The 57,671-nt window shown below is 39.7% G+C and carries 52 protein-coding genes and 3 tRNA genes (2 of these 55 cut by a window edge); 23 read left to right on the top strand and 32 right to left on the bottom strand.

Features of this window, described 5'->3' with window-relative positions; all coding sequences use genetic code 11:
• Positions 1-1,488, top strand: partial view of a DUF885 domain-containing protein gene (locus ACOQO5_RS15740; RefSeq protein ID WP_420582651.1) — the 3' portion only. The gene continues 333 nt to the left of window position 1, outside the view; the window shows 1,488 of its 1,821 coding nt (coding positions 334-1,821); the start codon falls outside the window, past its left edge; its stop codon occupies positions 1,486-1,488.
• 52 nt (positions 1,489-1,540) lie between these two features.
• Here the strand turns inward: ACOQO5_RS15740 and ACOQO5_RS15735 are convergent, their stop codons facing one another.
• Positions 1,541-2,815, bottom strand: a complete 1,275-nt coding sequence (locus tag ACOQO5_RS15735; RefSeq protein ID WP_420582650.1) for a sterol desaturase family protein — start codon at positions 2,813-2,815, stop codon at positions 1,541-1,543.
• Positions 2,816-2,938: 123 nt separating this feature from the next.
• Positions 2,939-3,373, bottom strand: a complete 435-nt coding sequence (locus ACOQO5_RS15730) for an SRPBCC family protein (RefSeq protein WP_420582649.1) — start codon at positions 3,371-3,373, stop codon at positions 2,939-2,941.
• Between the two features lie 71 nt (positions 3,374-3,444).
• On the opposite strand from ACOQO5_RS15730, the gene ACOQO5_RS15725 reads away from it, so the two are divergent.
• The 8 genes from ACOQO5_RS15725 to ACOQO5_RS15690 all read left to right on the top strand — a co-directional run bounded on the left by ACOQO5_RS15725 (position 3,445) and on the right by ACOQO5_RS15690 (position 12,698).
• Positions 3,445-3,705 (top strand): OadG family protein, encoded by a 261-nt coding sequence (locus tag ACOQO5_RS15725; protein ID WP_420582648.1) that lies wholly within the window; start codon positions 3,445-3,447, stop codon positions 3,703-3,705.
• A gap of 4 nt (positions 3,706-3,709) precedes the next feature.
• A complete protein-coding gene (locus ACOQO5_RS15720) occupies positions 3,710-5,581 on the top strand; it encodes a biotin/lipoyl-containing protein (protein ID WP_420582647.1) in 1,872 nt (623 codons plus the stop codon).
• A gap of 10 nt (positions 5,582-5,591) precedes the next feature.
• The gene (locus ACOQO5_RS15715; RefSeq protein WP_420582646.1) at positions 5,592-6,782 is read left to right on the top strand and encodes a sodium ion-translocating decarboxylase subunit beta; all 1,191 of its coding nucleotides are present in this window, start codon (positions 5,592-5,594) and stop codon (positions 6,780-6,782) included.
• 121 nt (positions 6,783-6,903) lie between these two features.
• Positions 6,904-7,377, top strand: coding sequence for a ribosome maturation factor RimP (gene rimP / locus ACOQO5_RS15710; protein ID WP_420582645.1), 474 nt, complete (start codon positions 6,904-6,906; stop codon positions 7,375-7,377).
• 4 nt (positions 7,378-7,381) lie between these two features.
• Positions 7,382-8,626, top strand: a complete 1,245-nt coding sequence (gene nusA / locus ACOQO5_RS15705) for a transcription termination factor NusA (protein WP_318170206.1) — start codon at positions 7,382-7,384, stop codon at positions 8,624-8,626.
• Positions 8,627-8,666: 40 nt separating this feature from the next.
• Positions 8,667-11,525, top strand: a complete 2,859-nt coding sequence (gene infB, locus ACOQO5_RS15700; protein ID WP_420582644.1) for a translation initiation factor IF-2 — start codon at positions 8,667-8,669, stop codon at positions 11,523-11,525.
• Positions 11,526-11,762: 237 nt separating this feature from the next.
• A tRNA-Arg gene (locus tag ACOQO5_RS15695) sits at positions 11,763-11,836 on the top strand.
• A 313-nt stretch (positions 11,837-12,149) separates the two neighbouring features.
• Entirely contained in the window at positions 12,150-12,698 is a 549-nt protein-coding gene (locus tag ACOQO5_RS15690) for a hypothetical protein (protein WP_420582643.1), read from the top strand.
• Here the strand turns inward: ACOQO5_RS15690 and ACOQO5_RS15685 are convergent.
• Positions 12,695-13,975, bottom strand: coding sequence for an amidohydrolase family protein (locus tag ACOQO5_RS15685; RefSeq protein ID WP_420582642.1), 1,281 nt, complete (start codon positions 13,973-13,975; stop codon positions 12,695-12,697). The two genes, ACOQO5_RS15690 and ACOQO5_RS15685, sit on opposite strands and share 4 nt — an antisense overlap.
• Positions 13,976-14,280: 305 nt before the next feature.
• On the opposite strand from ACOQO5_RS15685, the gene ACOQO5_RS15680 reads away from it, so the two are divergent.
• Complete coding sequence (locus ACOQO5_RS15680) at positions 14,281-15,816, top strand: DUF7151 family protein (RefSeq protein ID WP_420582641.1); 1,536 nt, start codon at positions 14,281-14,283, stop codon at positions 15,814-15,816.
• A gap of 4 nt (positions 15,817-15,820) precedes the next feature.
• On the opposite strand, the gene ACOQO5_RS15675 is transcribed toward ACOQO5_RS15680, so the two are convergent.
• The gene (locus ACOQO5_RS15675; RefSeq protein WP_420582640.1) at positions 15,821-17,635 is read right to left on the bottom strand and encodes an ABC transporter ATP-binding protein; all 1,815 of its coding nucleotides are present in this window, start codon (positions 17,633-17,635) and stop codon (positions 15,821-15,823) included.
• A gap of 219 nt (positions 17,636-17,854) precedes the next feature.
• Here ACOQO5_RS15675 and ACOQO5_RS15670 point away from each other — a divergent pair, with 219 nt between their 5' ends.
• From ACOQO5_RS15670 to coaE, 7 genes are all read left to right on the top strand, one after another.
• Positions 17,855-18,958: a Glu/Leu/Phe/Val dehydrogenase dimerization domain-containing protein gene (locus ACOQO5_RS15670; protein ID WP_420582639.1), complete on the top strand. Its 1,104-nt coding sequence runs from the start codon at positions 17,855-17,857 to the stop codon at positions 18,956-18,958.
• A gap of 41 nt (positions 18,959-18,999) precedes the next feature.
• The gene (gene nusB / locus ACOQO5_RS15665) at positions 19,000-20,142 is read left to right on the top strand and encodes a transcription antitermination factor NusB (RefSeq protein ID WP_420582638.1); all 1,143 of its coding nucleotides are present in this window, start codon (positions 19,000-19,002) and stop codon (positions 20,140-20,142) included.
• 1 nt (position 20,143) lies between these two features.
• Positions 20,144-20,446 carry a YtxH domain-containing protein gene (locus ACOQO5_RS15660; protein WP_420582637.1) on the top strand — a complete coding sequence of 101 codons (303 nt, stop codon included), beginning with the start codon at positions 20,144-20,146 and terminating at the stop codon, positions 20,444-20,446.
• Positions 20,447-20,566: 120 nt separating this feature from the next.
• On the top strand, positions 20,567-21,112 hold the full coding sequence (locus ACOQO5_RS15655) for a DUF1573 domain-containing protein (RefSeq protein WP_420582636.1): 546 nt from the start codon (positions 20,567-20,569) through the stop codon (positions 21,110-21,112).
• 28 nt (positions 21,113-21,140) lie between these two features.
• The gene (gene yajC / locus ACOQO5_RS15650; RefSeq protein WP_420582635.1) at positions 21,141-21,449 is read left to right on the top strand and encodes a preprotein translocase subunit YajC; all 309 of its coding nucleotides are present in this window, start codon (positions 21,141-21,143) and stop codon (positions 21,447-21,449) included.
• 24 nt (positions 21,450-21,473) lie between these two features.
• Positions 21,474-22,421, top strand: a complete 948-nt coding sequence (locus ACOQO5_RS15645; RefSeq protein WP_420582634.1) for a hypothetical protein — start codon at positions 21,474-21,476, stop codon at positions 22,419-22,421.
• Positions 22,418-22,999, top strand: coding sequence for a dephospho-CoA kinase (coaE, locus tag ACOQO5_RS15640; RefSeq protein ID WP_420582633.1), 582 nt, complete (start codon positions 22,418-22,420; stop codon positions 22,997-22,999). The genes ACOQO5_RS15645 and coaE overlap by 4 nt, the downstream gene beginning before the upstream one ends.
• On the opposite strand, the gene ACOQO5_RS15635 is transcribed toward coaE, so the two are convergent.
• Positions 22,996-23,721: a hypothetical protein gene (locus ACOQO5_RS15635; protein WP_420582632.1), complete on the bottom strand. Its 726-nt coding sequence runs from the start codon at positions 23,719-23,721 to the stop codon at positions 22,996-22,998. The genes coaE and ACOQO5_RS15635 overlap by 4 nt on opposite strands.
• Before the next feature lie 87 nt (positions 23,722-23,808).
• Here ACOQO5_RS15635 and ACOQO5_RS15630 point away from each other — a divergent pair, with 87 nt between their 5' ends.
• Entirely contained in the window at positions 23,809-24,309 is a 501-nt protein-coding gene (locus ACOQO5_RS15630) for a tetratricopeptide repeat protein (RefSeq protein ID WP_420582631.1), read from the top strand.
• On the opposite strand, the gene ACOQO5_RS15625 is transcribed toward ACOQO5_RS15630, so the two are convergent.
• The gene (locus ACOQO5_RS15625) at positions 24,306-25,094 is read right to left on the bottom strand and encodes a (Fe-S)-binding protein (protein WP_420582630.1); all 789 of its coding nucleotides are present in this window, start codon (positions 25,092-25,094) and stop codon (positions 24,306-24,308) included. The two genes, ACOQO5_RS15630 and ACOQO5_RS15625, sit on opposite strands and share 4 nt — an antisense overlap.
• Positions 25,095-25,098: 4 nt before the next feature.
• Positions 25,099-26,406, bottom strand: coding sequence for a 4Fe-4S dicluster domain-containing protein (locus ACOQO5_RS15620; protein ID WP_420582629.1), 1,308 nt, complete (start codon positions 26,404-26,406; stop codon positions 25,099-25,101).
• An 84-nt stretch (positions 26,407-26,490) separates the two neighbouring features.
• On the opposite strand from ACOQO5_RS15620, the gene ACOQO5_RS15615 reads away from it, so the two are divergent.
• Positions 26,491-26,563: transfer RNA gene (locus ACOQO5_RS15615), tRNA-Phe, on the top strand.
• A 361-nt stretch (positions 26,564-26,924) separates the two neighbouring features.
• On the opposite strand, the gene ACOQO5_RS15610 is transcribed toward ACOQO5_RS15615, so the two are convergent.
• The 16 genes from ACOQO5_RS15610 to ACOQO5_RS15535 form a co-directional block, all read right to left on the bottom strand.
• On the bottom strand, positions 26,925-28,487 hold the full coding sequence (locus tag ACOQO5_RS15610; protein WP_420582628.1) for a hypothetical protein: 1,563 nt from the start codon (positions 28,485-28,487) through the stop codon (positions 26,925-26,927).
• A gap of 13 nt (positions 28,488-28,500) precedes the next feature.
• A complete protein-coding gene (locus ACOQO5_RS15605) occupies positions 28,501-31,365 on the bottom strand; it encodes a TonB-dependent receptor (protein ID WP_420582627.1) in 2,865 nt (954 codons plus the stop codon).
• 139 nt (positions 31,366-31,504) lie between these two features.
• Entirely contained in the window at positions 31,505-31,828 is a 324-nt protein-coding gene (gene gldC / locus ACOQO5_RS15600) for a gliding motility protein GldC (RefSeq protein WP_420582626.1), read from the bottom strand.
• A gap of 120 nt (positions 31,829-31,948) precedes the next feature.
• Positions 31,949-32,602, bottom strand: coding sequence for a CoA transferase subunit B (locus ACOQO5_RS15595; RefSeq protein ID WP_420582625.1), 654 nt, complete (start codon positions 32,600-32,602; stop codon positions 31,949-31,951).
• 18 nt (positions 32,603-32,620) lie between these two features.
• Positions 32,621-33,319, bottom strand: coding sequence for a CoA transferase subunit A (locus ACOQO5_RS15590; protein ID WP_420582624.1), 699 nt, complete (start codon positions 33,317-33,319; stop codon positions 32,621-32,623).
• A gap of 89 nt (positions 33,320-33,408) precedes the next feature.
• Positions 33,409-34,341 (bottom strand): bifunctional riboflavin kinase/FAD synthetase, encoded by a 933-nt coding sequence (locus tag ACOQO5_RS15585; protein WP_420582623.1) that lies wholly within the window; start codon positions 34,339-34,341, stop codon positions 33,409-33,411.
• Positions 34,342-34,363: 22 nt separating this feature from the next.
• Positions 34,364-35,056 carry a tRNA pseudouridine(55) synthase TruB gene (gene truB, locus ACOQO5_RS15580; protein WP_420582622.1) on the bottom strand — a complete coding sequence of 231 codons (693 nt, stop codon included), beginning with the start codon at positions 35,054-35,056 and terminating at the stop codon, positions 34,364-34,366.
• On the bottom strand, positions 35,050-35,847 hold the full coding sequence (locus tag ACOQO5_RS15575; protein WP_420582621.1) for an undecaprenyl-diphosphate phosphatase: 798 nt from the start codon (positions 35,845-35,847) through the stop codon (positions 35,050-35,052). Before ACOQO5_RS15575 ends, truB begins: the two co-directional genes overlap by 7 nt.
• Entirely contained in the window at positions 35,848-36,060 is a 213-nt protein-coding gene (locus ACOQO5_RS15570) for a DUF3098 domain-containing protein (protein ID WP_420582620.1), read from the bottom strand.
• A 3-nt stretch (positions 36,061-36,063) separates the two neighbouring features.
• Positions 36,064-36,960, bottom strand: a complete 897-nt coding sequence (locus ACOQO5_RS15565; RefSeq protein WP_420582619.1) for a cell division protein FtsX — start codon at positions 36,958-36,960, stop codon at positions 36,064-36,066.
• A 122-nt stretch (positions 36,961-37,082) separates the two neighbouring features.
• Positions 37,083-37,964: a hypothetical protein gene (locus ACOQO5_RS15560; RefSeq protein WP_420582618.1), complete on the bottom strand. Its 882-nt coding sequence runs from the start codon at positions 37,962-37,964 to the stop codon at positions 37,083-37,085.
• A 5-nt stretch (positions 37,965-37,969) separates the two neighbouring features.
• A complete protein-coding gene (locus ACOQO5_RS15555) occupies positions 37,970-38,509 on the bottom strand; it encodes an RNA polymerase sigma factor (protein ID WP_420582617.1) in 540 nt (179 codons plus the stop codon).
• Positions 38,510-38,626: 117 nt separating this feature from the next.
• Positions 38,627-39,268 (bottom strand): ligase-associated DNA damage response endonuclease PdeM, encoded by a 642-nt coding sequence (gene pdeM / locus ACOQO5_RS15550; RefSeq protein ID WP_420582616.1) that lies wholly within the window; start codon positions 39,266-39,268, stop codon positions 38,627-38,629.
• 13 nt (positions 39,269-39,281) lie between these two features.
• A complete protein-coding gene (locus ACOQO5_RS15545; protein WP_420582615.1) occupies positions 39,282-39,965 on the bottom strand; it encodes a 2'-5' RNA ligase family protein in 684 nt (227 codons plus the stop codon).
• Complete coding sequence (locus ACOQO5_RS15540) at positions 39,958-40,392, bottom strand: DUF2147 domain-containing protein (protein WP_420582614.1); 435 nt, start codon at positions 40,390-40,392, stop codon at positions 39,958-39,960. The genes ACOQO5_RS15545 and ACOQO5_RS15540 overlap by 8 nt, the downstream gene beginning before the upstream one ends.
• An 89-nt stretch (positions 40,393-40,481) precedes the next feature.
• Positions 40,482-42,911 (bottom strand): ligase-associated DNA damage response DEXH box helicase, encoded by a 2,430-nt coding sequence (locus ACOQO5_RS15535; RefSeq protein ID WP_420582613.1) that lies wholly within the window; start codon positions 42,909-42,911, stop codon positions 40,482-40,484.
• Positions 42,912-43,073: 162 nt separating this feature from the next.
• On the opposite strand from ACOQO5_RS15535, the gene gap reads away from it, so the two are divergent.
• Positions 43,074-44,060 (top strand): type I glyceraldehyde-3-phosphate dehydrogenase, encoded by a 987-nt coding sequence (gap, locus tag ACOQO5_RS15530; protein ID WP_420582612.1) that lies wholly within the window; start codon positions 43,074-43,076, stop codon positions 44,058-44,060.
• A 545-nt stretch (positions 44,061-44,605) separates the two neighbouring features.
• Here gap and ACOQO5_RS15525 read toward each other — a convergent pair.
• From ACOQO5_RS15525 to ACOQO5_RS15490, 8 genes are all read right to left on the bottom strand, one after another.
• Positions 44,606-45,355, bottom strand: a complete 750-nt coding sequence (locus tag ACOQO5_RS15525) for a YebC/PmpR family DNA-binding transcriptional regulator (RefSeq protein WP_420582611.1) — start codon at positions 45,353-45,355, stop codon at positions 44,606-44,608.
• A 66-nt stretch (positions 45,356-45,421) separates the two neighbouring features.
• Complete coding sequence (locus tag ACOQO5_RS15520) at positions 45,422-46,258, bottom strand: DMT family transporter (RefSeq protein ID WP_420582610.1); 837 nt, start codon at positions 46,256-46,258, stop codon at positions 45,422-45,424.
• Between the two features lie 12 nt (positions 46,259-46,270).
• Positions 46,271-46,924: an ABC transporter ATP-binding protein gene (locus tag ACOQO5_RS15515; protein ID WP_420582609.1), complete on the bottom strand. Its 654-nt coding sequence runs from the start codon at positions 46,922-46,924 to the stop codon at positions 46,271-46,273.
• 180 nt (positions 46,925-47,104) lie between these two features.
• On the bottom strand, positions 47,105-47,518 hold the full coding sequence (locus ACOQO5_RS15510; protein WP_420582608.1) for a DUF1987 domain-containing protein: 414 nt from the start codon (positions 47,516-47,518) through the stop codon (positions 47,105-47,107).
• A gap of 326 nt (positions 47,519-47,844) precedes the next feature.
• On the bottom strand, positions 47,845-48,501 hold the full coding sequence (locus tag ACOQO5_RS15505) for a response regulator (RefSeq protein WP_420582607.1): 657 nt from the start codon (positions 48,499-48,501) through the stop codon (positions 47,845-47,847).
• Between the two features lie 6 nt (positions 48,502-48,507).
• Complete coding sequence (locus ACOQO5_RS15500) at positions 48,508-50,316, bottom strand: PAS domain-containing protein (protein ID WP_420582606.1); 1,809 nt, start codon at positions 50,314-50,316, stop codon at positions 48,508-48,510.
• Positions 50,283-50,729 (bottom strand): response regulator, encoded by a 447-nt coding sequence (locus ACOQO5_RS15495; RefSeq protein WP_420582605.1) that lies wholly within the window; start codon positions 50,727-50,729, stop codon positions 50,283-50,285. The genes ACOQO5_RS15500 and ACOQO5_RS15495 overlap by 34 nt, the downstream gene beginning before the upstream one ends.
• Positions 50,730-50,793: 64 nt before the next feature.
• A complete protein-coding gene (locus ACOQO5_RS15490; protein ID WP_420582604.1) occupies positions 50,794-52,950 on the bottom strand; it encodes an ATP-binding protein in 2,157 nt (718 codons plus the stop codon).
• A gap of 128 nt (positions 52,951-53,078) precedes the next feature.
• On the opposite strand from ACOQO5_RS15490, the gene sucC reads away from it, so the two are divergent.
• The 3 genes from sucC (at position 53,079) to ACOQO5_RS15475 (ending at position 56,734) form a co-directional block, all read left to right on the top strand.
• Positions 53,079-54,287: an ADP-forming succinate--CoA ligase subunit beta gene (gene sucC / locus ACOQO5_RS15485; RefSeq protein ID WP_420582603.1), complete on the top strand. Its 1,209-nt coding sequence runs from the start codon at positions 53,079-53,081 to the stop codon at positions 54,285-54,287.
• Between the two features lie 75 nt (positions 54,288-54,362).
• A tRNA-Arg gene (locus ACOQO5_RS15480) sits at positions 54,363-54,439 on the top strand.
• A gap of 462 nt (positions 54,440-54,901) precedes the next feature.
• A complete protein-coding gene (locus ACOQO5_RS15475) occupies positions 54,902-56,734 on the top strand; it encodes a tetratricopeptide repeat protein (RefSeq protein WP_420582602.1) in 1,833 nt (610 codons plus the stop codon).
• A gap of 243 nt (positions 56,735-56,977) precedes the next feature.
• Here the strand turns inward: ACOQO5_RS15475 and ACOQO5_RS15470 are convergent, their stop codons facing one another.
• A protein-coding gene (locus tag ACOQO5_RS15470) for a LytR/AlgR family response regulator transcription factor (protein ID WP_420582601.1) crosses the window boundary here: on the bottom strand, positions 56,978-57,671 show its 3' portion. Its footprint extends 68 nt past the window's final position; only the last 694 of its 762 coding nucleotides appear in the window; the start codon falls outside the window, past its right edge; its stop codon occupies positions 56,978-56,980.

The raw sequence follows: 57,671 nt of genomic DNA, 5'->3' as shown, positions 1-57,671 counted from the left end.
TTTGTGGCTTCTTGTGAACAAGAGATTGAAGGGTTCAAATACAGGTATTACAACTACCCAGTAAACCAAATGTTCGGCATGCATTCCGGGAAACCAGCATTTCTGATCAATATGCACCAGATCACAAATAAAGAGGATGCTGAAGCTTATATTTCCAGATTAGAGAAGCTCAAGGATGTATTTGATCAACTCATTGTCAATCTCAAAACCAGAGAAGAAAATGGTATCGTTCCTCCAAAGTTCGTTTTTCCACGAGTAATCTCTGATTCTAAAAATATTCTTAAAGGCGCGCCATTCTCTGAAGGTGAGCCTAGTACATTATTGGCTGACTTTACTGGAAAAATTGACCGACTTGATTCTTTATCTGAAGAAGAAAAGAATGCTTTATTGGCTAAAACGAATGATGCACTATTAACTAGCGTAAAACCAGCTTACGAATCGCTTATTTCATTCTTAACTGAACAAGAAAAAAGAGCAACTACAGATGACGGTGCATGGAAGTTTCCAGAGGGCGATGTCTTTTTCAATTTTGCACTAAAAAGAACAACAACAACAGACTTATCCTCTAACGAAATACATGAAATCGGACTTAAAGAGGTCGCCCGTATTCATGAGGAAATGAGGGCGATCATGGAGCAAGTCGAATTTGAAGGCACGTTGCAGGAATTCTTTCAATTCCTAAAGGAAGACGATCAGTTTTATTACCCAAATACAGATGAAGGTAAGGAAGCCTACATGGACAGTGCCACGACGATCATCAACAATATGAAAGGCCGTTTAGACGAGTTGTTTATTACTAAACCTAAAGCTGATATGATTGTCAAAAGAGTAGAAGCATTCAGAGAACAATCAGCTGGGAAAGCATTTTACCAAAGCCCTGCACTGGACGGTAGCCGACCAGGTACATACTATGCCAATCTTGCGGATTCTAAGAATATGCCGAAATTCGAAATGGAAGCTTTAGCGTATCATGAAGGCATTCCAGGCCACCATATGCAACGAAGTATTTCGCAGGAACTTGAAGGTATTCCTAAATTCAGGAAATTTGGTGGATATACGGCCTACACTGAAGGTTGGGGCTTATACTGTGAATTTATACCCAAAGAAATGGGTTTATATGAAAACCCATATTCAGACTATGGCCGCTTGGCCATGGAGCTATGGAGAGCATGCAGATTGGTAGTAGATACAGGCATCCACGGAAAGAAATGGACACGTGATGAAGGAATTGCTTATTACTTAAACAACACTTCTGGAAGTGAAAGAGAGTGTGTAAGAATGGTAGAAAGACATATTGTAATGCCTTCTCAAGCTACGGCTTACAAAATCGGAATGCTTAAAATTTTAGAGTTGAGAGCAGATGCTAAAGCAAAACTTGGTGAGAAGTTCGACATCAGAGAATTTCATGATGTGGTTTTGACCAGTGGAGCCGTTCCATTAGACTTATTAGAAAAAATGGTTGCAGACTGGATCGCTTCTAAAAGTTAATTGTATTTAAACCAAAATCTGAAAACCATCTCGATGTTCCGGGATGGTTTTTTTACGCCCCTTTTGCACTATGCATCTCAGATGATTTAAATTCTCTAACTACAAAACCTGTGGTGATCAAAAAAGAAGCTATGAAGTAACCTGTAGTTAGTTCAGCCCCAATAGTCCAAAATGAGCTCAGGCCAAACCAATCACCAGTCTGCCAAATCCAATACAACCCACCCAAACACTTCACTGCCTCAAAAAACAGGGCAGACTTCCTGAGATCCATCAATTCACTGGACGCATAGATGTGTATGAAAAGAAAAGCACCATAAAGAAACAAATTAGGAAATCCGATATCAGTAAAATTGACCAGCATTAGAATCAAAAAAAGATGGGTCATACCTAGCTGAATCCATGACCAGATATGCAAAGCTTTAGAAGCTTTTGTATCATATTTGATCTGATCCTTAGGGTCATCAATATAGTCGATAGGGTATTTGTCTTTCACATCTGCTGGTCTCCATCCCAGTGGCATAAACCAAATTCTAAATTTATCCAGCCAATTATTGGTTCGCCAGGCATCTTTCATTAGTAGCCATAAATGCTGAAAATTGATCAATATGGGATTCCATGTCATAGGGGCTTTTTTCACTCCATATACACAAGGCTCTTCGTCCATCTCCTCTTGGAATGTGCCAAATGCTCGATCCCAAACACAAAAAATTGCAGCAAGGTTTTTATCGAGATAAATCGGATTAATGGCATGATGCACCCTATGCTGAGAAGGAGTCACAATGACATATTCTAAAAACCCAAGCTTGGGAATATGTCTGGTATGATACCAAAATTGCAAAAACAAATGTATGGGACTAACAATTGCAATTACTTTAGGTGGCACCCCTAGTAATGCTGCTGGAATAAGCAAAACTGAGTATATCCCAAAAAATGAGGATATGCTCTGACGTAGTGCACAGGCCATGTTGAACTCTTCGCTACTATGATGCACCACATGTTCGTTCCAAAAGTAATTGACATGATGCCTCAATCGATGTATCCAATAGCTTGAGAAGTCTATACAAACGAAACAAATTACATAAACCAATACGGTACTTTCAATCTCTATCAACGCTAGTTTCTCATACAACCAGGAATAGGCTATTACTACCAGGGTAAGGCCTAGCAAATCCTTAACTGAATTGGTAATGCCTGAGCTAATACCCGTAATGGTGTCAAAACTTCTGAAGGTATTTTTTTTTACAGCGAAGCCATAAATCGCTTCAGCTGCCATGAGTATTAAAAAAACAGGTATGATGTATAAAACGGCTTTTGCGTATGCTTCCATGGGTTGTTGTTAAAGCTTCAAACTATGGTCATTCGAGCCATAATTTGAACGGGTGAACTTTCAAAAATATAAAATTCAACTACCCAAATCAACCAAAACCACTATTTTTATTATGCGTGCATACTAAATTACTTGCTCTTCAGCATAAGTCTTCATCGCCTCATTCATCGTTTCAAAACCTTTGATTGTTTTGTCACGAACTTTTTTCATGATAGGTCCTTGGAGAATTCCTGTAAAGTTTTCCCCATGTATAAACTGAGTCTGAAATTCCGTTACGGGATGCAATTTGAAATAATGATTACCAGCAAATAACCCCTTTAGAAGCAGCTTTCCTGTCCATTCAAATCTACGCCCCTCCTCATAAGCCACTACTTTAGGCTTAAAAAAATTCTTTCTTCCATCCATATTAATGATCACATCCAGTTTGTTGCCTAGTACGGCATCTCCTTCTACAGTAATGAATGGATTCCAGTCGCGATAGGCCTCGAAGTTCATTAGCACACGCCAAACTACCTCTATCGGCGCGTCTATCAATATTTCTGTTTCAATATTTTTCATACGAATTCTATCGGTTTCTACAATATTATTTAAGTTGCAATTAAGTAATTAACAATAGGTTAGCAAAATTTATGACAGAAGAACTTCGCACCGCTTTCTTACTTATGGGAGTTGGCATGATTACAGTTTTCATCGTTCTACTCTGTGTTGTCCTTGTCGGAAAGCTGTTGATACGTTTCGTGAACCGTTTTGTTCCTGCTCTTGAAACAGCCAACCAATCAGCTGCCCCTACTTCAAAAATTGCGCCAGCTAAAGTGGCTGCCATTACCTCAGCTGTTGAAATATTTACCAAGGGCAAAGGGAAAATTACTAACATCACAAAAATGAACTGATATTATGGGAAGAGAGATAGGACTGTGTCTGGTATATCGTGACATGTGGCAATCATCAGGAAAATATATGCCACGTGTAGATCAATTGGTCAAAGTAGCCCAACCCATCATTGACATGGGTTGTTTCCAACGAGTCGAGACGAATGGTGGAGGTTTTGAGCAAATCAATCTGCTATACGGAGAAAACCCCAACATCTCCAATCGGGCCTGGACTCAGCCATTCAACGACGCTGGCATTCAAACTCAAATGCTTGAAAGAGGGCTAAACGCCCTGCGTATGTATCCAGTAGCTGATGACGTGCGAAAACTCATGTTTAAAGTAAAAAAACTGCAAGGCACTGATATTTCGAGATCATTTGACGGCCTCAACGATGCCAGAAATTTGGAAAAATCCATTGCTTTCGCAAAAGAAGGTGGCATGATATCGCAAACCTGCCTTTGCATTACCTATTCCAAAATCCATACCGTTGAATATTACATCAAGAAGGCCGAAGAACTGATCAATCTGGGTGCTGAAGAAATATGTATCAAAGATATGGCTGGCATTGGACGACCCGTATCTCTTGGCAAGATCGTAGCTGGCATCAAAGAAATTAAACCTGATATTCTGGTGCAATATCATGGCCATTCAGGGCCTGGGTTTTCTGTTACTTCTTCACTCGAAGCAGTCAGAGCTGGAGCCGATATTGTAGATGTAGCCGTAGAACCCTTGTCTTGGGGTACTGTTCACGCCGACTTGCTCACTGTCCATGAGGTATTGAAAGATGCTGGTTATACATTGCCAGACATCAATATGAAAGCCTATATGCAGGTACGGACACTCACTCAAGAGTTTATTGACGACTTTTTAGGTTATTATATCAATCCAAAAAATAGACTCATGAATTCGTTGCTCATTGCGCCAGGGCTACCGGGCGGAATGATGGGGAGTTTAATGGCTGACTTGGAAAATAATCTAAAAAGCCTGAATAAGTGGTTAGAAAAAAATAACAAACCTCTTCTTTCACAAGATGATCTGCTCATAAAGCTATTTGACGAGGTACAGCATGTCTGGCCAATGATGGGCTACCCTCCTTTGGTAACACCTTACAGCCAATATGTGAAAAACGCCGCCTTGGTCAATGTCATGCAAATGGAGAAAGGCAAAGAAAGATGGTCACTTTTAGATGACAACACCTGGGACATGATGCTCGGAAAATCCGGTCGCCTTCCGGGAGATGTAAGTGATGATCTGAAGAAATTGGCGGCAGATCAAGGAAGGGAATTTTTTGAAGGTGATCCTTCTGATTTAGTCCCTGATTGTCTCGATGACCTTAGAAAAGAAATGGAAGAAAAAGGTTGGGAGGCTGGCCAGGACGATGAAGAACTATTGGAATACGCCCTCCATCCTCAACAATACCTTGATTTCAAATCAGGAAAAGCTAAAGCCGATTTTGAAGCTGATTTAGCGAAGCGAAGAGCTGAAGAAAGCACTCCATTGTCAACGACTGCTTCATCTGGTGGCTCCTGGGATTTAGGTCCTAAATCTATTCAAGTGGATGTCAACGGAGAAAAGTTCAATGTGAACATTACGTATGACAACGGTGGGTCGAATCAGGATCAGTCGCAGTCTACAGCCAAACCAATTCCTGCTTCAAATGGACAATTAAAAGAGATCCTGGCTCCTCTGGAAGGTAAAGTATTTCTGACCAAAGACCCGTCAGAGTCTGCCAAAAAAGTAGGTGACACGGTGCAAGAAGGCGATGTGATTTGTTATATAGAAGCCATGAAGGTAGTCAATGCAGTAAAAGCTGATCAAAGTGGTATTATAGCAGAAGTTTGCGTCAAAGACGGAGAAGATATTTTCGATGACGATGTCATATTCAAATTGAACTAATCAGTATTTGATGGAACTACTTCGAAAAGTATATGAAATGACCGCCATCGGTAACCTGGCCGCTCATCCTGAAAATCTCCTGATGATTCTGGTAGCTTTTGGACTCCTATACCTGGGCATCAGAAAACAATATGAGCCACTGTTGCTGGTACCCATAGCTTTTGGTGTCCTTTTGGCCAATTTTCCGGGAGGAGAGATGGGAGTGGTTAAAATTGATGAAGATCTAAACTTACTGGAAATCGCCAAGCATCATGGTATCATGAATTTTCTTTATTATGCTTTAATCAAGACTGGCTTTCTTCCACCAATCATCTTTATGGGAGTAGGAGCACTCACTGATTTTGGCCCTATGCTAAGAAATCTAAGATTGGCCTTTTTTGGCGCTGCTGCGCAAATCGGAATCTTTTCGGTTTTAATCGCCGCCATTTTGATCGGATTTTCGCCGAAGGAAGCCGCTGCGCTCGGCATTATAGGTGGTGCCGATGGGCCAACAGCCATTTATACCACCATCAAATTAGCACCCCATCTATTAGGCCCAATTGCGATCGCTGCCTATTCTTATATGGCTTTGGTTCCTGTGATTATACCTTTTGTGGTGAAGCTTACCATGAGTAAACATGAACTAGCCATCAATATGAAAAAACAGGACAAGCTCTACCCTCCGGGGACAACCATAAAAAACTTACAAGCGGTGAAAATCTTATTCCCTATTGCCTTAGGGACTATTGTTGCCATTATGGTACCTTCTTCAATCCCATTAGTTGGTATGCTTTTGTTTGGCAATCTTGTTAAAGAGATTGGTAGTAATACCTCCCGATTGTTCGATGCCGCATCCAATTCGATCATGAATGCAGCCACTATTTTCCTTGGGCTCACCGTAGGAGCTACCATGACTGCTAAGGCCTTCTTGAATGTAGAAACCATCATGATAGTTGTCGGCGGTTTCATTGCTTTTGCCATCTCCATAGCCGGAGGCATCTTCGCTGTGAAAGTTTACAACCTGTTGGCCAAAAAGAAAATTAATCCATTAATCGGGGCCACTGGATTATCAGCAGTACCTATGGCCTCGCGCGTAGCCAATGACATAGCACTGAAGCACGATTCATCCAACCATCTGCTTCAATACGCCATGGCTAGCAATATTTCTGGAGTCATTGGTTCAGCAGTTGCAGCAGGCGTTTTGATTTCTTTTTTGGGGTAAGCAAAATCTTCCATATTACACTCAAATATTTGTTTTGACCGATTATTCCTCTACATTTGCATTCGAAATATAGATTTCTTGAGCGAGGGGACTTCAGTCCCCTCTTTTTATAGTAGGAATTGTGACTGAAAGCATCGTAGATCAAGTACAAACTGTTGTTGAAAATATCCTCTCTGAGCAGGACGACCTGTTTTTGGTAGATATAATCAAAAAAGGAAATGACCGCAGCGGTAAACTGATCGTGTTGTTGGATGGAGATCAAGGAATTACTATAGAAAAATGTAGTGAGGTGAGTAGAGCGGTTTCGCATTTTATCGATGAAGAAATTGAGCTCAATGAACCCTTGACCTTAGAAGTCTCATCGGCTGGATTGGATCATCCACTCAAGCTGAACAGACAATATGTCAAAAACATTGGCAAGAATGTAAAAGTGACTTTGAATGACAAATCCATTGTGGAAGGTCAGTTGAAAAAAGTGGAAGACGCTTCAATCGAATTAGATATTTTGATTGATAAAAAGAAAAAAACCACTGAAACCAAAGTCATCAATATTGAAGATATAAATAAAACTATTGTTCTAGTTTCATTCAAATAATAAAATGGATAGTTCTGTATTAATAGAGTCGTTTTCGGATTTTGCAAAAAGCAAAAATGTAGACCGTCCTACCATGATTAGAATACTCGAGGATGTATTCAAAACCATGATCCGGAAAAAGTTTGAGTATGATGACAACTTTGACATCATTATCAATGCTGACAAAGGTGACCTTGAAATCTGGAGATTTAGAGAAATTGTTGATGACAATTCTGAAGACATCTGGGATCACGACAAAATCAGCTTGACAGATGCTAGAAAGATAGAGCCTGATTTCGAAATCGGTGAAGAAGTTGCTGAAGAAGTAAAACTCATTGATTTCGGTAGAAGAATGGTCATGACAGCACGTCAGACCCTAATTCAGAAAATCAAGGACTTAGAAAAAGATATTCTCTTCCAGAAGTATAAAGACCTAGTGGGTGAAATCATCAACGGCGAGGTGTACCAGACTTTGAGTAGAGAAGTATTGTTGATCGATGGAGAAGGTAACGAATTAACGATTCCTAAATCAGAACAAATCAGTAAAGACAGATATAGAAAAGGCGATTCAGTAAGAGCCATCGTAGATCGTGTGGAGATCGTGAACGGCAACCCAAGAATTATCTTGTCTCGAATCTCTCCTACTTTCCTTGAGAGACTTTTCGAAAGCGAAGTGCCAGAGGTATACGACGGTTTAATTACCATCAAAAAGGTAGTTCGTGAACCAGGGGAAAGAGCAAAAGTAGCCGTAGAATCTTACGACGACAGAATTGATCCTGTAGGCGCCTGTGTGGGTATGAAAGGCTCTAGAATTCACAGTATTGTACGTGAATTGCAAAATGAAAACATCGATGTGATTAACTTCACTGACAATATGGACTTGTATATTACCAGAGCATTGAGCCCTGCGAAAATTACAAGTATCAAAATAGAAGAAGAAAACAAAAGAGTTTCTGTTTACTTGAAACCAGACCAAGTTTCCTTGGCAATTGGTAAAGGGGGACAAAACATCAAATTGGCGAGCAGGCTGGTAGATATGGAGATTGATGTCTTCAGAGAGCTAGACGGACTAGAGGAGGAAGATGTAGCATTGGCAGAATTTACCGACGAAATCGAAGATTGGGTAATCGACGAATTGAGAAAAATCGGTTTGGATACTGCAAAGAGTGTCTTGTCACTATCTACTGAAGAGTTGCTCAGAAGAACTGATTTGGAAGAAGAGACCATCAACAATGTGTTGGGTGTCTTAAAACAAGAATTTGAACAATAAGCTGATTATTTTAATCAGAAAGTATACTTTTTAATTGACTATGGCTGAAGGTAAAATGATAAGACTCAATCAGGCAGCAAGAAAGCTCAACGTCGGGATAGACACCGTCGTAGAATTCTTGTCTGAAAAGGGGCATGAAATAGAGCGAAGCCCCAACACCAAGCTTACCCCGGATCAGTATGCAATTCTTGCAAAAGAATATGCCGATTCTGCACATGAAAAAGAAGAGGCAAGTAGCCTTTCTATAGGCTCCAAGTCTGGGGACAATGTAGTAATCAAAGCGGAAACTACCCCCGCACCGGAAGAGCCAGTTAAAGAAGAAGAAATTCTCATTACCGACAACACTGCCGCAGACGCTCCTGCAGCAGTAGAAAAGACTGAAGAGACTGAAAAAGCAGACGAGTCATCTGTAGACAGTCCTAAATTACAAGGCATCAAGGTAGTAGGCAAAATTGATCTTGGAGACAAGAAGAAAAAAGAAGAAGAGCCTAAAAAGGAAGAAGCCAAAAAAGAAGAAACTCCTAAAGTAGAAGAAAAGGCTCCAGAGCCTGAGTCGAAAAAAGAGGAGCCTAAGAAGGAAGAAACTCCAAAAGAAGAGCCTAAAAAAGCAGAACCAAAGGCGAAGGAAGTCAAAAAAGAAGAAGCTCCGAAAGAAGAAGCTCCAAAAGCGGAAGAGAAAACTCCAGAACCTGAAACTCCAAAAACTGAAGAGAAAGCTCCAGAATCTGGAGTAGATAGTAAAACCATTGAAGCCAAAGCTGATTCACTGAGAGGACTTAAAGTTTTGGGTAAAATTGAACTCCCAAAAACACCTTCAAAAGGTGACAAAGGCAAACCAGTAGCTTCATCCGATACTTCAGGAGACAAAAAACGCCCTAGAAAACGTATCAGCACATCCAAGAAAGATGCTGGCGGCGGCGGCCAAAGAGGAGACAGACGTGGAGGCGGACGTTTCGAAAAAGGCAAAAAGAAAGTTGTTAAAGAAGAATTGACTGACAAGGAAATTCAAGATAAGATCAAAGCAACACTTGCTAAATTGAGTGGAGGAAAAACCAGCTCAAACGTAAGTAGATCAAAATACAGAAAAGAGAAACGATCAGCTGTAGCGGATGCCGAAGAAGAAAGGCTAATGCAGGAGCAGGAAGAATCTAAGACACTAAAAGTGACTGAATTCGTTTCTGCAAATGACCTGGCTAGTTTGATGGATGTGTCTGTAAATGACATTATCTCTACATGTATGTCATTAGGCATGTTTGTTTCGATCAACCAACGATTAGATGCTGAATCAATTACTATCATCGCCGATGAATTCGGTTATAGCGTAGACTTTACCACTCAAGATGATGAAGTAGATGTAGTTGAAGAGACAGATGCTGAAGAAACGCTCGAAGACCGCGCACCAATCGTAACGATTATGGGTCACGTCGATCACGGTAAAACTTCCTTACTTGATTATATAAGGGATTCTAAAGTTACCGCGGGTGAAGCTGGTGGAATTACCCAGCACATTGGTGCATACGATGTGATGACCGAATCAGGAAAGAAAATCGCTTTCCTTGATACACCGGGTCACGAAGCCTTTACTGCAATGAGAGCAAGAGGTGCGAAAATCACTGATATTGTAATTATAGTTGTAGCTGCTGATGATGATGTGATGCCACAAACCAAAGAGGCAATCAATCACGCACAAGTAGCAGGAGTACCTATTATTATTGCGATAAACAAAGTTGATAAACCAAATGCCAATCCTGACAAAATCAAAGAGGCATTATCATCTAACAACATATTAGTTGAAGACTGGGGTGGTAAATACCAGTGTCAGGAAATATCAGCCAAGACTGGACAAGGTGTAGAAGACTTATTAGAAAAAATATTGCTTGAAGCAGAGGTACTTGAGCTAAAAGCTAATCCTAACAAAAAGGCTGTAGGTTCTATTATAGAAGCTACCTTAGATAAAGGACGAGGTTACGTGACTACCATGATGGTACAATCAGGAACACTCGCCATAGGAGATGTTGTATTGGCCGGCTCTTATTTCGGTAAGGTAAAAGCCATGTTCGACCACACTGGTAAGAAACTAAAGAAAGTTGGCCCATCTACTCCTCTACAAATGCTAGGACTCGATGGTGCAGCCCAAGCTGGAGATAAGTTCAACGTCATGGAGTCTGACCGAGAGGCCAGAGAAATTGCTACCAAACGTGAGCAGATCCAACGTGAGCAAAGCATTAGAACTAAGAAACACATTACTTTGGATGAAATCGGTCGTCGTTTGGCCATTGGTTCATTTAAAGAATTGAATGTAATTGTGAAAGGTGATGTGGATGGTTCTGTAGAGGCATTGTCTGATTCATTATTGAAACTTTCTACCAAGGAGGTTCAAGTGAATATCATTCACAAAGGTGTAGGGCAAATATCTGAATCAGATGTACTCCTAGCTTCTGCTTCGGATGCGATCATTATCGGTTTCCAAGTACGTCCGTCCGGAGGTGCTAAGAAAATTGCTGAAACTGAAGAAGTAGAAATCAGACTATACTCTATCATCTACGATGCGATCAACGAAGTGAAAGATGCCATGGAAGGGCTATTGGCTCCGACCGTTGAAGAAGTGATCACTGGAAACATCGAAGTGAGAGAAGTATTCAAAATCTCGAAAGTGGGTACCGTTGCGGGTTGCTATGTCACTGATGGTTATGTGAAGCGTGCCAACAGCATCCGATTGATTAGAGACGGTATTGTGACTTACGAAGGTGAGATCGGACAATTGAAGCGATTCAAGGACGACGTGACTGAAGTGAAACACAGCTACGAATGTGGTATCTCAATCAAAGGCTTCAACGACATCAAAGTAGGTGACGTGATTGAAGGTTTCGAACAAAGAGAGATCAAACGCTCACTATAAGTCAGCCCTGTGGAAGCGATTCAATACGTCACTTCCTTTTTGTGCTACAGTTCATTGACACTCCTCCTTATAGGATTGTTTTACAAACCCTGGGTAGTCCTCTGGTGGCATGATGTACAAAATCGGTGGTTGGTGATCAAGTATTATGGGACGGCAACGGCAGTCTTTTTTTTAATGAAAATACTTTTAAATGGTTGAGACAAACTCATAGACTCAACTATATTTGCAAAAATATTTGGCCTTGTAGCTCAACTGAATAGAGCACCTGATTACGGCTCAGGAGGTTTCAGGTTTGAATCCTGACAAGGTCACGAGGAGAGACAAACCCCGGCAATTGCTGGGGTTTTGTTGTATTAGTGGCAAGCGAAACTTGTTTCAGCGAAGACATTGAAGTAACAAAACCAGGCTCTTAAAAAGAGCCCTCGTTTGTCTTTCGGAATTCGGAACGACTAAGGATCAGCGCATCGAGCCTTAGACTCAGGAGGTTTCAGGACTGGCCGTCTGGCGTTGAATCCTGACAAGGTCACGAGGAGATCAAGTCACAGACTATCGTCTGGGACTTTTTTCATTTCTGATGAATTCTCACTTTTTTATTTCTAGCTTTGAGCTCGTAAATAAAGAAATATGCCAATCAGCACTCTTCACAAAAAATACTTTTATTGGTTTGCCTCATTTGTGGCATTATTCATCATTCTATTAACGTTTTATTTTAACCTTGGAGGATTTGAAGAGATTCAAACTGCTGTTTCCAAAAACAACAAATATAGTCTTGCAGGCAAGGAAGTTCAGGGCAAACTCACCTCAAAAGAAGAACATTTTCTATTTGAAGAAATGAAAGGATATATAGCAGATGGAACATTATCAGGGACATTATCCATAATCAATTACAAAGACGACACACTTGGTGACTATGAAAGCCGAAGATTCGTGGGCATCTTACTGGAAAATGATGTTTCGATGATACCTACAGGATTGCAAGTGCTTGAAATAGAAGGAGAAACCACATTTCAAGCAGCACTCACCATGCACCCTTTAGTTATGCCTAATACAGAAAAAGTAGAAGGCAGATTGAAATTGTTGGCCGATGAAAGAGGTTTAACACTACGCAATTATACTTTAGAAAAGCTCTATGACGACAACTCTGTCATTGTAGAAATGTTCTCAGAAAATTAATTAACTGACTTATAAACCACTCCTCCTTTCATTACAAAAGGAATTTGTTGTAACAATTTGACGTTCTTGATTGGGTCGCCTTCTACCGCTACAATATCAGCATAAACACCTTTCTTAATGCTCCCAATATTACCTTCCTCTTTGAGAATAGTGGCATTTACAGTAGTTGCGCATTGAATAGCTTGCATTGGAGACATTCCCCCTGCAACCATCAATTCAAATTCCTTTCCATTTTCCCCATGTAGAAATACTCCTGCATCTGTACCGAATCCGATCGGCACGTCAAACTTCACTGCCTTTTTATAGGTATCAAAAATTTGCGGACCGACCGCAGCAGCTTTCGGCACGATGATCTCTGGATAATAGCCCTCTTCGGCAGCTTTTTCTGCTACAAAGTCCCCAGCCAAAAGTGTCGGGATAAAATACGTATTTCGCTCTTTCATCATTTGCATGGTTTCTTCACTCATGTAAGTACCATGTTCGATGGTAGTAACCCCTGCTCTAACAGCTCTTTGCATACCTTCGTCTCCATGCGCATGAGCAGCCACATGAAAACCATAATCTTTTGCTGTCTTCACAACAGCCGCTATTTCATCCTCTTGAAAATGAGGGCCGGTTCCATTCTTTGCCAGGCTCAAAACCCCTCCAGTAGCTGTTATCTTGATCAAGTCTGCTCCGTTTTTATATCGCTGGCGTACAGCTTGTCTGGCATCCTCCACACTATTCACCACTCCCTCCTTCGGGCCTGGATTACCCATGAGTTCTTGGCTGTAGCCATTCGTAGGATCCGCATGCCCACCAGTAACCCCTAATGCTTTTCCAGCGGTAAATATTCTCGGCCCATCTATCAGGCCCTTGTTTATAGCATTTCGCAAAGAAATATTTACTCCTGACCCACCTAAATCTCTTACCGTAGTAAAACCGGCCAATAGCGTTCTTTCAGCATACACAACAGATTCAAAAGCTTTGTCCGCTGGATTTTGAGTGAATTTATTCATGTACTTGTTCTTCCCCGTCTCATGCTCCAAATGCACATGCATATCTATAAACCCTGGTAACACTGTATAGGCTGTTAAATCGATCACCGAATCTCCATCCCCTGGACTAGCATACCCCTTTTTTACCTCCAGCACTCTTTCATCTTCAATGACAATGGTTCGTTCATTCATGGGTTTGTCCGAATAGCCATCAATTAAAGTACCACAGTGCACATATGTTTTTTGCGCTTGCAAGTGATAAGATGACAATACAGCAAGTATCAATAGCCACTTTTTCATTTCTTTTCTTTTAGATGAACGGTAAGAATAAGTCATTGAATCCAAAATGAAAAACCGATTGCCTCTTAGTATGAATTAAAAAAGGTCTTCAAAGGGAAACTTAACTTTTCTGACACAAGGGTTTAATATTCTGACGATGTGCCATTTCGTGAGGTATACAACGGGTGAACAAAGCCCTATTGATCCCATAAAGGGTAATCCAGAGCTTATGCGCTCCGTACATTAGCCGAAACAAAACAATAGGACTCACGGCATGATAATGAAAAAATCATGACACAAGTGAAGCAAAACCAAATACTAAGAAGATGAAAACTGACAACACATCTAAACTTTTAGTCATCGTTACAGCGATATTTCTTTTATCATTAATGATGGCATGTATTGAGGAGCCTCTTACAGAGGATCCTCTAATTGAAGACGCGATAATGGATAGCATTATCGAAACAGAAACCATCGTAGGTCAAGACAATTGCCCAAATGGAGGTTTTTTACTGAAAGCAGGCAATGATAATAATGAGAATGGAATTCTGGATGAACATGAGGTTTCCACTATCAATTTCTTATGTCATGGTAAGAATGGTGAAGTCGCTGCAGAGATTCTTTCTAAGACAGAGATTGAACCTCAAGGTGAAAATTGCTCTACAGGAGGCGTAATCATTTACATAGGATTAGATCTGAATTCAGATGCAGAATTATCTGAAGAAGAAATACAAACTTCATTTATCCTGTGCCATGGAAACAACGGAGACTCGGGAGCTCAAGGAGCAACTAACCTTTCACTTATAACAGCTGAAGATGCTGGAATTATTTGCGAAAATGGTGGTTTAAAAATCGAAACTGGACTAGACGAAGATGCCGATAACGTTTTAGACCTTGATGAAATCGAATCTACTAACTATGTATGCCATGGTATGGATGGTCTGAATGGCTATTCAGCATTGACAATGTCGAAAACTGAAAACCCAGGCGCCAATTGCCCAAATGGTGGAATTCAAATTCTATCGGGTCAAGACATCAACAATAATGGCGTGTTGGATGATGATGAAGTCGTGTCTACGGCTTACATATGTAATGAGGCACCAGTCGAATCGGCTTACGCTGAGTATTATTTTTCAAATGGAATAGAAAATTATACAGGCACTTCAGATGTTTCCATTGCCAAATTAGACAATGAAGGCTATAATGAAGAGGAGTTAATAGTCGGCAGCGAAATCAATCCTGCCAATGGATTCATGTATCCAACTAATTCCCTCATTCACTTTGAAGGAGTAGAATCTGTTTTGGATGATTTAGACGAACATGATTTTGAAGTGGTTGAAGCTGTCTTGTATATCCGAGTAGAAACTCCCATCATCGACGGTGGAGAAATCAATGCTTTGGGTATTCAAACAATAGTTCCGAATGCTCCTCTATTTCTTGAAAATGAAGCGACTTGGAATGGGCCTTATAGTGATAATGAATGGTTTGACCCAGGGACAGCCGCAGTAGCGTCTAGTGCCTATGACTATACTGACATGCTCATGCTACCTGACCCTACACAGATGAAGTACAAAGGCATCGTCCCCATGCTTCTTGACCGATCACAAATCAAAGCTTGGGTAGAAAGCAAGGACAATAATAAAGGTTTAGTACTTACGCTCATTGATCAATCCAAAGAGTATAATTTATCGATTGCTAGTTCAGAACATGATGAAGTTTCATATCGTCCTATGCTTTATATAAAAGTAAAGAAGCTAGCCAATAGTGAAAGGCAAATTAATCTTTCAAAAAATGAATACAAGCAAAATTGGTTGATGAAATCAACAGCAGAAAAAATGAAAGCATACCACAATATCTTTTAATCCGCTATAATACACGAGGTGAGGATTGGCTATTCACAGCCAATTCTTCACCTTGTATTTGTTTTTGATAAAGTGAATGATAAGTACCTTCCTTTGCAATCAAATCCTCATGAGAACCTTGTTCCACGATTTTCCCGTCATCCAAAACGATAATTTTATCAGCTAATTGAGCAGAAGACACACGGTGAGAGATAATAACTGTGGTCCGGTCGACCATAATTTTTTTCATGCTATTGAGAATACTGTTCTCCGTCTTGGTATCTACGGCAGACAGACAATCATCCATGATTAAAATTTTAGGCTCACGTGCTATGGCTCGAGCAATTGACACGCGTTGTTTCTGGCCACCAGAAAGTGTGATTCCCCGCTCCCCGAGCATCGTCTGAAAACCTTTTGGGAAACGGTCAATATTTTCAGTAAGATCCGCATGATCAGCGGCCTGTCGAATTTGAGCTTCACTTAGTTTCTGATTGCCAAAAGAAATATTGTCAGCAATCGATTCAGAAAACAAAAAAACATCCTGCGGCACATAACCAATATTCCCTCGAATGGTAGACAATGAATAGTCCTTTATCGACAAGCCATCCACTTTCACTGATCCGGCAGTAGTATCATACATTCTACATAGCAAATTGGCGATTGTGCTTTTACCTGAGCCAGTCGTGCCAATAATGGCAATAGATTCTCCAGCTTGCACATCAAAGGAAACACCTTTCAATGCCTCAATTCCAGAATCTGGATAGGTAAAGTTTACATCTTCAAAAGTCAAGTCACCGAATATATCCTTTTCAATATTCTTCTCTGATACAATATCATTTTTGGTATGGAGAAATTCATTCACTCTTTTTTGAGAAGCAGCCGCTCTCTGAATGATACTAGTAATCCATCCCAATGCCGTCACTGGCCAAGTCAGCATATTCACATAGATGATAAATTCAGCAATATTTCCGGTGCTCAATTCACCTTGTAAAATCCCAATAGAACCGACATACACTGTCAAGATTACACTCAACCCTATCAAGCTCATGATCAACGGGAAAAAGAGTGCTTGAACAAACGCCAATCGAAGAGACTTCTTCTTATAGTCATTACTAGCGACTGAGAATTTATCATTATAATCCTGCTCACGAACAAACGCCTTGATTACTCTAATCCCTGAAAATGCTTCTTGAACAAAAGTAGAAAGCCCAGAAAGACTCTCCTGTATTTCCTCCGAACGCTTGTTAATGATATTATTTACATAATAAATACTAAAAGAAAGAAATGGCAACGGCAGTAAGGAGTATAAGGTCAACTCAACATTGATCGAAAGCATGAAAGGGATTACGATCAAAAACATAGTGAATAGGTTGATCCCATACATGATGGCCGGGCCAACATACATTCTTACTCGACTCACATCTTCAGAGATTCTATTCATCAAGTCACCTGTATTGTTTTTTCTATAAAAACTGAGCGAAAGGGTTTGATAGTGCTCGTAGATCTCATTCTTCAGGTCATATTCAATCAACCGAGACATCACTATGATGGTCTGACGCATAAAGAACATGAATATACCTTTGAGGATAGCTGACGCCAATATCACCATACCAAAGATTAAGATGCTCGAAGCAAACAAATCGTAGGTGTTCGATTGCAAATCAAATCCTTCAAAGCCTCTATACACTTGAAAACTTCCCTGGATAAGATCAAATGAATGTCGGACTACAACTGCAGGTATCACTCCAAAAAGATTTGAAATGATGATAAACACCGTACCGAGAATCAAATGGTACTTGTATTTAAAAAAATACTTATTCAGATGTGCGAGGTCTTTCATTCAGAATGGCCAAAAAATGCTTTTGAAAATGCAATAATACAAAGTTCAAACGGTATAGTTTTTTGAAAGTTGGTATTAAAAGATATTAAAATTGTCTCAGCCGTAAGATTAGAAAATCTCAATTAATCAATAACTAATTTTATTGATCTGACTAAAAATCAGCTAACTTTGCGCTTATTTTTAGTACCCAACAACGTTAACAATCATAAACCCAAAAATATGATAGAGGTGAACGAACCACTCAAAAAAGAAGAAGTGTCTTTATTCTCCGGAATAGAAGAAATGAATCATGAGCAGGTAGTTTTTTGTCACGACAAGGCTACCGGATTGAAAGCCATTATTGCCATTCATAATACGGTCTTAGGCCCTGCGATGGGAGGCACGAGAATGTGGCATTATGCTTCTGACCAGGAGGCACTTACTGACGTTTTGAGACTATCAAGAGGGATGACATTGAAAAATGCCATTGCTGGACTGAATATTGGAGGTGGAAAAGCCGTATTGATCGGAGATGCTCGAAAACTTAAAAACGAGGCATTGATGAGACGGTTTGGTAAGTTCGTCAACAGTCTGGGAGGAAAGTACTGGACGGCCGAAGATGTAAACATGAGTACTAAAGATATGGAGTACGTGAGAATGGAAACTCCTTATGTTACTGGTTTGCCTGACTTCATGGGAGGTTCTGGAGACCCTTCTCCGGTAACAGCCTACGGCGTTTACATGGGTATGAAAGCCTCTGCTAAAAAAGCTTATGGCTCAGAAAAATTAGAAGGAAAGAAAGTATTAGTTCAAGGTACTGGCAACGTAGGTACTTATTTGATTGAAAACCTGATCAAAGAAAATGCGAAGGTTTTAATTTCAGATATTTTTGAAGACAAAATCAAAAAGATTACTGATCGCTTCCCTGTGGAAGTAGTGGCTGCTGATCAGGTTTTTGATACTGATTTCGATATTTACGCACCATGCGCATTGGGTGGTACTTTGAATGATGAGAATATTGATAAGCTCAACTGTGACATTGTAGCAGGAGGAGCTAACAATCAATTGCTGGATGAAAAAATTCATGGCAAGGCATTAGTAAATAAAGGCATTTTATATGCGCCAGACTTCTTAATCAATGGAGGTGGAATTACCAATGTTTACTATGAATATGAAGGCAACTATAATAGAGACAGAGTGATGAACCAGACTGAGCGAATCTATGACACTACCCTTGAGGTATTTGATCTATGCGCAAAATCTGGAGCTACACCACAGGCAGCAGCTATCCAAATCGCTGAAAATAGAATCACAGCGATTGGGAACAACAAGTTGCCACTATAAATGACCAGAGTGATCTTCGGATGGCTCAAAACTTTGATTTAATGCTAAACAGACGTTCTTTACGTATCAAAGGTATGCAGGCGATATTCGCCTATCATACTGCCCGAGAGGCTGAATTCAACATCTGCAAAAAAGAAGCAGAAAACAACTTTTTGCCAGACCTCAATTCCATGGAGGTGCAGGACAAAGAAGAATTGGCCAAAGATCGCGAGCAAACAGGCAAAGCCTTTAGCGCTTTAATTCACAAAGGAGGCGATGCCATTCCTGAAGATTCCAAGCCTGAAATTGTAAAAGTGGTTAAAGAACAGCAGCAAGCTTACCTCAATAAGCTCACTGCCAACAAAGAGCATTTCAAAAAAAGGTTGCTATCTGGAATCACTTCCATCTACGATGATTACATCAAGTTTTTGTACATCATTGTGGAAATTCAGGAATTGATTGGGCTAGAAAAGCGAAAGAAAAACAACACCCATGATAATTTCGCAAAGAATATTGTCATCAATAATCTGAAAGGATTCGAAGCTTTAGAAGAAGAGCGCATTAGAAAAAATGTGGCGTGGGACACCGATTTGATCCGAGCTTGGTACAAAGAATACATCAAGCCGCAAGAGTTTTTCAAAGAGTATGATAATCTGGCAAAAGCAACACTTGAGGATGATCAGGAATTTGTACAGACTTTGTATAAATCAATCATATTCAAAAACGACAACATCAACGATTATTTCGAAGCGTTGGATCTAGGCTGGAGTGAAAACAAGCCTATCCTTAGAAGTATGGTATTGAAAACTTTAAAATCTGTTGAAACAGAAGAAAGCAAACCAATATTGATGGAACTTTCTAAGAACTGGGAAGAGGATTTGTTATTTTTGAAAGAGCTATACGACCTGGCTATTGACAAAGAAGAAGATTACGAATCTTTGATTGAAGAAAAGTCTAAGAATTGGGAAATAGATCGTGTAGCATTGACAGACAGGATCATTCTTGAAATGGCCATAGGAGAGATGATTCATTTCACATCGATCCCTGTTAAAGTAACCATTAATGAATATATTGAGTTATCGAAACTTTATAGTACGCCTAAGAGTAAACAATTTGTAAATGGCCTTTTGGATGTGCTTTCAGTAGAATTGCAGAAAGATGGCCAAATCAAGAAAAGTGGACGAGGACTGCTAGACAACAAATAATATGAGTAAAAATTCAAATTCCTTTTTTTCATTTTTAACTGGAGCAGCTGCAGGAGCTATCCTGGGTATTTTGTATGCGCCAGACAAAGGAGAAAACACAAGAGACAAACTTTCATACCAACTGGATAAGTATAGCAAAAAGCTAGACGAATTAGTGAAAGAATTTATTGAAGGCAAAGAACTCAGTGACAATGAAGCCAGAACTGAGGGAGACAAAATAGTAAGTGACGCGAAGGAAAAAGCAGAACGCTTATTGGATGACGTCAACGGCCTTATCACTAAAATCAAAGGGGAAGAAGGATAAAATACTATTTCAATTGTTAAATAGTTGTTAAGGGCACATGTGTTATCTCTCGATTGATGCGCCTTACCTAAATTTACTTCCATTTATTTCTAACAATAATTTCAATTAAACATACTAGTTATGAAAAATATAAAAATGATTCCTGCCTGTCTGGCTGTGTTAGTCATGATTTTCACAGGATGCTCCAACAGCAAAGTAGAAGACAGAATCGCACGATTAGAAGGCCGAGTAGCTGAATTGGAAGGTTCTGACAAAGCAGCTGCAAGATCTATAACTTCTGCAAAACCTGCAGCTAACAAACAGCCTGAAGTAAAACCTGAAGGACCACTTCCTGAGTTTGCATTCAACGAAGAGTCTCACGATTTCGGTACCATCAACGAGGGTGATGTAGTAGAGCATGTATTTGCTTTCACAAACACTGGAGATGCTCCTTTGATTATTTCCAGTGCTACTGGCTCATGTGGATGTACGGTTCCTCAGTGGCCAAAAGAACCAATCGGCGTTGGCGAAAAAGGTGAGATCAAAGTGAAATTCAACAGTAGAAAGAAGCCAGGTATTCAAAACAAAACGGTTACTATCACTTCAAATACTTACCCAAAGCAGAAGAGAATCAAAATCAAGGCGAACGTGACCCCAGCACCTAAGGATGCTGACACTCCGTCTTAAGTCAATCATTTATAACAATTAACGAAGCATGTTAAACTTCATATTATTACAAGCAGCGGCAGGTGGCGCAGGATATTCAAATCTGATCATGATCGGAGTCATGGTGGTCATCTTCTATTTCTTCTTTATCAGACCACAACAAAAAAAGCAAAAGGATCAAAAGACTTTTTCTGAAGGTGTGTCTAAAGGGGATCAGGTGGTTACCATTGGAGGAATCCACGGTAAAATTTTGTCAGTAGATGACTCTACCGTAACTTTAGAAATAGACAAAGGCGCTAAAATGAAGATTGAGAAGTCTTCCATTTCAATGGAAAACTCCAAAAAACTAGCAAGCTAATTGTTTTGATGAACAAATAACTGAATGGGAATATTTAGGTTTTTATTACCTGGATTAAAAGATAACTGGAAGGTAGTTGTGCTCTCGATATTAGGGGCAACTACCTTTTGGTTTTTTAATGCCATGAACAAATCGTACGACACAAGGGTCGACTACCCTTTGTCCTACACCTTTGCCGAAGATAGTGTGGTGGTAATGGAACCTCTAGCCAAGCAAATTAAAATTGACGTGACCAGCGGAGGATGGAATCTCATCCGCAAAACACTTCGAATCAATGCGACTCCCATCAATATTCCGTTAGACAATCCAACCGAAATCAAATTTTTAACCAGATCAAGCCTCATTCCCATGATCTCAGATCAGTTGGACGGGCTGCGCTTGATTTATGTAGTTACTGATACGCTGTTTTTCAATATTGAAGACAAAGTAACCAGAAAACTACCTGTGCTTGTGGATAGCATTTCTATTCCTCTTTCCCAATCCTATCGTATGATAAGCCCAATCAGCTGCAACGTAGACAGCGCAGTTGTCTCCGGACCTAAATCTACCATGTTAGAAATGCCTAATTATGTCCAATTAGATTTTAGCAACATCAGCATAGACGGGAATTTCGAAGAAGAAATGAATTTTTTTGTTGGTGATCATGTCCATGTAGATCCACCTGATGCAACCGTACAATTTGAAGTTGCAAAATTTTTAGCTCGCGAAATAAACATTCCAATAGAGCAATTGGATTTCCCTGAAGACTCATCGGCCTTTCTTGCGGATAGTAGTGTTTTATTGTATTACACAATTAAGGAGGAGTTTGAGGATGATGTCAATGAATCGGATTTTAGTGTCACTGCGGACTATTCTATGAGAAACATGGATGATTCCACCGTAGCTCCTATATTGATGTATGCCCACGAAAAGGCACAGGATATTGTCCTCTCTTCTGATCGAATCAAACTCTTGTTCGCAGAAGAGCAATGAAAATTATTGGAATAACCGGAGGCATAGGGTCTGGGAAAACAACAGTTTGCCAGATTTTCGAAACATTAGGAATTCCTATCTATCAAGCCGATGAACGCGCCAAATACCTTATGCAAAATGATAAAGAGCTAATTAAAAAAATAATAGCTCTTTTTGGATCTGAAGCATACAACCAAGGTGTACTAAATCGTCCTTTCATAGCAAAGACCATTTTTAGTGACCCTAAGAAAACAGAACAAATCAATGCTCTGGTGCATCCTGCTGTTGGCAAAGACTTTAAGAAATGGCAAAGTAGCCAGGACGCCCCATACGTTATAAAGGAAGCTGCTCTCATCATAGAATCAAATTCTTACAAGCAACTGGACTTTTTAATCAATGTATTCGCCTCTATAGAAACCCGTATACAAAGAGTGCAAAAAAGAGATCCTCAACGTTCTCTAGAGGAAATAAATGGTATTATTGACAAGCAGGTCAGCGAAGAAAGTAGGAATGAACTCTCTGATGTTATAATCAACAACAATGGTGATCAATTACTTATCCCACAAGTATTAAGCATTCACAATCAGTTAATCAACTAATTTTCGGGCTTATTAAAAATACTATTAGGAGCACCTTGACCAAAAACTATATCATCGATAACAATTGAGGTCACTCTACGTTCAATTCTCTTCTCGAAACCAAAAGGTATAGAGACTCCGCCAAGATTCTTATAGTTCTTATAGATGATTTCGTAGGCCACAGCGTCAGGTTCCTCTTCTTTATACACTCTTGCCAAATGAATCTGTTCATTCTTTTTATCTACTAGATAATCAACATAAAACCCTGAAGGCATAGTTGAACGAATCACGTAATGGTTAGCATCATCAGCTCGCTCAGATCCAATCAGTTGTAGTGTATTGCCCAGTCCGTAATCATACAATGGAGACCCAACGCCAACGTCCATTACGAAAAGATCTCTCTCTCGATCTGTCATAAGTTGAGCCGTATGCACGCCTGTCCAAGGCGCTATAGTCCATGCCCTTACTCCATCAAAAGCCTTGACGTACATTTGCTCCTGCCATTTTCCTTCTACACGGATCTTGTTCGGGAACTTTTTCGTAATCGTGTATTTCTTCCCACTCGAAAACCCTTCCATTTCACGAGCCTCCATCACAATGGAGCGCATAGCAATCAGGTTTTCTTGGCCTATGGCTTCAAAATGCCTGTCTAATATGGACTCAAGGTCTTGACTCTGCGAAAATACTGGGTTCAGTATGAATAGCAGCAAAAAAGACTTACACCACATATTGATAATCTTCATATGATCCTTTCTATTTGAAGTAAGATAATTGGTAATCCGTATTTTTTCATAGAAATTACGTAGGCTAGATAAACAAAACAAAGGTTTATGAAAAGGGTGCTAACACTTTTAATCATTGCTGGTGCCTTTTGGCAGGTCAGTGCACAAACAACATCTATCGAAGAAGCTCACGGGCTTTTATCCGAAGGATATCTCGAAGAAGCGCTGGACATGTTTAATGAACTGCAAGCTAAAAACACAAACAACCCTGAATTCTATTTTCTAAGGGGTACATGCTTGTCAGAATTAGGAGAAAATGAAAAAGCGATTATAGATTTTAATGTCTCTATTTCTTTGGATAATCAAAATGCAGATGCTTTTTACCAAAGAGGATTTGCTTTATTCACGCTCGGAAATAGCCAAGAAGCATTAAAAAATTTCGATCAGGCGATTACACTGAGTCCTAAATACGGTGAAGCCTATTTAAATAGAGGTACTGTACAATATGACTTAGGCAACTCGCAAGCCGCTTGTCAAGACTGGCAACAAGCGCTTGACGTTGGCCTGACCTTAGCGCAAGCTCTCATCGATCAGCTTTGCAAGGATTAGTCCATCGCTTCATCCAATATTTCCGCAATATCCTTCACTTGCACTTCCTCTTCTTTCTCTTTGTTTTTCACTCCGTCAGACAGCATAGTCATACAAAAAGGACAACCTGAGGCTATCACCTCAGCACCAGTCTCTAGTGCTTCTTCGGTACGTTCTATATTGATCTCTTTATCACCGGCTTCCGCATCTTTAAACATCTGACCTCCACCAGCTCCGCAACACAGGCCTTTGGTCTTACAACGCTTCATTTCGACCAAATCAGCATCTAATGATTTCAATACGTTTCTAGGTGCTTCGTAAATATCATTAGCTCTACCCAAGTAACAAGAATCGTGGTAGGTGATTTTTTGTCCTTTGAACGATCCTCCACTCACTTTCAACTTTCCTTCGTCCAACAATCCTTGCAAAAAGGTAGTATGGTGAATTACCTCATAATTTCCACCAAGATCAGGATACTCATTTTTTAGGGTATTAAAACAGTGAGGGCAAGCCGTCACAATTTTTTTCACCTGATACATATCCAACAATTGGATATTCGCCATCGCCTGCATTTGAAACAAAAATTCATTGCCTGCCCGACGGGCAGGATCCCCAGTACAAGACTCTTCTGGTCCCAACACTGCAAAATTGACATTCAATTTGTTCAATATTTTTGTAAAGGCTACAGTCACTCTTTTGTATCTGTCGTCAAATGAGCCGGCACATCCCACCCAAAACAATATTTCTGGAGTTTCTCCTTTCGCTTGTAATTCTGCTACCGTTGGTGCTTTAATAGTATCGCTCATGTGCTTAGTTTTTGTCGTTTAAATCTTGTGCCCAATTGAATCTGTCTGTTGGAGAGAATTTCCATGGAGCAAAATTTGTTTCAATATTGGAGAACATGGAATTCCATGAAGCTGGCGAGCCAGACTCTTCCATAGCCACGTATCGTTTCATTTCTAAAATGATAGATAACGGATCAATGTTGATAGGGCAAGCTTCTGTACATGCATTACAGCTCGTGCAAGCATTAATTTCTTCTTTTGTAATAAAGTCACCTAACAAGGTCTTACCCTCTCCTTTACCAGCACCAATATCTTCTAATCGGTCTCTAGTATCCATCATCACTTTTCTTGGAGAAAGGGTCTTGCCAGTTTGGTTAGCTGGACATTCCGATGTACATCGTCCACACTCCGTACATGAATAGGCTTCCATCAAGCTCTTCCAGCTCAAATCTGTAGCATCCTTAGCACCAAATGTTCCTACTTCGGCAGGTGGTTCACCAGCTCCCTCTACAGGCATACCAAGCATGGACTTCACTTCGGTCGTCACCGCATCCATATTCTGTATTTTTCCTTTGGGTTCCAAGTTGGAGTAATACGTATTTGGGAATGCTAGGAAGATATGGAGATGCTTCGAATAAGTGACATACACAGCAAAAGCAAAAATGCCAATGATATGAAACCACCATGCGCCTCTTTCTATAACCACCAAAAAGCCATCCGAGTAATTCTGAAACAATGGAATGAACAGACTAGAAATCATCAAGCTTCCAGTATCCACATACCCCGCCACGCCTCTACTTTGCAAAACCTGATCGGCCGCATTCATTTTCAAAATGGCAAACATTAATACAATTTCAATGATCAAGATCAAGTTGCCATCCATTGCAGGCCAACCCTTCATTTCGGGCTTGGTGAACCTTGGTACTTTAATTACATTTCTTCTAATTAAAAACGCGACACATGAAATAAGTACACCTAATGCAAGAAATTCGAAGAAATTCATGGCCACATTATAAAATGAACCTAAATAAGGAGCAAATATTCTATGCGTGCCAAGCAAGCCATCAATCATAAACTCTAGCACTTCTAGGTTGATGACCAAAAATCCCACGTAGATCAAAAGGTGTAAAAATGCTGGAATGGGTTTTTTGAACATTTTCTTTTGACCAAACGCAATCAAAAACATGGCTTTCCATCTATCGCCAGGTTTATCGCTGCGATCCAAGTCTTTCCCTAGCAAAATATTGCTTCTGATCTGCTTAATTCTTCGTATCAAAAAGTAGATCGGAATGGCTACAACAACCACAAAAACTACTTGTAAAATCCATGTCATATTCTCCTTATTTTTTTATTTCAAATATCTACTAAAATGTTTGTAGCATTAACAATTATTTTTACTTTTGTGCCTCGTTAACGCGGTGATGTAGCTCAGTTGGTAGAGCATCGGACTGAAAATCCGTGAGTCGGTGGTTCGAGCCCACTCATCACCACAATATAACGAAAGGGTTTCTGATTCAGAGACCCTTTTTTTATGCCCAAAATTTACCTCGAATTCCACCTCATTCAGAGTCACTTGTAAAGTACGCTGAGCATTTCTTACAGAGACATCAGAGTTCTCTATCGAGTAACTCTGATGGAGTGAGGCTAGTTCAGTCACCCTTGAAAGGAAGCATTTTGGGTTAGTTTCCATTCCTCTAAAATACAGAAGAATTTTCAAATTTTAGTATGCATGCATAACATATTGGTTATTTATAATCGTTCTGCTCAGCCAAAAAGCATTCACTTTATGTATAGACACAAAAAAAACCTGATAGTAATTATCAGGGTTTTCAAGTCATCTATTGGATATTTTTATTGTTGGAAAGTAGATCCTGGAAACTGCATCACATCGCTATGCAATGGGATACCCGTACCATAACCACCGTCTGCAACAGCTGAGTTCATCTTCTTAATAATTTCATTTGCCATAATAGCTGCACCTCTAGGGTTCAAATGAACACCATCATTAGCAAACATTCCATTCGGTGTAAAGTCTGGAGAAAGTTTATATCCTCCTGTCTCGGCAGAACTATATCCTCCACCGGTAGCTATTTCAGTCAACAGTGTATTCACATCCATGTACATCAAGCTTCCTGCTCGAGTAGTAGCTTCTGTACCAATAGCAGTATTAATTGCAATCAGATTTGGCAACATGGTTCCCAATTCAGTAGCATCCAAAACTAATTCATCTTCGAGCGGAGCTAAAGGTGAAATCCCAATTTCACCAGAAGAGACACCTGGCAATGCAGGTAAAAGTACCAATTCGGTCAATCCACCTAGTGCTGCAATAGGAGTTCCTACAATGTTTCGAATTTTTGGAATCACTATATCATCTCCACCTGCTGGATTTGGAACTGCTGCATCAGACAATGATTCGTCTTCAATCAACAATGGATAGTTATCCATATCGGTGCTTAGCATAGGGCGCTCCATTCCGGATCCAGCCACGGCTGCATTCCAACCAGTAATAGCTGCATTAATTTGTCCAATACCGGCCAATAGCTCTTCTCTGCTTGCTTCTGGTACTTCAATAATTCTTGGAACTGCCTGGAAGTGGGGCAATACAGCTACATTAGGCACATTCATGATGATTCCTTTGGCACCTTTAGACATTAAACCATCCAAAATGTTTCCAATGTATCCCGCAACAAGTGCAGGATCAGTTAATAGTGCATCTTTTGTGCCACCACTTACAGCATAGCCCAACACGTCATTCCCTCCAGGAAAAAGTGTAAAGAATGTAGGATTCCTAGCCATTGCATCTCCCAAAATCGTAGAGACACCTGGCTCAGAAGCAAACCTCGCATAATAAGGATTGTAAGCAGTATTAGCTTCTGCATCCGGTCCTCCGGTCAAAGGAGTTAATATTTGTGCGGTTTGAATTCCACCTACACCAAAATTATTGAGCGTAGCCTTGTCTCCTTCATAGGCAGCGGGTATATCTCCGCTTGTTGAAGGTACAATGGCTGCATCACCCAATTCTCCATCGTTATTTGCATCCAGATCCAATATCAATTTTCCAAATATAGTGGTCCCATCGGTTCCAGTATACCCATCAGCTGAATTGATAGTAGGCTGATTAAAAACTCCGCCACCAACACCTTCAAGTGCAAATCTATCTGCTAACAAAGCAGGGAAAGAATAGGCTTGAGAAAGATCATATAAAGTTCCATCGCCTACTCCAGCCGTAATAGATGCTCCTAGTGAAACATACGTACTTAGGTCCAAATCTCCCGCTGTACCAGTTGGTGGAACAGGGCTTGGTGGAATTGGGTTATTAACTAAAATCTCATTGATCAACTTATCCTCCTCATCACATGAGAATGTGATGCATGCAGAGACAAGTAGTAAAGTAAATATTTTTAAATTTTTCATCTTGTTCTCTTTATTAGTTTAAGAATTCATCGAAAGTGATCGACACATAGTAAATAGCACCCATTCTTGGGTTGCCAAATGAAGTTGTATATCTATTGTTGAAGATATTACTACCGCCAATTTTCACAACAGATTTGATGTTTGACAGTTTGTAACTAAGCTGTGCATCCACTGTTCCAAATGCTGGAATAACTCCTTGACCAAACGATGAATCCCAATAGAAAGCTTGCTGCCATCTGTAGGCCAAACTGAATCCAAAGTTTTCTACTACGTTTCTGTTAGCTAGAGACATGTTAAATCTATACTTCGGTGTATTGTATGAAGATCTAAATCCTTGAGCAACTAAATCCTCATCATCAAGTAATTCGTTGTACGCAACATTACCACTAGCAGTGTATCCACCTCCTAAAGAGTAATCCGCTTGAAGTCCCCAACCGTGAGACTTAATGTCTCCATCAGCGTTCGTATCAAATCCATAGTTCTGAATTCTTCCGCCAGGTACTGTATTGGCTATAATAGCATCTTTACCAGCATCAGAATTTGGATCAAAGCCAGGTACAGGATCAAAACCATCAGCTGTAGTTCCATCTGTCGCATCCACAGCCTGTCCGAATGTAATCTCAGCAATAAAATCCTGATAAGTACTGTGATAGTAATAGGCATCAATCATCAATCGATCCTCTAAGAACAACCCTCTATAGCCAATTTCAAAAGTTTTAATTTTTTCAGTTTTGAAATCCTCATGGACTTTTGCTGGGTTTACCAATAAGTCTCTTGCATTGGCATCTCCTCCAGCGGCGGCAGTTCTCGCAGCAGCAATACTCGCTTCTGTATAAACTGTGTTTGTCCTGAAGTTATATCTATCAACCAATAATTTATTGCTACCAATCAACCTTCTGGTTTGAACATCTAAATCAATGAATTGATCCTGAGAAGTAGGGATTCTAAATCCCTTCTGGAACGAACCTCTGAAATTGTGACTGCCAGCTACCGTACCTACTACGGATACTCTTGGAGAAAATTGCCCATCAAAATTTTCGTTTTTATCATAACGTCCGGACAATTGAACCTTTAAGTTGTCATCTAATAAGGCCTTCGAAATTTGTGCATAACCACCATACTCACTGTATGATTGTTCGCTTCCATCATCGTTCAATGCAAAAAGTGTTCCTTCTGACACTAAATTGTATTGTCTAAAATTACCTCCCACAACAATTTCCGCAAAATCAATCTGATTAGAAAAGTTATAGCTTCCTTCGAAATGATTCATGTTAGACGCATCTTTGAATTTCGCTCCTCCTTCAAAAATAGAAGTACTTTTTATCTGCTTAGAATCTGTATCCCAAGTAGGAGTACCTGGTGCATAATTGGCTTGAAGTCCATCTGCATATCCTCTGGCTACAGCATGCGATTGCTCAATAGAAGCTCCTTGCCCTCTGGCACCTAAGAATCCCAAGGCATAATCAGGAATGTAATATTTTTGGTTCATCAGAGAAGCTAAAGTATTGGCTGCATAAGTGTCTCCAGAATTCTCATGAGTAGTATATCCTCTCAGGTAGAAATTAGACCCTCTCAATTCTAACTTGGCTGTCCAAATAGAAAAGTTATCCAAAACAAACCTATCGTTGGCGGTATAAACTGTGCTACCTGATCCCCAATTGAATTGACCAAATACTTCCAAGTTATCAGTTATTCTATAGTGCAATGCACCACCTAACTTGATACTTTCAGTTTTGTTGTCCACAAAAGAAGCTTCTGTAAAACCAGTTGGTGTAAAAGCACCGTCAGATCCGCCTGGCAGCTGACCATCTACAGCTCCGAATGCAGGGTCTAATAATGGAATCAAACCTAAGTTGAAACCAAAGTCACCATAGGTATTTACACCATCATAAGTTCTGTTGTTTTGTCTGTTTCTACCAGTAGTCTCTACAGAACCGCCGTGCTCCACACCGTTGGTTGTGGTACTTTGATCTCTGTAGTCTACGCCTCTAAAATCTTTTGCACCTAAATAGGAAGCTGTGATTTTGAAAGCGAACTTGTTATTAAATGCTTTTGCGTAACGAATGCCATAATCATTGTACATGGCAGGATCGTTGTCCTCTCCATCCACATGATTGACACCCACTTTGGCATAGGCACTCAATCCTTGGTAGTCAAATGGGCTTTTACTATTTAATAGCAAAATACCATTCAAGGCATTTGGTCCATACAATGCTGAAGCAGCACCAGGAATCATCTCAGCACTTTCAAGGTCCAGGTCATTGATACCCACGATATTACCAACCGCAAAGTTCAATCCAGGTGCTTGATTATCAATCCCATCAATTAACTGAACAAATCGAGTATTTCCATTCGCTCCAAATCCTCTTGCATTAACAGACTTAAAAGTCAAACTCTGTGCACTCATATCCACACCTTTAAATCCTTGCAAGGCATCGTAAAAGCTTACAGATGGAGTGTTTTTAATGGCCAAAACATCCATTTTTTCAATGGAAACCGGAGACTGCATCACAGACTCCTCTACTCTCGAAGCAGAAACAACTACTTCCTGTCCCATAATGGATGATTCTTCCAGACTTACTTCGAGTCCTTGAACATTTGCATCACTGATCTCAATTTCCGTTGGACTATATCCAACCATGGAAAAGATCAAGGTGAGTGGAGGTGTCGAAGACACGTTAAGTGAGAAATTACCATCGGTATCCGAAATGGTACCAACTACTTTGCCTTTAACTAGAATACTCACGCCTAGTAAGGGGTCCTTAGTGTTGCTATCTACAACACTTCCTGATATGCTGGTCTGCGCCTGAGCCCCGAATGAAATCAGTGCTCCGAGAACCAAACTCAGATAAAATCGCTTAGTAAAAAGTTTACTCATATTAATCATTATTAAGTGTTTTGCTGATCATTACGCTACGAAAAAATAATTTCGTGTCTCTAATATTAAAGAAAAAATTATAAAATCAGCCTTGATTGAGCACCTAATAGTGATTTTCAATAAAAATTATGCATGCATACTACTTTTCGCTCAGATATTGCACCAATTTTTCGCACAAATTGGAAATTTCGGACGACATAAACTCATCACCAGTAGCCGACAAAAGTGTACTTGCTGAACTACCCAGAAGATTGATATGAAACTGTTTCATTTCGTCTGTATTCATATCCTTGGTCCAGAGGTCTAGCATCAAGGTATCTCTCTTTTTGTCATCCCAAATACCTATTGAAATAGACTTCGTTTTTTGCTGCTCAGCACCAGCATCTTCGGCGGACCATTGGATATCTTCAGGAATGTTTTGTTCGTCGAGCGTAACCTCGATATTAATTTTTGATTTCTTCATCTAAATTATTTTTGATTTTATCTGCGCAATTGAGGCGCAAAGAAACAAAAAAGCAGGAGGACTAGAAAGCCTTCCTGCTCTAAGCATTATTCTTTTCCAAAGATTAGCCTTTGAAAAAATTTAAATTTTCATTTCTGGAATTTCTCCTTCAACAATTAATGTTCCTTCTGTAGCCTTTTGAATTTCTTCAACGGAAACGCCTGGAGCTCTTTCTATTAACTTAAAGCCGCCAGGAGTAATGTCTAGCACTGCCATATTCGTGACCACCTTTTTCACACATCCAACACCTGTTAACGGCAGTGAACATTCTTTCAAAATTTTCGATTCACCAGCTTTATTCGTGTGCATCATGGCCACGATAATATTTTCCGCAGAAGCCACTAAGTCCATCGCTCCTCCCATACCCTTCACCATTCGACCCGGAATTTTCCAATTTGCTATGTCGCCATTTTCTGAAACTTCCATCGCACCCAATACGGTAAGCTGTACATGTTGTCCACGTATCATCGCAAAGCTGGTAGCAGAATCAAAAATAGATGCTCCTTTCAGTAGCGTTACCGTTTGCTTACCTGCATTAATCATATCAGCGTCTTCCTCTCCTTCATAAGGAAAAGGTCCCATACCCAAAATGCCGTTTTCAGATTGAAATTCAACTTCAATTCCTTCCGGGATATAGTTTGCAACCAAAGTAGGGATACCGATACCGAGATTCACATACCAACCGTTTTGTAATTCTTGTGCAATCCGTTTTGCTATTCCTGTCTTATCAAGCATATCTTTTAGAAATTTGGGTTATTCTTTTGTTCTTACTGTTCGTTGCTCTATTCTCTTTTCGTAATCCTTTCCTTGAAAGATACGCTGAACAAAAATCCCAGGTGTATGAACAAAGTTTGGATCTAGCTCCCCTGGCTCCACCAATTCGTCAACTTCCGCAATGGTGATTTTTCCAGCCATTGCCATAGGAGGGTTGAAGTTTCTGGCTGTGCCTTTAAACACCAAATTTCCGAACTTATCTCCTTTCCAGGCCTTAACGATCGCATAGTCTGCAGTAAGGGCAGATTCTAAAATATGTGGTTTGCCATTAAATTCTCTTACTTCTTTACCTTCAGCTACCTCTGTACCGTAGCCCGCTGGAGTAAAAAAGGCAGGTATACCTGCACCTCCAGCTCGGCATCTTTCAGCCAATGACCCTTGAGGTATCAAATCAACTTCAAGTTCACCACTTAACATCTGTCGCTCAAACTCATCGTTCTCCCCTACATAAGAGGAGATCATTTTTTTGATTTGCTTTTTCTGCAGCAAAAGTCCTAAACCGAAGTCATCGACGCCTGCGTTGTTAGAAATACAAGTAAGATCTGAAATGCCTTTTTCATTCAAGGCTGAAATACAATTTTCGGGTATGCCACAAAGACCGAACCCACCCAGCATGAGAGTCATGCCATGGTCTATTCCTTCTATGGCAGCCTGAGCATCAGCTACAATTTTGTTCATAGCAGTTAATGTTGTTTAATGTTTTGTACGGAAGTTACAAACTTATGATTTATCCAGATGAATCGGATAGCAATAATCTAAAGACAAGATTAATATTCTTTAAGAAGCTCCAAGGAGGTGATTTTGTCCTTTTGCAGTTGGTTTTTTAGTTCGTCAAGAGAATCAAATTTTTTCTCATCACGAAGATGCTTTACAAATTCAATTTGAATCGGCTGATTATAAATTTCCTGGTCAAAGTCAAAAAGATGGGTTTCAATGACTCTATGCAGTCCACCAATAGTAGGTCGGATTCCTACATTAAGCATTCCTTTGCGCCACTTATTTCCAACTTTGGCTCTTACGGCATAAGAACCATCCTTAGGAATTAGCTTAAACTCTTCTGGGACCTTGATATTTGCGGTAGGAAAACCCAATTGAGAACCAATTTGCTTTCCTTCTACTACGGTGCCTTTAAGGCTATACGATCTACCTAAAAACTCGGCCGCCAAATCTACCTCTCCATGAAACAGTGCCTGACGAATCTTGGTGCTACTCACCCCCACATCATCAATATCCTGACGAGGAATCTCTTCTACTTCAAATCCAAAACGATCGCTATTTTCCTTCAAATACTCAAAGCTGCCTGATCTATTCTTCCCAAAACGATGATCGTATCCAATGATTAGCTTCTTGGTTTTCAGTTTCTCCACCAACATATTTTGAATGAATGTCTCAGAAGATAATTGAGAGAATGCCTTAGTGAATTCTACTTTAACCAAATAATCAATCCCTACCTCTTCTAATAGCTTTGCCTTCTCCTCGAATGTTGAAAGCAGTTTAAGTGTCTTTTCTTCTGGAAACAAAACAAAGCGTGGATGAGGCCAAAAAGTTAGTACCACACTTTTACCGTTAAGATCCTTTGCGGTCTTTACAATTTTCTTGAGAATCTTCTGATGGCCAAAATGCACACCATCAAATGTGCCACTGGTTACAATAGCATTTTGAATATTGGGTATGGCTTGATGTCCTTCTACGATAACCATGGATGAAATTATGAGCGCAAATCTAATCTCTTTGCAATCGTGAAATAAAATCTTCTAATACAAAAGCATCTTCAACTTTGAATTCGCCGATAGCTGTTCGACGCAATTCTGACATGTACGCTCCACAACCCAACTCCTCACCGACATCTCTAACCAAACTACGAATGTAAGTACCCTTAGAACATTGAATTTTAAAACTGATTTCTGGCAATTTACTGGCATCCACTTCGAACACTGGTACTTGAACAGCTCTAGGTTTTAACTTGATATCTTCCTTACGCCGAGCGGCTTTATAGGCTCGTTCACCATCGACTTTGACCGCGCTATAGATAGGTGGGATTTGAATAATATCACCAGTCCACTTGGCAACTGCCTCTTCTATTTGTTCCTTAGTGACGTGTTCCCAAGGTTCATCGCTATCAAATTCTGTCTCTAAATCTACCGATGGTGTGGTTTTTCCCAACACCATTTTTCCTGTATAGGTTTTTCCTAAATCCTGATAGTCGTTGATTTTTTTTGTTGCCTTACCGGCACAAATGATAAGTAGACCAGTAGCCAGTGGATCTAAAGTTCCGGCATGCCCAACTTTTTTGATTTTCAGTCTGCCACGAATTTTCTTCACCACATCAAATGAGGTCCATTCCAAAGGCTTGTCAACCAGGAAGACTTCTCCCTTATCGAAGTCCATTTCGGAAATCGGAATAGGTTCTACCATAACAAACCTCCAGCAACGGCCAACAAGCCAACCACTCCACAATAAATTGCAAAATAAATGAGCTTTCCTTTTTTAACTATCGAGATCATCCATTGACAAGCCAATAGGCCTGAAAAAAAGGCAGCTAAAAAGCCGACCGTTAAATTCATCCCAGATACATTGGCAGCAATTTCAGGATTTTCCAAAAAATCCTTTGTCTTTAATAGCATGGCCCCAAGAATTGGAGGTAAAACCATGAGAAAGGAAAAACGAGCAGCTTTTTCTTTATTGATACCCAGGAGAAGTGCAGTAGATATGGTAGCGCCAGATCGTGATATTCCAGGCATGATAGCAATAGCCTGAGCTAAACCAATAAGAATGGAATTTTTAAAGGTGATTTCTCCATCGTTTTTCTTACTGAAGTAGGTGAATGCTAGCAAGGCCGCAGTGACCAACAACATTGTTCCTACCAAAAGTATATTTCCTCCAAAAAATGACTCAATCTGATCTTCAAAGAATACGCCAACAATGCCTACAGGAATCATGGAGAGTACTATCATCACTGCAAACTGAGTGGACACATTCCACTCCATTTTGAATATGCCCTTGATGATCTCTAGAATATCATTTCTAAAGATTACCACGGTACTACAAGCAGTTGCTCCATGAAGAATAATAGAAAAAAGAAGATTATCCTCTGACTGTACACCTAGAAAATAGGTGCCTAGCTCCAAGTGGCCGCTGCTACTCACAGGGAGAAATTCCGTCAATCCTTGGATGATCCCAAGGATTAATGCTTCAATAAAGGTCATTTATTTTTCTTTTGGCTTGTACAGAATAGCTACAAACTCTATGGCAAAACCCAGAAGCACTACAATAGGACCTAACGTAAGGCCTAGAAAACCAAATCCATAAGGCTCAGTATCCAGACTCATGATAATAAATCCAAGAATCAATACTATCACACCAATTAGCATGATCATATAATTGATTTTTTGAAAGGCTAATTTATTCTTGTCGCTCATAATCTAATAAAGTTCGTCCAGTGACATTTTCATGTACTTCCTGATGGCCGCAAATGTACTCATAAAACCTACAAATATACCGATCAATACGATTCCAGTGCCTAGCACTATCAATTGCTCAAGTTGCAACAATTCTAAAAGGCCATCAACCTCAGTATTGAGATACCTCATAAGAGAAGCTAGCAAACCAATGGCTAAAACGGCTGAAACCAACCCGAACATTGAAGCTCGCATTAAAAACGGTTTGCGTATGAAATTGGTTGTGGCTCCTACAAGTTGCATACTACGTATTAGGAAGCGCTGAGAGAATAGAGCCAACTTTATCGTATTATTGATCAGAATCACTACTACAGTCAGCAAAATCACAGAAAAACCTATGAGGACGAAACTCACCTTTTTCACGTTTTCACGAATGCTATTGACCAAGCTTTCAATGTAAGTCACCTCATGCACTCCTCTTATGAATCCAATTTCTTTTTTTATCTCTACCAGATTTTGTGACTCATGAAATTCGGGGCTTATTTTAATCACCACTACATCTCTCAAAGGATTATCTCCGAGAAACTCCACAAAGTCTTCTCCTGTTTCTTCATAAAACTCCTTTGCCGCTTCTTCTTTGGTAATGTGCGAAACTTGCGATATACCTTCCTTATTAATCACATAGTCCTTAGAAGAAAGGGTTTTAATAATTTTTGTGATTTCGTTTTGACTTAAGTTTTTGTTGAGAAACACCTGCATTTCAACATTCTCCTGAATGATTGTGGTGAGATTCTTAGTCATCATTAGCAGGAGGCCAAACAGACCCATTACGAATAAGGCAAGTGTTACGCTAAATACTACGCTAACAAAGGGATAACTTCCTAACTTTTTCTTTTTTCTAAACTTTTTGTCTTTTGCCATAGTCTATGGCCAAAAATAGCGCAATTGCTGAAAATAGCGAGAAGGACTAAATAAAATAATAATGATAAATGGTCCGTGGAGACACGAACCATGGCCTTTACTTTTACAGCATACAAGCCAGATTATCCTCTACTCTTCAATTCATCCAGTTCATGGATGAGCTCTCTGTTCTCAATTTTGGACAGCGGAGTAATCGAAGAAGCGTTCTTTCTCAATTGGTAGAAGTCTCCATGATAGTAGAAAAATAATTTCTTACTCCCTGGTGTACTTATCTCAATGATCTCATAAGGGGACTCATTGAATTTTCCATACAAGAATAATCGGTTGTCTTCCAATCGATAATGGAAATTGTATTTTCTTGAATTGATGGTTTGAATGTTAACCTTATCCACTTCTGATATACCCGATACTTGATCAATACGATCCATAGCTGTAAAGTCAACCGCCATGCCATCAAAAGCATCTTCGTGAGTTGGGGTTACTTCTGGTACCTCAAAGGCAATATTTTGCTTAGGAGTTTCGTCAACAATACTTCTTTTCTTCATTACCGGAGTGGCATCCACATAATCAAGCATTTGAAGATTTCCTTCAAATCTATAATCCAATTGATTCTGAATTGTTGGATTAAGCGCAGAGCTAAGCGCATATTCAGTTTTAGCATCTAATGATTCTATATGATACTGAATAGAAGCCTCTTTATTATAAAAGAAATAACCGCCAGTAGCAACTATGACAGCCGTGAGCCCGTACGTCAATGATTTCATTACAGAGCCTTGCATCAAGGTGCCGATCAACGTCGGCTCTACAGAAATATTGTTGAGTCTAGTCTTGAGTTCAGCTCTTCGATGAGCTTTTAGTCCTTCTACGATATCGTTTTGTCTATCGAATTCGGATTTAAGTTCCGGATTGCTTTCTACTCTTCCTTCAAACAGGATACGGTCAGTTTCCGACATAGTGCCGCTGAAGTAAGCTTCTAATTGACTGCTGTATTTATTAATTCCCATTTTTCTTAGTCTAGTACATCTTGAGAAGAATAAGTCCGCTTCACCATTAGGTCAAGTTTCTTTTTACATTTATACTTCTTGGTTTTGGCTGTGTCGGTATTTGCAAAATTCAATTTGTCTGCAATATCTGACATCGACAATCCATCGAAGTAGTGGTAGGTTAGTATTCTTCTACAGGTGTCCCCCAATTGATTAATACAATCGGTTATAATTTTAATTCTTTCATTCTTATCATGTTCCTGATAAGTAGTCCTTTCGACTTCTTCAGAGGAGAGCCTTCCTTTTCGATCCAACTCCTTTCTCCACAGATTCAGGCAAATACTATAAATGTATGTGCTAATCTTAGAAGTCAATACCAACTTACCAGATACGGCCTTCTGCCAAAATACCAAGAGAGCGTCTTGAAAGATGTCTTTCGCTTCATCCTCCGTCCCATTATTGTTTAGCACAATGCGGGTCATCATTTTGTAATGTTTCTTGTACAGGTAGTCCAATGCTGCCTCATCCCCTCTACTCACCCGTTCTAACACTTCATGATCTTTCATGACTCCTTCTAAGCTCTCGCTCTAGTTTAAATACGACAATGTAACTAATTGTAACCCTTGCGGGTAGAAATTTGTCAACAGTCTATCAATATAGCTGATTTACGACAAATAGTCCAATTAGCTAACGTGAATAATCTCGTTTTCTGCTACCACAAAGATATTATCTTTTTTAGAAGGCTTTATTTTTGCTATTCCGGTGAAATGACCGAAGGCAGGAAGGAAGGCGTGATCCTCTCTAAATAGGAAACAAGGAAGTTTCAAAGACTGCTTCCCTGAGCCTTTCAAAGACACTCCTGGATGTATATGACCTGAGATGTTGTAGCATTCAGAATTTTCATTGCGCTCATGAGTGAATTCTATATTACCCATGTTAAGTTCATCCACCACTTGCAATCTGGAATTTCGATAGAGGCTTTCCGGCAAGACATCATGATTGCCTTTGATCAAGATTAATTCTATATGCTCATAATTGTGCGCCCAGTTGTAAAACAATTCCCATTCCTGATTATGATCGCTGTGAAAAAGGTCTCCGACGAAAAGGATTTTTTCGGGAATAAATTCTTCAATAATAGCATCAAGAACAAAAAACTCATTGACATGAATATGTGAGGATATGGGCACTCCTGCTTTCCTGAAGTGACTGGCCTTTCCGATATGCAAATCGGACAAAATCAGAGCCTTTTGTTCTTTCCAAAAAATCACTTTTTCGGGTAAAAGGTAAAAGGTTTGATTCTGAATATTGGCTTTGAAGTGCTTCATGAAAAACTATACATTAACTAAGATCAAAAGTAGCTAGATTCTTAACGATTTCGCTGCGCTGATACCAGTCGTTGAACACCAAATGCAACTGGTCAATCCTCATTCTACCAAAAGATAAATTCCGAAACTCCTCTAGCAGCCGAACGAATCGGCCTGAATCAGCGATTGGGGTTCTGAATCTCATAACTGTCAGATGAGCGGTGTTAATACTATATCGGCTATCAATGGAATGTTGAAGCGATGAAGATTTGAACGTCTCTCTCAGCTTATTTCTCAAACTCTCAAGGCTATCCCCATCCGGAAACCCCTGCACTAATATTCCTGCTGAACTAGCCGTTATTCCTTGGAGTCTAATCTCCATGGGTTCGTAGATACACTCACTCGCGAGATGTAGATAATCCTCTGAATTGATCTGAGCCAATTCAAATCCAGCGTAGCAAGAAATTATCGAAAGAACGGTCAGATGCAAGTCTTCCAATGGTTGGTAATATTGAAGTGGTTCAACTTTTTTAAGTTCAGACTGAAAAGTAGAGATGCTATTTTTGACCGCCTGATTTGGCTTTGCCAAGAGTGTCATACCACGTCTTAAGTCCGATTTAGCATCGATGGATTTATCTATTGAACACGTCCCATTTCTGAATTGAGATCGGGCGTTTTTCCACATTTCATTGTAACGCCCTTCCAACTCTTTATTCATTCCTTATCCAGGTTTGAGTTCGGTAAAAGAAAGCGACATATCCGCGAAGTTTCAATTCTCCATCCTCTAACCACAGTTTGCACTTGTATACCGTCCCATTCTCTGGATCTAGTATTTTGCCACCCACATATTCGTCTCCATCTTTTTTCGCCCCTTTCAATATTTCCATACCCAAAGTCTTCTGCATGTATCTCGGATCATCCTCATCACACTCATCACACACCGGGTCTGGATCTTCGTGTGGCTCAAGAAACATATCAACTACCTTTCCATAGTACTGATCCCCCTTTTTGTAAATCTCTACTACTGAACGAGGCTTATTGCTTTCGTCATCGATAGTTTTCCATTGGCCGATAATAGGGTCTTGGGCAAATGCTATGTTTGCGGATTGATAAATTATTGCAAAGAGTATAATCAACTGTTTCATGTCCTTAAATTAATCAAGAATCGATAACAAAGTAAGTTAAGATCTCTCCCGAGAACTATCGGGATCGAGATGACAAAAAAATGAAAGTACTACTCCATATTCACCTGCATCTTGGCAATACGCTCGCCTAGACTCTCAGAACTGATCCGTTCTCGCATGCCATCTACTAAGATAGGAAATGAAAACGGTGTAGGCTGGGTTGTCCGAATCAATTTAATTTTTTGCTGATTGATACGCTCCATGGATTCTAAGAACCGCTCTTGTTCCAACTGTAACGAAAGGACTTCCTCTTCCGCCTGCTTCAGCAGTAAATTATCAGGGTCATAATCAGCCAGTGCTTTATAGATAATCCCTGAATTCATTTGAAGATGCTTGCCCCGAATGGGCTGTCCAGGGTGTCCTTGAAAAACCAAACCCGAAATAGTTGCTATATCCCTAAACCTTCTTTTGGCCATTTCCGACTGATTGATCGATGAAGAGATGTCGAAAAAAATATCTTTGGAGGAAAAAAGGTCCTGCTCCAAAGCATCTTCAATAGGAATTTCTTGATCTGATAGCAACTCGAATCCATAGTCATTCATTGAAATAGAAAAGGTAATTGGCTGGGATTGAGCGATACGAAAAGCCACAACACCAGCCAGTACTTCGTGCACCGCTCGGCCTTCAAATGGAAAAACGAATATGTGATAACCCTCCTTTGTCTGTGTCTTCTCTATAAGTAAAGTCTTGCTATCTGGGATAAGAGAAAGTTTTGATTGCAAATCCAGTAGGGGCTTGAGGCGTTTCATTTCTATTGACTCGTAGGTACCTTGTGCTGCCAATTCGAATTTTTGCCGCAGCAGCCTGGAAAGCTGAGAGGAAAGCGGTATTCGTCCGCCACCCCATCTTGGCACGATGCCTTTTTTCTTCCTGCCCTTTTTTACGACAACTGTGAGGTCCTTGAGTCTGACAAACTCCAAAGCCTGACCAGCAAACCAAAATACATCACCTGTATTGAGTCGAGAGACAAAGCTTTCTTCAACTGTACCTATATATCCCCCAGTCTGAAAGCGAACCTTAAGCGAAGGATCACCCACGATAGTGCCCATGCCCAACCGATGGCGCATGGCGGTTCGCTGGCGGTTGACTTTATATACACCATTCAGAATTTCAACTTTTGAGAACTCATCGTATTGTGACAGACTTTCACCTCCTGTGGTAATAAAAGTCAAGCACCATTGCCATTGCTCTCGCGTCAGGTCTTGATAGCAGTGCGTGGCTTTGATCTCCTCAAATACTTCTTCCTGTAGAAATCCGTCGCCCACCGCCAGCGTAACAAGATATTGTACCAACACATCGGTGCAGCCAGTCAAAGGTTTACGAGGCTCATACAAATTTTCCTGAATGGCAGACCTAAGCGCAGTAGCTTCCATCAGCTCAAGCGCATGAGTGGGTACGAATCGCATCTGACTTATTTCACCCGGCCCGTGACCACTCCTACCTGCTCGCTGAAAAAATCTAGAGACTCCTTTAGGACTTCCTACCTGAATCACCATGTCCACCGGTCGAAAATCCACACCTAAATCCAAACTCGAAGTACAGATCACCAACTTGAGTTTTCCTTCGTTGAGCGCATCTTCCACCCATCTTCTGATATCGTTGTCAATGGAGCCGTGGTGCATCGCCATCAGCCCAATCATTTCCGGATATTTATCTATGATGCCCTGGTACCATATTTCGGTTTGAGATCTTGTGTTGGTGAACAAAAGCGTTGTATTATTCTTTTTGACAATTTCCATCACTTCTTTCATCAGGCGAATACCCAAATGACCTGCCCATGGATAGTTTTCAATCTTTTTGGGTATGACAGATTTGATGTTAATCTTTTTCTGAATGTTGGCACGGATGATTTGACCTGTCTGATTAGGTCCGGTGAGTGCTGATAAAGCTTCATCCATATTCCCTACAGTAGCAGATATTCCCCAGGTTTTCAATTTAGCATCTGACCAAGCTCTCAATTTGGATAATGCTAATTCCACCTGTACACCTCGTTTGGACCCAAGTAATTCATGCCATTCATCAACAATCACGCACTGCAAGTCACTGAAGTAATTGGGTGCATTTTTCTGACTCATCATCAGGTGTAAACTTTCTGGCGTAATGATCAAAGCATCAGGAGCGGAGTCAGTTATTTTCTTTCTATCTGAGGTAGACGTATCGCCCGTTCGAATGGCCACATTCAACCCTAGGTCATTGGCTTCACTAAAGTCTTCGAGTGCTAACTTGATATCATTGGCAAGTGCTTTTAGTGGAGTCAACCAAATTACTTTTAGTTTCTTTTTCCGTGTTTTGGAAGCAGCGGCATTGACAGCAGCAGGAATCCAAAGTGCAAAGGTTTTGCCACTTCCGGTGGGTGCATTCAGCAAGCCATTGGGTAAATCGAAAAACGCTTGCCACATTTCTTTTTGAAATTTATAAACCTTCCAATTTTTCGAATGGAACCAGTTTATGCCGGTTTCTATGGCTTTTTTTGCGATCAATTCAACGAAAGTCTATAATTATTATGATATCTTGATATTATCTGTTGAAAAATTAACAAACATCCAAATAACAGTTGGTTTCTTTACGAACCAAATATTTGAATTAGTCGTTCAACCTATTAGTTTTGCCAAAATTTTTAACACACACTAAATTATTAATCAATGATTAAAGTTGCTATCAACGGATTTGGACGAATCGGAAGACTTGCGTTCAGAGCATTATTGAAAAAGGAAAATGTGGAAGTCGTTGCGATCAACGACCTGACTGATACTAAGACGTTAGCACACTTATTAAAGTATGATTCTACTCAAGGTAAATTCGACGGAACTGTTGAGGCTGCTGAAGATGGAATCATTGTAAACGGAACAAAAATCGGTATCACTGCTGAGAGAGTTCCTTCTGACTTGCCATGGGGCAAATTGGGTGTAGATGTAGTTTTGGAATCTACAGGTAGATTCGTAAACGAAGAAGGCGCTAGCCAACACTTGACTGCCGGAGCGAAGAAAGTTGTGATTTCTGCTCCTGCCAAAGGAAATATCCCAACTGTAGTATTGGGTGTAAACGAAGAAATTTTGACTGGTGAAGAAAAAATCATGTCGAACGCTTCTTGTACGACTAACTGTCTAGCACCTATCGCTAAAGTATTGCACGACAACTTCGGCCTAGAGCAAGGATATATCACTACGATTCACGCTTACACAGCTGATCAGAACTTGCAAGATGGACCTCATGGTGACTTGAGAAGATCTAGAGCTGCTGCTATCAATATGGTACCTACTTCTACTGGAGCTGCTAAAGCTGTAGGATTGGTATTGCCAGCATTGAACGGTAAATTGGATGGTAACTCAATGAGAGTACCTACGCCAACTGGTTCTATCACTGACTTGGTAGCTACTTTGTCTAAAGAAGTAACTGTAGAAGAAGTAAATGCTGCGATGAAAGCTGCTGCTGAAGGACCAATGAAAGGAATCTTGAAGTACACTGAAGATCCAATCGTTTCTTCTGATATCGTAGGTGATCCTCACTCTTCTATCTTCGATGCTGGTATCACTTCTACCAACGGTAAGATGGTAAAAGTTGCTTCTTGGTACGACAACGAAGCTGGATACTCTAACAGAGCCGCTGACTTGATTGCTAAGATTGGGTAATTGGACTTGGTCCGTGGAGACACGAACCTGAGCGTTCAGGCTACAGCAATTGATTCGTGAGGACACGAATCACTGCAATGAAATTGAAACCTCGGTTCCGACAGTATTCGGGATCGAGGTTTTTTTATTACTTTACAATATTACTTATGATCAAGTTACCATGATAAAAAAGCCACTTTTTCTACTCTATTCACTGTGTTTCATTTTGTTCTTTTCTTCTTGTGATACCGGCAGAGACTGTCCTGATGGTATGGGAGAATGTGAGTTGCAGGATGGCACCGTCATTTGTGCCCCTAAAGGATCTTGTTGACACTTTTTAAATGGATGGATCATCACCATGCCAATCTTAAACCTTGGGAGAAGAAAGTCCTTCTCATAATACTAATCCTGCAATGTCTATATAGCGGTTTAAGAGTCCGCAAAAACCATATACTTTGAAGTAAAGTGCGTTGTTCAGACAATTACATTGGATTGGTTAAATCTGAAAAAGCCAATTTTGAAGATAGATATAGAGAAATTAAAAAAGAGACACTAAGCTACCTGAATTAGTTCAACAGCGCTTCCTGACCTTCACCCACCTCCAAATTATGCCACACTTGCTGCACGTCGTCGTTGTCTTCAAGGGCATCGATGAGCTTCATGATCTTCCTAAAGTCTTCATCACCAACGGCCTTAGTATTGTTTGGAATGCGCTGTAGTTCGGCATTTTCGGGTTCCAGATTCAGTTCCTCAAATTTCTTGTTGAGGTTACCGAAGTCTTCCATGAGGCACTTCACAGTCAGATAATCATCTTCTACAGTGAAATCATCCGCCCCGCCATCTATCAATTCCAATTCTAGGGATTCAATGTCCATTTCCTTGGTGATAGGCAAAGTGAATACCCCTTTCCTATCGAAGATAAACTCCAAAGAACCATTGGTGCCCATGTTGCCGTCGTTCTTGCTATAGGCGGCCCTAACTTCTTGAACCGTTCTATTTTGATTGTCGGTCAAGCACTCCACAAAAACCGCCACACCAAACGGTGCATAACCTTCAAATGTCAACTCCATATAAGAATTGGCATCGCCACCCAATCCTTTCTTGATCGCGCGTTCAATATTATCCTTAGGCATATTCGCGCCTTTGGCATTTTGGATGGCCATACGCAACCGTGGATTACCCTCTGGGTCACCACCTCCACCTTCTTTCACTGCCACAGAAATTTCTTTGCTCAACCGAGAGAAAATTTTCCCACGCTTGGCATCTGCTGCCCCTTTCTTTCGCTTAATGGTTGACCACTTACTATGTCCGGACATAGGTTAATTCAAAATTTGAGATTCAAGACTGTTTCATTTTCAAAATTAAGAATTAGCTGAAAAGGATCAAGCATTCTTGTATTTGAGATTGAGAATAATTCCGACTATTACCAGCGCCATTCCAACATAGCTCAACCATTCGTAGGTCTCACCAAAAATGATGAACCCAAAAGCCAAAGAATAAATGATACCCATATAGTTTATGATAGAGACCTTTGAGAGTTCCTCTGCCTGATATGATCTAGTCATAAAATATTGTGCAATTTGAGTAAATACTCCGACCAAAAGCAAATACATCCAGTCCCACCCATTAGGGGTAACCCAGTTGAACAAGGATATGATTCCTGCTAAAGGGAGTGATACCATAGGAAAGTAAAAAATGATGACTAGTGGATGTTCGGAAGTTTTGAGAATTCGAATACAATTGTAGGCCAAGCCCGTAAATACCGCACCACCGATGCCTATCACCAAATGAATTAGAGATATTCTTGCATCAAAGCCCTGAATGACCAAAATTCCTAAAAAGGAAAGAAAGAAGAACAAGTACTGTTTTGGATTCACTTTTTCCTTGACGATAAAAACACCCAGAATAGCAGTGAATATCGGTGCCATATATTGCATACTGGCGGCAGCGGCCAAAGGTATCTGTTGAAGTATATAGAAATAGGAGGCCAGAGCGATGGAACCAACTACTCCTCTCAAAATCAAGATTTTTTTATTAGAACCCCATGGATTGATTTTGTCTTTCAAAAAGAAGAAGGCACAAAGTAAAATAGAGATAATAGATCGAAAGAAAATAATCTCAATAGCCGGAATGTGCGAAATCATTTTCACACACACTTTCATCAAGGCAAAGGTGAAGGTAGAGATGATCATAAACTGCACCCCCTTCGATAAATTCATAATTGTAAAATTTTAACTTAAAATACGCCCGTCTTGGATGACAATTTTTCGATCTGTCATCTCGGCTAAGTCCTGGTTGTGTGTGACGATGATGAAAGTTTGATTTAGTTCTTTCTGCAACTGAAAAAACAAGTGATGTAACTCTTCTGCATTTACAGAGTCTAGATTCCCACTAGGTTCATCTGCAAAAATTAGGGAGGGTTTATTTATAAGGGCACGTGCTACGGCACCTCTTTGTAATTCTCCTCCAGATAATTCTGATGGCTTATGGTCTCTACGGTGCTCAATGTGCAATAATTCCATTAATTGACTGGCATAATCAGCTAAACCTTTGCCATTCTTACCATTTATATAGGCTGGGATGCAAATGTTTTCGAAAAGAGTAAACTCAGGAAGCAGATTATGAAATTGAAAAACAAAACCTATTTCTTGATTTCGAAAAGATGCCAAAGACTTAGAATTCAGTTTGAAGACATTTTGACCATTGATTTCTACTGACCCTCCGTCGGGTTGATCTAATGTTCCTAAGATTTGCAATAAAGTACTCTTACCGGCTCCAGAAGCTCCTACGACAGAAACGACTTCACCTGTCTCTACTCTAAAGTCAATGCCTTTGAGCACTTGCAATTCTCCGTAAGATTTAACAATGTTTGTTGCCTGCAGCATGAGTCATTCGTTGTGCAGCAAATATATGAATCCAGACATTAGAGTCAAGGCATTAGAGATTAGAATTTGGAATTGATGTTCGCAAGAAATGGATAGAGTATTCAAAAAAGGGCATAAAAAAAGGCTGCCACTAGAGCAACCCTTTTAATCCACCTGTATTATCCCATTATCTTTAAGCCATTATGCTGGCTGTTTTTCTTCTCCAAGTACTTTGATCTCTGGTATTTCCATGAAGTTGAACTCCATGTCGAAGAAACTGCACAAATCTTCGCCTGCCTCTTTCATATCTTCGTCTCCGTCTTCGAAGTACCAATTGATTTTTACTTTTTTCCCCATTTCATCAATCTTGGACAGTTTCTTCATGAATATGTATAGACATTTAGAAGAACTTGTATTGAAATATTCAAATGCCAAGTTAGCTGTCATTGAAGCTGTGCCACTTTCGGCATAGCTTTCTAAACTTTCAAGTACATAATTATAAAATGCCAGTGGGTTTTCTGGACTTGACTTCCCTCTCATATCAAAAATCCCTTTAGATGGGTTGAAGTATATAGAGGGTGTCACACGTGACGATCTTATAAAATATCCTTTCATAGCTCTATCGTTTAGATTGAAAACTGGTCAAATAAACGGTAGCTAAAAGCCTTAACGATTAACTACAATTCAAAAGTAGATGGGATATGAGTCAGAAAAAATAGAGGTTTTTCTTAATTAGATTTTTAGGAGTATTAAACATTCAAAAACGCGCTAGAGCCATGTTTTGAATTTCAAAATTGTACTATTATAAGATTCGGTTGAAAAATAGCCCACCGAATATTTTATGCCTGAATAGCTACAAAGTAAAAATCCCCTAGTGGGGATTTAAGTGTTTTTTGCATTACTAGGAATATTACCTACGACTTTGAGAAAAATACAAAGAATTAGTCCAGTTCTATGATTTTTTCACGGATGGCATACTTCACTAATTGTGCCGTACTCTTCAATCCAAGCTTCTGCATAATGTGGTTTCGGTGAGCGTCTACAGTTCGAATACTAATGAACAGCTTATCTGCAATTTCACGATTGGACAAGCCCGAAGCAATTTGCCTTAACACTTCTACCTCGCGTTTACTTAGGTCTTTGTTTTCATTAGCTACACGTTCTCCTTTACTCTGGTTGTAAAATCCTTTGAATATGACTTGGGAGATTTTTTGCCCGAAATATTGTTCTCCTTGCATCACCTTACGTATGGCTTCTGCTAAAATGTCCTTTTTAGTGTCCTTAGCTAAATAGCCAGCCACTCCAGCTTTAATCGCTTCTGAGATGTGATCCTGGGTCACTTCCATTGATAGGATAATGATTTTCACTCCTTCGTGCTCTGCTCCTATTCTTTTGGCTGTTTCAATTCCATTCATTCCTGGCATATTAATATCCAGCAATACAACATTTGGTGCCTGCTCAGTTATTTTTTGAAGGGCTTCTTCTCCGCTTTCTGCTTCTCCGATGATAGTAAAATCATCGTAGATAGAAAGCATAGTTATAACGCCTTCTCTTACTAAGGAATGATCATCGACTACGAGTATTGATATTTTTGACATGGCGGTTTAATTATTTATTGGGAACCAAGATTTTACTAATGTACCCTTTTTCGGAACAGAAGTTATCTCAAAATGTCCGTTTTGCAAAGATGTTCTTTCTTTCATATTTTTTATACCATTCCATTTAATTTCTGTATCAAAGCCTATTCCATCGTCTTTTATTTCTAGTACAATGTTTTTATCGACCGCTTCGATCCGAACAGAAACATGTTCAGCTTTAGCATATTTTACAATATTGTTTATGGCTTCTTGAGCTATTCTATAAATGGTGTTGGATAATTCCATATCATAATCATCTGGAATGTCAATTACATAATCAACTTCAAACTCACCCATATTTTCAATCTCCTCCATCAGATAGTGCATGGTCTTGCTCAATCCGAATTCCTCCAGGTGACGGTTCGATAAATTTCTTGATACCCGGCGAACTTCCTCAATGGTAGTTGCAAGCAAATCCTCCACATCATCTTTTTTTCGAGTAAGCTCCTCTTCCGAATTAGCTTCAAGTGAAGATAACTTAAATTTAGCAGCTACGAGCATCTGGCCTATGCCATCGTGAATATCACGAGCCATCCGACTTCGTTCAAACTGCTGTGCATTGAATATGGATTTACTAATCTCGCGTTGCTCTGTGATATCCTGAACTACACCTAATACTGAGAGGATTTTGCCATCATTTCCTGTGGATATATTTCCTGTATTTCTCACAATTTTGGTCAAATCTTCACCAAGCACAATCCGATGTTCGATGTCAAAGAAATTTTTTCCACTAGCCAGCATTTCTTTAAAGTATGGCTTGTCCTGTTCATGCATCGTTTGCCGAATCAATTTAAATACCGAAAGTTCTTCTTCATCCGTAAGCTCGAATATGCGACGAAACTCTGCAGATACGACAAAAGAATTTCCCTTGGCATTCCATTCATAACTGCCTACATGAGCCACTGACTCTGCATTCTCAAGAATGGACTGATTTTTTCGAAGTTGTTCTTCGTATACTTTTTTCTCAGTAATATCGAATAAAGTACCAGACGCACGTAACGGCTCACCTTTTAGTGATCGTCGAATAATTTTACCTCTAGCCAATACCCATTTTACTGCTCCGGTTTTATTTCTCACATAGAATTCTTGATCGAAAAATGGTGCTTCCCCTGCTATATGCTCATTCATGGCATCAACAACATATTGCTGCTCGTCGGTATCATATTTTTGAAAATATTTGAAATCCTGAATGGCATCCTCCGCATCGAATCCTAAAATCTCAAGACTCTTATTATTATAGACAATAGCATTGGACATAAAATCCAGGTCCCAAATCCCGAGGTCTGTACCCTCGAGCGCCAACTCCAACCGTTCTTTATTCAATATCAACTCATGTTCGGCAGATTTTTTCTCACGAGTTACTTTCTGTTCGTTGAGCGCTCGTTCCACCACGATAGGCAATCGAGATAAACTATCTTTTGAGACTAAATCAGTAACGCCGAGTTTAAGGGCTTCTACCGCATTTTCCTCCCCAATTATTCCCGAGACAATGATGAAAGGCAAATTGATCTCTTTAACAAGATCAAAGGCATCGATAGCACTACAAGAAGGCAGATTATAATCCGAAAGAACGACATGGGGCAAAAAATCAAATAGTTTGAATTTGAAATCTTTCAGGTTATCCACTCGATGATATTCAAATTGAAAACCAGCACGTTTGAGTTCATAGAGCGCTAATTCGGCATCTTCGGCTACATCCTCGAGGATTAGTATATTTAGCTTATTGTCTTTCAATTGGATAGTTAAGTCGTAGGTGTAGTATTTGTAATGAGCCAATAAAAACCAACTTCAGCAATGGCCTTAGCAAAGTTTTCAAATTCAACAGGTTTGACTATATAGCTGTTGACCCCCAGGTCATACGTTTTCATTACATCTTGCTCTTCTTTAGATGAGGTCAGTACTACAACTGGAATTTTCTTAGTTATTTCATTCTTTCTGATCTCTTCCAACACTTCAATGCCATCTATTTTTGGCAGCTTCAAATCTAAAAAAATGACACGTGGCAAGTTTTTAACATCCCTATTCTTGTATTCATTTCTTGCGAATAAAAAATCCAGTGCTTCTACACCATCTTTTAACCAAACCAATTTGTTGGCTAAATGATGCTTTTTTAATGAACGTATAGTGATTTCCGCATCGTTTGGATTGTCTTCCACTAAAACAATTTCCGCTTCAATTTGATCAGGCATTTAATTTATTTTTGAAAAGATCATGAATATAATCAACCCATTTTTAATCTACAATTTTTGAATTTTATTTAGGCAAGCTGAAATAAAATGTAGTTCCTTTTCCTTCTTCACTCTCTGCCCACACTTTTCCATTATGCTTTATCATCACTTTTTGAACAATGGCTAATCCCACACCAGTACCAGCAAACTCAGCGTCAGTGTGTAGACGTTGAAATACGCCGAACACTTTATTATAATAAGCCATATTGAATCCCACACCATTGTCTTTGATATAGAATTCAAAAAATCCATCTCGCTCTTCTACACCTATCTCAATTTTCGGTTGAGGCTCTTTACTACTAAATTTCACTGCATTTCCAATCAAATTAGAAAACACCTGTTTCATCAAAGTAGGCTCTCCATTTACTTGAGGCAATGATCTTATTTCGAAAATTGATTTTTCTAAAGCTTGCTCTTCTATGATTCCGTTTACGAGATCGTCAAAATTGATTGGTCTAAAGTCAGTCACTTTTCTCGAAATCCTAGAAAAAGTGAGGAGGTCATCGATAAGCATGGCCATCTTACCACTATTTTTGATAATTACATTTAGAAGTCTTTTACTCTCGTCACTAAATTCATCTTCATGATCTTCCAGGATAATTTTTGAAAAACCATCTATGGCCCGCAATGGCGCTCGCAAATCGTGAGAAACAGAGTAGCTGAAGGCTTCCAATTCCTTATTTGCTACTTCCATTTTATCCACCTGTTCTTCTAGTTGCTGATTAAGATTTTGAATTTTGTTTTCATTCAATTTTCTATTGGTGACATCGTCTACAATCATCACAGTAAACCTGACTTTGTCTTCTTCATCCCGAACAGTGGAAACGGTCTTGTGAATGAATATTTCTCTCCCGTTTTTTGTCGCATTCTTTTTTTCAATGGTATAGTGATCTATTTCACCCAGAATAATCTGCTCATATTGCTTGATGTCCATATCCATTTCATCCAAGTCTTCCGTTCCTGAAATAGAATAAAAAGTCTCTCCTAGCAACTCAGCTTCAGAATACTCAAGCAATTCCTGAAGTGCTCTATTTGCCATAAGCACCATACCTTTTTTATCACACACACAAATTCCTACACTAGCATAATCATATATGGTTTTAAATCTCTTTTCACTAAGGTGAAGCTCTAAATCGGTTTTTCTTTGATGCTCACTCCAGAGTTTCATGCCTAAAAGGTGGCTAATATTCATAGCCATCAATTCCATAATCTCTATATCATATTCCTCGAATCCATTTCGGCGAGATTCGTTGGAGGAAAATAATAGCACACCGTACATGGCATTATTGACCATGATAGGTGATGCAATAAAATATTTTGGTACGATTCCGTTTAAGTCTTTTCGGTTGAGATTCGTCACATTACCCGCTCTGTACAAGGTTCGTTGTTCCAAATCTGTTTCCATGATTACACTTTTATTGAGCGAAATCAATTCTTGTGTATAATCACCTGAAGCATCCGTATCATTTACATTTCTAATGACTGGCTCCCCATTTTGGATTTCTACAATGAATCCTTTTTCTATTCCAAACAACTCAGCTCCTGAATTGAGATAATCTGATAGAACTTCATCCAAACTGGAATCGTACCTCAGATTTAATCGATGAAGTTCTCTCAATCCATGGCTGAATTCAGTGATTTTTTCTTCTTTCAAATCGTAATTATACTTCAGCATCCACACTACTGACATATTCACAAATATGGCTATGAGGTAAACCCAAGTAGCATTGGGATTGTCTCCCCAAATGGGCCAGTCCTTAAGATATACATCGGCCCAAACTAGTGCAGATTGTAGAATGGCCAATGTGGCAACCATCCATTTGCTATACTTCCTTGGTGTTACAATTATAGAGATCAAGATGAAAGTGAAAAATACCAGGCCCCCACCTTGCACACCTCCAATTTTAAACCAAAAAAACACACCAAATAAAACACTGCACAAAACTGAAGGAATCACTATTCTATTGAGGTACTTACCTCTTTTACTCAAGCGATACACCCAAACACCCAGAGCTATTCCCAAGGCATAAAAACCTACAATAAGATATTCTTGTTGAAAAAAACGATAAATAGAAAAAATCACAAGTGTACCTATGAAGTATAAAAGAGACGCATTAAAAATCCGATATGAAAGTGAATCTGGGTTCAAGAGATTAAATGATTGAAATGTGCTTTTGTCCAAATTAAAGATTTTATTCAAGAAATCTCATAGGTTAAAGCGCCAGACAACAAATTACACTTGAAAATACCACGGTATTGCTGTAGCTTCGCGCCAAAGGCATCCCGACGGGACACAAAAACATTTAGGATATGAACATTCACGAATATCAAGCGAAGGAAATACTCAAAGGATACGGAGTAACAATACAAGAAGGTATTGTAGCTGAAACTCCTGAAGAAGCACAAGCTGCTGCTAAGAAATTGAATGCCGATACTGGCACAGAATGGTATGTGGTTAAAGCACAAATCCATGCTGGAGGAAGAGGAAAAGGAAAAGTCAATGAAACCGGATCTAATGGTGTAGTATTGGCTAAAAGCCTAGATGAAGTTCCACAAAAAGCTGGAGATATTTTAAAAGGTACATTGGTGACACACCAAACTGGACCAGAAGGTAAAATAGTGAACAAAGTTTTGATTGCGCAGGATGTTTACTATCCGGGAGAATCTGAGCCAAGTGAATTCTATTTAGGAATCTTGCTAGATAGAGCAAAAGGGTGTAATGTCATCATGGCCTCTACTGAAGGTGGTATGGATATTGAAACTGTAGCTGAAGAAACTCCAGAAAAAATTATAAAAGAATGGATCGACCCAACCGTAGGGCTTCAGGCATTCCAAGCAAGAAAAGTAGCTTTCGCTCTTGGGCTTGAAGGTGATGCTTTTAAAGGCATGGTGAAATTTATCTTCTCACTATACAAAGCTTACGAAGCTACTGATTCGTCGATGTTTGAAATCAACCCTGTGTTGAAAACGTCAGACAACAAAATATTGGCTGTAGATGCTAAAGTTGACATCGATGACAATGCATTATACAGACACAAGGACATTGCAGAGCTTAGAGATTACACCGAAGAAGATCCAGCAGAAGTAGAAGCTGCTAAATCTGGCCTTAACTATGTGAAACTAGAAGGTAACGTTGGCTGTATGGTAAATGGTGCTGGATTGGCAATGGCGACCATGGACATTATCAAATTGTCTGGCGGTGAGCCTGCTAATTTCCTCGATGTTGGAGGGTCTGCCAATGCACAAACGGTTGAAGCGGGGTTCAGAATCATTATGCAAGACCCTAACGTGAAAGCTATCTTGATTAACATTTTCGGAGGTATTGTAAGATGTGACAGAGTAGCAAGTGGTGTGGTTGAAGCATACAAGAACATTGGAGAGATAAATATTCCAATCATTGTAAGGCTTCAGGGTACTAACGCAGAAGAAGGCGCCAAGATCATCGAAGAATCAGGCTTGAAAGTTTACTCAGCAATCGTATTGAAAGATGCGGCTGCTAAGGTGAAAGAATTGATTTAAGGGATTCAAGAGATAAGAACCAAGAGTCAAGACATGTTCTTGTATCTTGGTTCTCTAGGTCTTGAATCTAAAAATGCACACGTAGTTCAACTGGATAGAATATCGGATTTCGGCTCCGAGGGTTGAGGGTTCGAATCCTTCCGTGTGCACCAATAGACTGCTACTCTCGATAGTTATCGGGAGGCAGTCTTTTTTTTTGTTCCCCCGGACTTTGTTTTGCTTGAATCAAAAAGCCAACGATGACAAGTTGTTGGCAGGATATTAAATAAACTTGACAAGATTCAGAATGCAACCTTTGCTAACCTTGTTATATAAATTATTTAATAGCTATGGTAATTTCTATTCTTATTCTCTCGTTTCTTATGAGCCTTTATCTAGGTGTGATGAAATATCAATTTGAGCACGGTTCTCAAAGAGACCTTGAAGATACTTCACGATACAGATAATTTGAATCAAGTCCCATTAGGTTCCTAATAAATGATTCACCGCATAACCATGGCTTTATTTTTAAAGAGCTAATCCGCCAATTCCTTTTTTGATAATTATTTTTTATCTTCCATAACCAGCCTACCCTTGATACACTCAATTAGCTAGAAATTTCTGATTTCACGTCGTTGATCACAGCGCATCTGGAAATAGTGGTTTTCAATATGGGTAAAATTCTTAAGGTTGGCTTATTGTTTCTTATCCAAATTGGGTGGTTAGACCTGTGTTACTCACAGCAGATTCATATTGATGGTCTTAAGAAAACAATACAAACCACCAGCTCTTTAAAAAATAAAGCTGACGCGTACAACCTTCTCGGCCTTAGGTATTATCGATCTGATCCCGATAGCGCTACCTATTTCACAGAACAAGCCCTTATTATTAGTCAAGACATTAAACATGTTCCAGGTCAAGCGGAATACTTTCGGATCGACGGGCTGATCAAACATAATAAAGGTCTTTATACGGAATCTCTAAGACAGTTTGAAACCTCATTAGAAATGTTTCTGGCATTGTCAGACTCTAGCAAGGTGGGCATGGTATACAAAAATATTGGATGGGTATATCTTGAGTTAGGAGATTTCCCTGAAGCCCTTAATTACTTCGCTAAAGCTAATGGTATTGCTGACGATCAGAACGATTTGCTTCTTAAAGGGCAAGTACTAAATAATCTAGGCGTTTTTATGGCTTTGATTGGAGAATATGACAGCGCCATGGTTCACCTCTTGAAATCAGTAGAGATTACTAAACAAAATGGCGATCCGCTTATCGGGCTTACTCATACCAATATTGGTCTGGTAAAATCAAGTTTGAAAGATTACGAATCTGCTGAGTCGTATTTCTTAAAAGGACTGGAACTAGATCTACTAAATGAACAAGAATGGGGAGTGGCTAATGCTTTTGAAAATATTGGAGAACTAAAATTGACTTTAGGCCAGATGGATGAGGCTCAAGAGCACTTTCAAAAGGCTAGAGATCAGTTCGTAAAACTTAAGGATATCAAAGGTGTAGCCGTTAATGATAACTTTCTTGGGGTCATCCTTTACAAAAAAGAGCAATTCAAACCGGCCTTAGACAAGCTCGATAATGCCTATAATCTTTATATGGAAATTGATTATCAACGAGGGATGGCCAAAGTACTTCGAGATATGGCCAATTGTAACATCCTGATGGGGTATTCAGATACTGCCATAGAATTAGCCAATAAATCCTTAAAAATTGCCACAGAGATAGGCCAAATCCCAGAAGCAGTTCAAACCGCCGAAACACTTCATAAAATCTATGCCAATCGAGGAGACAATAAAAAAGCCTATGAACAAGCAGTTACCTATATGGCTTATAAAGACAGTTTGTATAATCGTCAGAAACTTGAATATGTAACTCAATTAGAAGCCAAGCACCGACTTTCACAAATTGAACAAGAAAACCAGCTTCTACTCAAAGAAAATCAACTAAAAGCCAATGAACTTCAGGCATCAAACCTCAAGATTGCTAGACAAAATGCTATTCAATTTGCTCTGGTTATTTGCTTAGTCTTTGCTCTATTGACTGCCTTTTTCTGGTACCGGTTTAATATTAAGAAGCAAAAAACAATTAAGTTGCTCAGAAAGCTCAACGACGAAATCACCAGTCAAAAAGAACAAATTGCCCGTCAGGCTAAAGAACTCGCTCAAGTAAATGGAGAAATGAAAAATATGAACGAATCCCTTGAAGTGCTAGTCAAGGAGCGTACGAAAAAAATAGAATCACAAAACAAAAAACTCCGTGACTATGCCTTCTCCAATTCTCATGAAGTACGCGCTCCACTGTCTAATCTATTGGGTCTAATCAATGTTTCTAAAATCCAGGGAATGACTCCAGAAGAGCAAGAGGAGATTATAGAAAAAATCTACATTTCCGCACTAGACCTTGATAGTGTAATCACAAAGGTGAACAAGATTTTGGAAGAAGAGGGGATATAGTCACCAGCAGACCAAGTTCATAACCATGGCCAATTTTTTGATATCAATTTCTGACGGCGGGCTCTCTTTTTTTGCATGAGATGAGTTTCCTTTCTTAGGTTTTTGTTCCGAATTGAGTTTTTGTTTTTGATCCATTTTACTTGTTTTTACAACACTAAAAGAATCAATTCTCACCTAGCTACAAACTGGTAACAGACGAACCCGGAAATTCGTGGAGTGAAACCGGTCATGACGCGATGAATTTTATTTGTTTAGCCAATTTTTGAAAGTAGACGCTCGCTCAATACTGACGATTGCATCCTTCTTGGCTGGTGGGTTCAAGTCAATCTTAAGTCTCCCTTTGGTATAGGTTGTCATTTCTTGAATGGATTGAATATGAATAACAAACTGGCGATTGATCCTGAAAAAGTGTTGAGGGTTCAAACACTCTTTCAACTTATCAAGCGTGTAATCAATGAGGAATTCTTGCCCACCCTTATCCACTAGATATACGTATTTCCCTTCCGCAAAAAAATAAGCAATAGCCTCCACCTCAACACTTTTCACCTTGTCCCCTTTGTATACTAAAAACCGGCTTTGATAAGATTCCGATGTTCCTGATTGAAGTGTTTGGATCAGTAATTGATAATCAACAGGCGTTTGCAGGCTTTGTCTTTGTTCGTAATACTTCGTCAGGGCCTGTTTTAGGTCTGTCTTATTTACAGGTTTCAGCAAATAATCAATACTGTTTACCTTGAATGCTTTGATTGCATACTCATCATAGGCAGTAGTAAATATGACAGGAGCCGAAACTTGCACCTTTTCAAAAATACTAAAGCTCAAATCATCCCCGAGGTGAATGTCCAAAAAAACAAGGTCCACTGAGTCCGATGACAAGAAGTCAACTGTTGCCGATACTGAACCCAGCGTGGCTAGTATTTCAATATCTGGATCAACA

It is taken from the genome of Reichenbachiella sp. (assembly GCF_965223055.1).
Lineage (GTDB): Bacteria > Bacteroidota > Bacteroidia > Cytophagales > Cyclobacteriaceae > Reichenbachiella.
This window is presented reverse-complemented; position numbering and strand designations above follow the sequence as displayed.

Bases quoted from the DNA above. Each gene is read 5' to 3' on its own strand.
- nusA (WP_318170206.1), top strand. From the start codon at position 7,382: ATGGATAGTTCTGTATTAATAGAGTCGTTTTCGGATTTTGCAAAAAGC.
- truB (WP_420582622.1), bottom strand. From the start codon at position 35,056: ATGGTAGAACCTATTCCGATTTCCGAAATGGACTTCGATAAGGGAGAA.
- ACOQO5_RS15675 (WP_420582640.1), bottom strand. From the start codon at position 17,635: ATGAAAGACCTCGCACATCTGAATAAGTATTTTTTTAAATACAAGTAC.
- ACOQO5_RS15715 (WP_420582646.1), top strand. From the start codon at position 5,592: ATGGAACTACTTCGAAAAGTATATGAAATGACCGCCATCGGTAACCTG.
- ACOQO5_RS15680 (WP_420582641.1), top strand. From the start codon at position 14,281: ATGAAAACTGACAACACATCTAAACTTTTAGTCATCGTTACAGCGATA.
- ACOQO5_RS15725 (WP_420582648.1), top strand. From the start codon at position 3,445: ATGACAGAAGAACTTCGCACCGCTTTCTTACTTATGGGAGTTGGCATG.
- ACOQO5_RS15660 (WP_420582637.1), top strand. From the start codon at position 20,144: ATGAGTAAAAATTCAAATTCCTTTTTTTCATTTTTAACTGGAGCAGCT.
- yajC (WP_420582635.1), top strand. From the start codon at position 21,141: ATGTTAAACTTCATATTATTACAAGCAGCGGCAGGTGGCGCAGGATAT.
- ACOQO5_RS15570 (WP_420582620.1), bottom strand. From the start codon at position 36,060: ATGAGCGACAAGAATAAATTAGCCTTTCAAAAAATCAATTATATGATC.
- ACOQO5_RS15610 (WP_420582628.1), bottom strand. From the start codon at position 28,487: ATGAAAAATTTAAAAATATTTACTTTACTACTTGTCTCTGCATGCATC.
- ACOQO5_RS15620 (WP_420582629.1), bottom strand. From the start codon at position 26,406: ATGACATGGATTTTACAAGTAGTTTTTGTGGTTGTTGTAGCCATTCCG.
- sucC (WP_420582603.1), top strand. From the start codon at position 53,079: ATGAACATTCACGAATATCAAGCGAAGGAAATACTCAAAGGATACGGA.
- pdeM (WP_420582616.1), bottom strand. From the start codon at position 39,268: ATGAAGCACTTCAAAGCCAATATTCAGAATCAAACCTTTTACCTTTTA.
- ACOQO5_RS15585 (WP_420582623.1), bottom strand. From the start codon at position 34,341: ATGGTTATCGTAGAAGGACATCAAGCCATACCCAATATTCAAAATGCT.
- gldC (WP_420582626.1), bottom strand. From the start codon at position 31,828: ATGAAGAAATCAAAAATTAATATCGAGGTTACGCTCGACGAACAAAAC.
- ACOQO5_RS15510 (WP_420582608.1), bottom strand. From the start codon at position 47,518: ATGAAAGGATATTTTATAAGATCGTCACGTGTGACACCCTCTATATAC.
- ACOQO5_RS15625 (WP_420582630.1), bottom strand. From the start codon at position 25,094: ATGAGCGATACTATTAAAGCACCAACGGTAGCAGAATTACAAGCGAAA.
- nusB (WP_420582638.1), top strand. From the start codon at position 19,000: ATGCTAAACAGACGTTCTTTACGTATCAAAGGTATGCAGGCGATATTC.
- ACOQO5_RS15605 (WP_420582627.1), bottom strand. From the start codon at position 31,365: ATGAGTAAACTTTTTACTAAGCGATTTTATCTGAGTTTGGTTCTCGGA.
- ACOQO5_RS15720 (WP_420582647.1), top strand. From the start codon at position 3,710: ATGGGAAGAGAGATAGGACTGTGTCTGGTATATCGTGACATGTGGCAA.
- ACOQO5_RS15575 (WP_420582621.1), bottom strand. From the start codon at position 35,847: ATGACCTTTATTGAAGCATTAATCCTTGGGATCATCCAAGGATTGACG.
- ACOQO5_RS15565 (WP_420582619.1), bottom strand. From the start codon at position 36,960: ATGGCAAAAGACAAAAAGTTTAGAAAAAAGAAAAAGTTAGGAAGTTAT.
- ACOQO5_RS15685 (WP_420582642.1), bottom strand. From the start codon at position 13,975: ATGAAAAAGTGGCTATTGATACTTGCTGTATTGTCATCTTATCACTTG.
- ACOQO5_RS15555 (WP_420582617.1), bottom strand. From the start codon at position 38,509: ATGAAAGATCATGAAGTGTTAGAACGGGTGAGTAGAGGGGATGAGGCA.
- ACOQO5_RS15525 (WP_420582611.1), bottom strand. From the start codon at position 45,355: ATGTCCGGACATAGTAAGTGGTCAACCATTAAGCGAAAGAAAGGGGCA.
- ACOQO5_RS15505 (WP_420582607.1), bottom strand. From the start codon at position 48,501: ATGTCAAAAATATCAATACTCGTAGTCGATGATCATTCCTTAGTAAGA.
- infB (WP_420582644.1), top strand. From the start codon at position 8,667: ATGGCTGAAGGTAAAATGATAAGACTCAATCAGGCAGCAAGAAAGCTC.
- ACOQO5_RS15670 (WP_420582639.1), top strand. From the start codon at position 17,855: ATGATAGAGGTGAACGAACCACTCAAAAAAGAAGAAGTGTCTTTATTC.
- ACOQO5_RS15730 (WP_420582649.1), bottom strand. From the start codon at position 3,373: ATGAAAAATATTGAAACAGAAATATTGATAGACGCGCCGATAGAGGTA.
- ACOQO5_RS15735 (WP_420582650.1), bottom strand. From the start codon at position 2,815: ATGGAAGCATACGCAAAAGCCGTTTTATACATCATACCTGTTTTTTTA.
- ACOQO5_RS15545 (WP_420582615.1), bottom strand. From the start codon at position 39,965: ATGAATAAAGAGTTGGAAGGGCGTTACAATGAAATGTGGAAAAACGCC.
- ACOQO5_RS15630 (WP_420582631.1), top strand. From the start codon at position 23,809: ATGAAAAGGGTGCTAACACTTTTAATCATTGCTGGTGCCTTTTGGCAG.
- ACOQO5_RS15655 (WP_420582636.1), top strand. From the start codon at position 20,567: ATGAAAAATATAAAAATGATTCCTGCCTGTCTGGCTGTGTTAGTCATG.
- ACOQO5_RS15635 (WP_420582632.1), bottom strand. From the start codon at position 23,721: ATGAAGATTATCAATATGTGGTGTAAGTCTTTTTTGCTGCTATTCATA.
- ACOQO5_RS15595 (WP_420582625.1), bottom strand. From the start codon at position 32,602: ATGCTTGATAAGACAGGAATAGCAAAACGGATTGCACAAGAATTACAA.
- ACOQO5_RS15495 (WP_420582605.1), bottom strand. From the start codon at position 50,729: ATGCCTGATCAAATTGAAGCGGAAATTGTTTTAGTGGAAGACAATCCA.
- ACOQO5_RS15690 (WP_420582643.1), top strand. From the start codon at position 12,150: ATGCCAATCAGCACTCTTCACAAAAAATACTTTTATTGGTTTGCCTCA.
- coaE (WP_420582633.1), top strand. From the start codon at position 22,418: ATGAAAATTATTGGAATAACCGGAGGCATAGGGTCTGGGAAAACAACA.
- ACOQO5_RS15540 (WP_420582614.1), bottom strand. From the start codon at position 40,392: ATGAAACAGTTGATTATACTCTTTGCAATAATTTATCAATCCGCAAAC.
- ACOQO5_RS15590 (WP_420582624.1), bottom strand. From the start codon at position 33,319: ATGAACAAAATTGTAGCTGATGCTCAGGCTGCCATAGAAGGAATAGAC.
- ACOQO5_RS15515 (WP_420582609.1), bottom strand. From the start codon at position 46,924: ATGCTGCAGGCAACAAACATTGTTAAATCTTACGGAGAATTGCAAGTG.
- ACOQO5_RS15560 (WP_420582618.1), bottom strand. From the start codon at position 37,964: ATGGGAATTAATAAATACAGCAGTCAATTAGAAGCTTACTTCAGCGGC.
- ACOQO5_RS15520 (WP_420582610.1), bottom strand. From the start codon at position 46,258: ATGAATTTATCGAAGGGGGTGCAGTTTATGATCATCTCTACCTTCACC.
- ACOQO5_RS15645 (WP_420582634.1), top strand. From the start codon at position 21,474: ATGGGAATATTTAGGTTTTTATTACCTGGATTAAAAGATAACTGGAAG.
- gap (WP_420582612.1), top strand. From the start codon at position 43,074: ATGATTAAAGTTGCTATCAACGGATTTGGACGAATCGGAAGACTTGCG.